The organism is Pedobacter sp. BAL39, from assembly GCF_000170795.1.
Lineage (GTDB): Bacteria > Bacteroidota > Bacteroidia > Sphingobacteriales > Sphingobacteriaceae > Pedobacter.
On sequence record NZ_ABCM01000002.1, the window covers coordinates 115343 to 173013 of the forward strand.

The window sequence follows — 57671 nt, forward strand, 5'->3', positions numbered from 1 at the left end:
CGTTCTGCAAGTAAACCATTGATCTTTAACCGCTGAAACTGGTAGGCACTGGTATCGGCCTGCAGAACGGCACCATGAACAGACAGGGTTGCAGCAGATAAAAATCCGGTAAGCAGCAGGAGTAACAGGTTTCTGGGCATAGTCTTCATTTTATGGGAGACAAGCAAACACTATGCCTGTATGCAGACTAGGGATGGAATTCTACCCTGACGATGTCGCTGAGGTGTAACCCCAGCAGTCCACTGGCTTTTCCTTTATTGATGGCGATCTCCAGGTGGTTACTGATGCCAAAAAGACAGAGTTTCTCGCCCTCGGGCACTTCATTGTAATGCCAGCTCAACTGCGTGATGGTTTCACTTTTGCGGAAGTACAGGGTGAAGTCGCGGTTGCGCTGGATCTTCGTAAACAGCTCCTTAGTGATGTTGGTGATCACATTGCAGAAGTTGTCAATGTAAATGACACTTCCTCTGATGATGTCTCTTTCTATTACCGGATTGAGCAGCATACGTTCTTCCACACCATCCGCAGGCATCCCGATTTCCTTCAGCTTGCCTCCCCGCGCAAGATGGGTAGCCGCCTTCACGAAGATGTCCACAAGGGGGAAATGCAGGTACTTCAGGTCCTGCATGATGTTGATCTCCACGATCTCCTCTGCTTTCTCCTCAAAAAGGAGCGAGAAGATGCCGTTGTCTGCGCCCACAAAATAATGGTCCCTATGTTTCAGGGCGATGTATTTCGTGTTTTCACTGAACACGGAATCAATCCCGATCAGGTGTACGGTGCCCTTCGGGAAGTAAGGATAAACATTCTTCAGTACAAAGGCCGCATAGGAGATGTTAAAGGAGGGTACCTCGTGTGTGACATCAACAATATTGGCTGTAGGGAGTGCCGTCAGGATGCTACCTTTGAGGGCAGCCTGATAGAAATCTTTCGAGCCTAAATCTGTTGTTAATGTAATAATGGCCATTAAAAATTGAATATTTATTCTTAATCTTGCGTAAGCGGCAAATCGCGTACAAATATTCAATTTTTATATCAAAATATACACCTCATTCTAAAAAACAATATTTTGAACGAACTAAAATTAACACTAGAATCGGTTGATCCGGTACAGTTTTGGGGTACTAATAACGAGCACTACGAGCTGATTAAGAATGCCTTCCCTAAGCTTAAAGTTGTGGCCAGAGGAACGGAAGTAAAGGTCCTGGGAGATGAAAAGGAGCTCAAAGTTTTTGAACAAAAATACAATCTGCTGTTAAACCAGCTGGAGAAATATAGTTCGTTAACGGGAAATGACGTAGAATCTATTCTTTCATCGAAACGCGCACCTGCGGAAACTGAGGTAGCCCCCGATAAACCGGCGGCCAGCAGCAGTGGAGGTGGTGAGGTGATCGTATACGGCACGAATGGACTGATGGTGAAGGCCCGCACGGTAAATCAACGCCGGATGGTGGACAGCATTGCAAAGAATGATGTCCTATTTGCCATTGGCCCTGCAGGAACGGGAAAAACCTATACTGCGGTAGCCCTGGCGGTGCGTGCACTGAAAAATAAAGAAATTAAAAGAATCATACTCACCAGACCTGCGGTAGAAGCAGGGGAGAGTCTCGGCTTCCTGCCCGGCGACCTGAAGGAAAAGGTGGATCCTTACCTTCGCCCGTTATACGATGCGCTGGATGACATGATCCCTCCTGATAAACTGAAGTTATACATCGAAAACAGAACAATAGAGATCGCCCCGCTTGCGTTTATGCGCGGTAGGACGCTCGACAACTGTTTCGTGATCCTTGATGAGGCGCAGAACTCCACAGACCTGCAGCTGAAGATGTTCCTTACCCGTATGGGGCCTTCTGCAAAGTTTATCGTAACGGGTGATGTTACCCAGATTGACCTTCCCAAAAAACAGATGTCAGGTCTTCACAATGCCCTGCGTATCCTTGACGATATCCCTGGTATTGAAACGATCTACCTGACGGGAGAGGACGTGGTGCGTCATAAGCTGGTGAAGAGAATCCTGAAAGCATACGGCGATATCCAATAATATCGGCTTGATTTCTGGTATTTATCATTCAATATTCGGTAATTTGCGCTGGAAATATCAAGCGTTTGATTTTTGATATTACGTCAGACAATAATGTGATATTACATCAGACAATAAACATCATAACATAACAACAGTTCTTTGGCAAACACCATGACAGCAATTAAAGAAACCAATTTCAGCTTTCCGAAGCAAACCAATTTTTACAAGGGAAAAGTGCGCGACGTATACACCATAAACGATGAATTTATGGCGATGGTAGTGACGGACAGGATCTCGGCGTTTGACGTAGTACTACCTGAAGCCATCCCTTTCAAGGGACAGGTGCTGAACCAGATCGCCGCTAAGTTTCTGACCGCTACACAGGACATCGTGCCCAACTGGGTGCTGTCTGTTCCTGACGAAATGGTTACCATCGGACGCATCTGCGAGCCCTTCAAGGTAGAAATGGTAGTACGTGGTTATCTTGCAGGTCATGCCTGGAGAGAATACAGTGCCGGCAGACGCAGCGTATGTGGCGTGGCACTGCCAGAGGGACTGAAAGAAAATGATCAGTTGCCGGCACCCATCATCACGCCTACAACGAAGGCTTCAGTCGGTCATGATGAAGACATTTCAAGAGAAGACATCCTCGCCAAAGGCATTGTATCGCTGGCGGATTATGAGCAATTGGAAGCCTATACGCTGGCACTATATGCCCGCGGTACAGAAATGGCTGCCAGTCGCGGATTGATCCTTGTGGACACAAAATATGAATTTGGTAAAGTTGGGGAAGAAATCTTCCTCATCGATGAAATCCATACACCGGATTCTTCACGTTACTTTTACGCGGAAGGATACCAGGAAAGGCAGGATGCCAATGAGCCGCAGAAGCAGCTTTCGAAGGAATTTGTTCGCAAATGGTTAATAGAAAATGGGTTTCAGGGGAAAGACGGCCAGGTGGTTCCGGTCATGACACCTGAAATTGTCAACTCCATATCGGAACGCTACATCGAGCTTTATGAGCAGATCACGGGTGATACCTTTCAAAAAAATGAAACTGCTGATGTCACTCAGCGGATTGAAGTCAATGTAACGGCAGCACTTGCTAAATTGTAATGCCTGCTAAATCGTAACATTAGCTCATTTTAAACGATCATTGCTGAAATTTTAGCAGATCAGCAACTTAAGGGGGTGTCTTTCCGGCACTCCCTTTTTAGTAATTCTCGAGATCACTGTTAAAAAGCTGATAAAATTTCCTATTTTAGCATTACAAACAAATCGACCAATATCATGAAATTTTCAGTAGACAAGCATGAAAAGTATGTAGTGCTCAAGCTTAGGGAGAGCCGCTTTACCAACGACAATACGCCTAAGTTGAAATCTGAGTTCATTTTATTGAACTCATTGGGCTACCATAACATTGTACTGGACATGTCCAGCATCAAAGAATGTAATGACTCACAGGACCTCAGCAGCCTGCTGGTGGGCGACCGCCTTTGTAAAAGTGCAAACGGCCTGTTCATCATCACCGGCGTCAATGGCGTAGTCGGTACCATCCTGGAGATGTGTAACCTGGATGAATCACTGACCATCGTGTCCAGACTGGACGAGGCAGAAGACCTGATCTTCATGGAAGAGATAGAGAAGGAATTATTGGGGAGCGTAGCGAAAGATTAATGAAGTTTGAGGTAACTATTTTGGGCAGTAGCTCTGCCACTCCCGTATACAATAGAAATCCCACTGCACAACTGTTAAACTGTAATGAGAAATTTTACCTGATCGACTGTGGTGAGGGGACCCAGCAGCAACTCATCAGGTATGGCATCAAAGCCAGTAAAATCGACTATATATTCATCAGTCACCTGCATGGGGACCATTATTTTGGTCTGATCGGCCTGTTGTCTACCATGCACCTTAATGGACGTATCAAACCCATTTATATCTTTGCTCCTGGTCCCTTAATGGAAATTCTGGAACTTCAGTTCCGCCATTCTGAAACGGTGATCCGGTACGACATTGAATTTGTACCCCTGGTTGCCGATGTATCCCGGACCATCTTTGAGAACCAGGATGTGAGCGTGGAATCGATCGTCCTCAACCACAGGATTCCCTGCACTGGTTTTAAATTTACCGAGAAAAAGCGGTTGCGCAAACTCATGATTGAAAAGCTGGAGGCCGAAAATGTCCCGATCAACTATTACTCCCTGCTGAAAAGAGGTGCAGACTTAAATTTTCCGGATGGGCGTTTATTGAGGAACGAAGAGTATACCGTAGATTCTGATCAACCGAGAAGTTATTGTTATTGCTCGGATACCTTGTTCAACGACAGCTATCTTCCGGTGATTGCCAACTGCGACCTTTTGTATCATGAAGCTACTTTTCTTCATGAAATGCTGGACCGGGCAAATCAAACGCATCATACAACTGCATTACAGGCTGCTGAAGCCGCTAAAATGGTAGGCGCCAGAAAACTACTTATCGGACACTTTTCATCGAGATACAAGATCTTACAGCCTTTGCTTGAAGAAGCGATAAACGTATTCGAGCATACACAGCTGGCCATCGAAGGGACGACCTATCAGATTTAAAACTCAGCTTTTCTTATTGTACCACATAAAAAACGGGAGCAGTTTCATCAACTGCTCCCGTTTCCTTTTGATACCGCTATCAGGTACCTATTTATCTTTTTTATTTCCGCCGCCGAACACCGAGAAGTGTACATAACGTTTAGGGTTTTCTTTCAGGTCTATGATCAGTTTGTCCAGGTTCATGGAAGCATTGTTCAGGTTGTCATACATTTTGGTATCGTTAACCAGCAATCCTAAAGTGCCCTGGCCATTGTTCACTTTGCTTACGATGCCCTGCAGGTCGGCCACAGCTTTGTTGGCGTTGTCGATGGTCTGCTTGAAGTTCGCTGCTGCGACCTGGTCCGTAACCGTATTGATGTTGGTCAGGATACCATTGATCTTGTCGTTATTGTTCTTAAGGTTTGCAGAGATCGCTTCTACGTTGGCAAGGATCGCAGAGATTCTGGACCCTTCAGACCCTACCAGATTATCCACCTTTTTAGATGTAGCTTCCAGTGAAGAAAGGGTAGAGGCTATGCTGTTGAAGCTTTTGTCTACATTTTTCTGGAAGTTGGGGTTCAGTATGGAGTTTACGCTGGTCAGGATGGAATCCATTTTCGCAATGATCACTTCTGCTTTTTTCTGCACCGGTTGTACGGTTTCCAGCAGACCTTTAGCTACATTGGCATTCAGCGTATCGCCGTCCTGTGCATAGATGTTCCCTGTGCCCAGCTGCATCACAATCGCTTTACCTCCCAGCAAATCTATGCTTTCCAGCTTTGCGATACTGTTTTTAGGGATTTCATATTTTCCTTTGATCTTCAGCGTAGCAATGATCGACCCATCAGGCTGAAGCGTCAGCAAATCGACACGGCCGATCTGATACCCATTGATCAGTACGGGTTTGGAAACCCCGAGGCCATCAACATGAGAATATTTGGCATACAATACCGTTTCACTGGAAAAGATGGCATTCCCTTTTAAGAAATTGTAGCCAATGATTAACAAGGCTATGGAAAAGGCAGCCATTATGCCTACTTTGGTTTCGTTTGCTATTTTCACGTATCTGCGTTTACTTAATTTACTTCTGTTTGTCTCTTATAGGTTTTCACGGCATTGAAGATTGCAGTTACAATCTCTTCCTGCCCACTGGCTGAATTCAAATAGTCTTCCTCTGTAGGATTGGATATAAATCCAATTTCAGTTAATACAGCTGGCATACCCACCCGCTGAAGGATCAAAATCCCCTGTTCCTTGACGCCCCGGTTGACTCTTTTATTGACATTGGTATAATTGTCCTGGATCAGACTGGCTAATTTCAGGCTTTTGTCTCTAAATGTATTCTTAAACAAAGATAGTATAATAAATGTTTCGGGATCATTCGGATCATAACCATCATAATTTTGTTTGTAGTTTTTTTCCAGCTTGATGTCGGCATTCTCACGAATGGCTACATCCTGCTCATTCAAACGGTGTGTGCCGGCCACAAAAGTCTCCGTGCCACTGGTGATGCTATTCTTCACGTAACCGTATTTAGGTACCTTTTTACCACTCTTCGTTTTGGTATAACCGGTGACTACACGCCTGTCCGGCATGGAGTTACAGTGTATGGAGATGAAAATGTCTGCTTTGGCGTCATTGGCAATGTCAGCCCTTTTATAAAAGTCGACGTCTACGTCCGTCTTACGTGTGTAAAGGATCTTGAGTTCAGGCATTTCATCCTCGAACTTCTTGCCCAGCTTGAGTGCAACCTGCAAGGCCACATTTTTTTCTTTGGAATAGGTTCCCGCAGCTCCGGGTTTACCACCGCCGTGCCCGGCATCAATGACAATGGTTTTTACTTTATATCCCTGTGAGAAGGCAAATTGGGCGCTAATTGATAAGATGAGAAGTAGGAGTGTGCTTTTTTTTAAGGTCATCAGGTTGCTCTTTGTTTCTTTTTTCTTTTATCGTTTATGATGCGTTTCTCTTTCTTTATCCTTCTATGCTCCGCTGATAGTTTTGAATGGCCTTTAACAGGCAGTTGGTGATCTCTTCCTGTCCGGCTTCGGAGTTCATATAGTCCTCTTCTGCAGGGTTACTGATGAAACCGATCTCCGTCAGGATCGCCGGCATCCCAGCCCGGGCAAGTACCGCCAGGCTCTTCTCCTGTACACCGCGGTTCACGCGGCCAACATTCACATATTCATCCTGCACGAGCTTCGCCAGCTTCAGGCTCTGCGTGCGGAAAGTGTTCTTCATCAGCGAAAGAATGATATAGTTTTCCGCATTATTGGGGTCAAAACCCTCATAGTTTTCTTTATAGTTGTCTTCAAGGAAGATCGCCGCATTCTCACGCTTGATCACCTCGTCCTGTTCGTTGATCCTCCCCATACCGGAAACAAAAGTCTCCACCCCACGGGTAGAAGTGCTCTTCCGGTACACACTGCTCCTGATCGGTACCCGCTTGCCTTTTACCTTTTTGTAACCGGTAACGACCGATGAACGGATCAGCGGCATATCATTGCAGTGAATGGAGATAAACAAATCTGCCTTCGCATTGTTTGCAATGGCGATGCGCTCGTATAAAGGGATGAAAACATCTGTCGATCGGGTGTAAATGACCTTAACATCTTTCATATTGGCCTCTATGGCCGCTCCAAGGCGTAAAGCCGTCTTTAATGCCACATCTTTCTCCGTAGAATACTCACCTCTCGTCGACCCGTCTTTACCACCGTGACCAGCGTCAATGACGATGGTTTTTATTTTATATTCTTGTGTAAACGCTTGATAATTAGTGCTTATAACTATGGCAACCGAAATAATTGCGATCAAAATTGCATTTGGTCTAAGCAATGGTATATTTTTCATTAATTTTGAACGTTTTGGATTAAACATTAATGCAAAAATAACATTCACACACGAATTTGAAACTTTTACGCCACATCATTTTTTTTAAACTGCTTGTTTTACTGGCCCTGACCAGTATCCCGTCCCTTGCATTTTCTGTTTTTTCGCCCTTTCAGTCTACTCCTGGAAAGCCCTTCTCCGGCACGCAACAGGTCAATCCCCAGCAGACTGATACGACTAAAAAGCGACCTGTTGTAGGTGACCCTCAGGATACTACGAAAAAAGCAGCCAGCGAGATCATTGAATATTCAGCGCAGGACTCTAACAAGGTCGACAAAAAGAATGGTACATTTTACCTGTATGGAAAAGCAAGAGTCGTCTTTCAGGGACTTGAGCTGGATGCCGACTATATTTATTACAACTCTAAAACGAAACAGATCTTTGCCAGTGGTAAAACAGACGCGAAAGGCAAATATGTAGGCCGTCCCATTTTTAAGCTGGAAGGACAAAGCCCCTCGATGGCCGACTCCATCCGCTACAATACAGAAAGTGGCGCCGGAAAAATATATCAGGTGTTTACAGAGCAGGAGGGTGGGTTTTTTACCGGCGGGATTGCCAAAAAGCAACCTGATGACGAGATCCACAGTAAAGGGCAGACCTACAGTACCTGTAACCTGCCACATCCCCATTTCGGGATCCACATCACCAAAGGTATTGTAACCGAAAACCAGATCATCACCGGCCCGGTATACCTCAAGATCGAAGACATCCCCTTGCCACTCGGACTTCCCTTTGCCTTTTTTCCCAAGCCCAACAAAAAATCGTCCGGGGTGATCCTGCCTTCTCCGGGAGAGGATTATACCAGGGGCTTCTTTCTGCGTGATGGTGGTTACTACCTGGGACTGAGCGATTATTGGGATGCCAAGATCCTGGCGACCATCTATACCAGAGGTTCTTATGAGGCCAATCTGACTTCGAATTACATCAAAAGATATAAATATAACGGAAGTGTCAACCTGAGGTATGGCAGCAACAGGTATGGTCTGGAAGGTACACCGGAATACAAACCTGTTAAGGATTTCAACATCGCCTGGAGCCATTCCCAGAACGCCAATGCCAATCCCGGATCTACCTTCTCCGCTTCAGTGGATGCTGGTACGAGTACCTATAATGAGAATACGGCTGCCGGTGGTACTTATGATCCGCAAAGGATTGCAAGAAATACCATGAGCTCCAGTATTTCCTATGGAAAGACTTTTGGCGATGGGCTGTTCAACCTTACCTCCGCACTGAGGGCAAATCAGGATACGCGTGCTAAAACAGTGAGTCTTACATTGCCAGATGTCAGTCTGAGCATGAACACCATCAACCCTTTTGACTCTAAAGACAGACTCGGGGAACAAAAATGGTTTCAAAAAATTACCCTGGGATACAGCATGCAGATGAGCAATAGCATCATAGCTGGTGATAGTGTGATTTTTAAAAAGGAAAGCCTGAATAAATACAGAAACGGATTTCAGCATAACATCCCGATCAACATGGCCTTTAATGTATTCAAATATTTCAACTTCAATACCGGCGTAAACTATACCGAACGCTGGCACTTCCAGAGCATCAGAAAAACATATATGCGTACTTTAACAGGTACGGATGCCACCCAGACAGATACCATTCCAGGATTCAATCGTTCCGGCGAATATTCATTGAACATGGGGATGTCTACCAAGATCTACTCTACAGCGCAATTTACAAACCTGGGTAACTTTAAGGCCCTCCGACATGTGATGACACCGAGTGTCAACTTCAGCTACCGCCCCGATTTTACCAAAGGCAACTACCTGACTGCGTACTATGATAACAATCCTAACGATCCCGTGATGAGTGGAGGGGTACCATTGATGTACTCTATTCATGAAGGCTCCTTATATGGTGGTCCAGGTCTCGGCCAGAATGCGTCGATCAGCTTCTCGTTAGAGAATACAGTAGAGGCTAAAGTAGCGGTACCAAATGATACTACCGGTAAGGGAGAAAAGAAAATCCCCGTAATCCAGGGGCTGAGCATTGGCGGTAGCTACAACTTCCTGGCCAAGTCCTACAAGTTGTCTACATTGAGTTTCAGTGGCCGTTCACAGTTCAGTGATAAGCTGGGGATCAACTACAGCGGTGAACTGGATCCTTATGTGTATGAGGATAGTCTGGGTACAAGGATCCTCAGGGACCGCTATACCTGGCAGAATGGAAGGCTGCCGCGTTTGACGCGTATCGGCTTCTCATTTGATTATAGCCTCAACCCGGAAGCACTCAAGCGCCGAAATGAAAATATGGACAATGTCAATGAGGAAGCCAAACGCCAGGGAATGACCCCGGAGCAGGCAGAGGCTTTGCGACTGGTCAGCCGTGATCCCAATGCATTTGTCGATTTTAACATTCCATGGAACTTTGCCTTCAGTTATAGCTTCCAGTATTCCACCGACCGTGTAGGGCTGAACAGCAACATCACCAACACCTTAAACTTTAACGGCGATGCCAACATCACCCCCAACTGGAAAGTGCAGTTCACCTCCGGATGGGATTTCAATGCCAAGACTTTTGCGCAAACGAACTTCTCCATTTACCGGGATCTCCACTGCTGGGACATGAGCTTCAGCTGGGTGCCTTTCGGAAGGTACCAGTCTTACTCTGTTGACATCAAGGTGAAGGCCTCTGTATTGCAGGATCTCAAGCTGAGCAAGAGAAAAAATTACTATACCCGATTCTAATCTATCATTATGTTAGCTGAAATCATTACCATAGGAGATGAAATCCTCATTGGTCAGATTGTGGATACCAATTCCGCATGGATGGCGAAACAACTCAACCTCATCGGAATGAAGGTGAAGCAGATCAGCTCTGTTTCTGACGACGCAGCACACATCATTGAAGCACTTCAGCAAGCGGAAAAACGCGCCGATGTGATCCTGATTACCGGCGGCCTCGGTCCCACAAAGGACGACATCACCAAGCTGACCCTTGCCCGCTATTTTGATATGGGCTTCCGCAGGGATGAGGAGACGCTACAGCATGTAACCGATATCTTCGCCCGCCTCAACCGGCCAATGATCGACCTCAACAGAAAACAGGCGGATGTGCCTGACCGATGTACCGTCATCAAAAACCAGAATGGCACAGCACCATGTATGTGGTTTAAGGAACATGGGAAGATTTATGTGTCCATGCCGGGTGTGCCTTTTGAGATGATGTACCTCATGGAAGAAGAGATCATCCCTCGTCTGAAAAAAGCCTTTCAGCTGCCTGCGATTTTTCATAAAACCATACTCACGGCAAACATCGGGGAGTCTTTCCTGGCTACTGAAATTGAGACCATTGAAGACCAGCTTCCACCACACATCAAACTGGCTTACCTGCCAAGATTAGGGCAGGTACGTCTGCGCCTGAGTGGTACCGGGACGGATGAAAAATTACTGCATGAGGAGGTGGAAAGTTATGCACAGCAGATCATTACCAGGATCAGCAAGTATGTAGTTGCGGAAGAAGACATTGCCCTGGAAAAGGCGCTGCTCGACCAGATGAAAAAACGAAAGCTGACCCTATCTACCGCTGAAAGCTGTACCGGTGGATACATTGCCCACCTGATCACGCAACATGCGGGATCTTCCGCTGTCTACATGGGCGGTGGGGTCACCTATTCCAACGAACTGAAGATGTCTGTTCTGGGGGTGAAAGCAGAAACGCTGACACAATTTGGTGCGGTGAGTGAGGAGACGGTCAGAGAAATGGCAGCCGGTGCAAAAAAACATTTTAATACAGATTATGCTGTGGCAGTAAGTGGCATTGCCGGGCCTGATGGAGGCACTCCAGAGAAGCCTGTCGGAACTGTCTGGATAGCAGTAGCTAATCGCTACCGCGTAGTCACCCGGTTGTGTGTTTTTGGCAACAAAAGGGCGCAAAATATAGAGCGTTCGGCCATTGCTGCACTCAGTATGATTTTGAATGAACTCCGGCAGGATGAGGATTAAGTGTGCGAAATACTTTACTTTTGTACCCGATACCAATCAAAAAATAAAAAATGGCTCAATACGAATTATTGTTACCGAAAATGGGGGAGAGCGTTGCGGAGGCAACAGTTATCAAATGGCTTAAACAACCAGGCGATCTGATCAAAATGGATGACACCATTTTAGAGATCGCTACTGATAAGGTAGACTCTGAGGTTCCTTCACCTATTGCCGGTAAGTTAGTAAAACAGCTGTTCAATGAGGATGATGTGGTGCAGGTAGGCGCAGTCATTGCGATCATTGAAACAGATGCCACTATTGAAACTACGCTTAGCCCGGAAACGGCGCTTCAGCCAGAACCGGTTGTCGTTGAAGAACACATTCCCGGGACGGAACAATTGGAAGAAAGACCTGTAGAAAGTCCGGCAGCTCCAAGGGAAGATGCTTCAGAGCGCTTCTATTCGCCGTTGGTGAAGAACATCGCTGCCCAGGAAAACATCAGTATGACTGAACTCGACCGGATCACTGGGACCGGCGCTGAAGGACGTCTGACAAAGGATGACCTTTTAAACTATATTCAGCAGAAGAACGGAGGGCATGGCGCTGCTGCAAAGATCAATACAGAAACTACTGCTCCCGAGCCTAAGTCTGCTCCGGCAAATGTGGCCCCGACGCCATCAGCAACTGCTGCATCACCGGTGTCAAAGCCTGCTGCCAGTGTAAGTGGTGGTGATGAGATCATTGAAATGGACCGTATGCGCAGGTTGATTGCTGACCACATGGTGATGAGTAAGCACACAGCGCCCCATGTAACTTCCTTTGTTGAGGCAGATGTTACCAACATGGTGCTCTGGCGCGAGAAGGTGAAACGCAATTTTGAAAAACGTGAAAATGAAAAGATTACCTTTACGCCAATCTTCATTGAAGCTGTAGCTAAGGCTCTTAAGGATTTTCCAATGGTCAATATTTCTGTAAATGGTACGCAGATCATTAAAAAGAAAGACATCAATATTGGAATGGCAGCCGCATTACCCAGTGGTAACCTGATTGTGCCGGTCATAAAAAATGCCGATCAGCTCAACCTCGTAGGACTGACCAAGTCGGTAAACGACCTGGCACAGCGTGCACGAGGCTCGAAGCTGAAACCCGATGAGACGCAGAACGGTACATTTACACTTACCAATGTAGGTTCTTTCGGCAATGTGATGGGCACACCGATCATCAACCAGCCACAGGTGGCGATACTGGCTGTAGGTACCATCAAGAAAAAACCGGCAGTGCTGGAAACAGAGTTTGGAGATGTCATTGCCATCAGGCACATGATGTTCTTGTCGCTCTCCTACGACCATCGTGTAGTAGATGGTTCGTTGGGTGGATCCTTTGTGCGCCGTGTGGCTGATTACCTGGAGAACTGGGACATCAACAGAGAAATCTGAACTGCAGCATAACGAAAGCAAAACCTGTACATTGATCGTGCAGGCTGTGCTGATTTTTAAAAATAACAGATACGCAAAAGGCCCCGGATTTCCGGGGCCTTTCTGCGATCAAAACAAAGCTGAATTAGTTAAAAAGTATTTCCTCTTCAGTAACGATCTGAACTTGTTGCTCAGTATAGGTATATCTGCCGGTATGGGCAATAAAGATGTCTTTCTGTTCCAGCAGCTCACGGTTGGCCAGTAATGATTTCAGGCTGACGCTGCCAATCACATACTTGTAATCCTGACGCGAAAAACGCTCAATGATGTTTTCAACATTCAGTTTCTCCAGGGTATATTCATGCTCGTAACGCAGGTACACCTCAATGTTGACATTGTCAGTATGTACCAGTCCGTTGTGCTGATGGTATTTTTTATACTCATAACGGTAGTCGTAGCGCAGGGCGGCAATATCTGAAAGTACAGCTGCCCCTGTAGGGTGTCCACCGGCCCCTTTTCCAAAGAAAAACTGCTTGTCGGCAAATGCGGCCTGTACCGTCACCCCGTTGTATTCATTTTCCACGTTGAAGAGGAAGTCGTCGGATTTCACAAATTTAGGCAACACATAAGTCACCACCTGTTTCGTACTGATCTTACGTGCAGTAGGTACCAGCTTAATTTTGAAGTTCTTCTCTTTGGCGTACCTGATGTCATTGTCGCTCAGGTTCTGGATGCCTACATTAAGAATCTTGTCTGGATTGATGAACAATCCATAAGCATGTGCGGTTGCTATAGCCAGCTTAAATTTAGGGTCGTAACCTCCCACATCTAGAATAGGATTGGTTTCAGCAAAGCCCAGGTCCTGTGCCTGTTTCAGTGCGACACCATACTCCATGTTTTCATTGAAAATTTTCGAAAGGATGTAGTTGGATGATCCGTTGAAAATACCGCTGATGCCATGCAGTAACTCATTGTCATAATATTCTTCCAGGTTACGGATGATGGGGATACTGCCACATACCGCACCTTCATAAAGCAGGGAAACGCCATGTTTTTCCTGTAATTCTACCAGCTCAGCAAGGTTGCCGGCGATCATTTTTTTATTGGCGGAGACCACATTTTTGCCACTCGTCAGTGCTTTTTTAACAATTTTAAAAGCAGCATCGGCATCGTCAATCAGCTCAACAATAGTATTGATTTCTTCGTTATTCAGGATCTCATCATGATCAGTAGTAAAAAGAGCTGCGTTCAGGCTACGTTTTTTCTCCGGATTCTTAATGGCTATTTTAACGATTTCCAGGTTAAGGTCCTGGCCAAGGATGATGTCGTGTAATCCCTGACCAACCACTCCAAATCCAAATAAACCGATTTTAAGTTTCTTACTCATCTATTGTTAGGCTGTTTTATGTAATTTAATTATTTTCTTGTTTGTTGTTTCTCTCAAAAAGGTGCCGATAATGTTGGTGAGGATGTCCGTTTCAATCAGGAAGCCATCATGACCATAAGCAGACTTGATGCTGTGAAATCCAGCTCCCGGAATATGTTTGCTGAGGAATTCCTGTTCCGCCAGTGGGAAAAGCACATCGTTCTCAATGCCGATCACCAGCGTGTTTGCTTTCACCTGTGCGAGGGCCTCGGTAACGCTCTTGCGGCCACGGCCAACATTGTGACTGTCCATTGCCTTCGTCAGGTACCAGTAGCTGTAGGCATTGAAACGGTTGCACAGTTTCTCCCCCTGATAGTTCTGATAAGAGGAAGCACGGAACGCACCTGTTTTGTCGTTCACACTTTCTGCCTGTGTTGCATTGTAGGCGTCATAGGTACGATAGGATAGCAGGGCAATGCTTCTCGCTGTCTTCAGCCCCTTTAAGCCACCATCGGGCTGTTGTGCATAGAAGGTCCTGTCGGTAGCAATGGCCATCCGCTGACTCTCATTGAAGGCGATGCCCCATGGGGAATGCACAGCATTCGTAGCTACAAGGATGAGGTTTTCTATCGCCTTATCATCTGCAAGGGCCCATTCCAGCGCCTGCTGTCCGCCAAGGGATCCACCAATCAGCACCTTGATCTGCTGTATACCCAGATGAGCCGCCAGCAGGCGATGTGCAGACACAAAATCCCTGATGGTAAATTCCGGAAAGGCCAGGTAGTAGGGCTGTCCTGTAGTGGGGTTGATGCTCAGTGGGTTGGTGCTGCCATAATGAGAACCGAGTACGTTGGCACAAATGATAAAATGCTCCTCAGGGTTAAAGAGGTCATTGGCGCCAAACAATCCCTTCCACCAATCCAGGACATCCGCATTGGCAGTCAGCGCATGGCAGACCCAGATGACGTTGTCCTTTTTGGCATTCAGCTTTCCGTAAGTCTGATAAGCAAGATCGACCTTTCGCAGTTTTTTGCCGCTCTCCAGTTTAAAGGATTTGTTATAGGTGTAAGTGGATGTAGTACTCATTAATTGGTGTTCGTATCAGGCTTTCGCCCTTGGTCTTTCGTTTTGTTCTTTTTTATGTTTGGTGCCAGGGCCCTTATAAAGGCGCCGGCACCGGTATTGGCATTTCCGGAAGGTTGCCGATCCGGAAGATTGCTGATTACTTTCTGATCAGCGCAAAAGCCTGCTCCAGGTCGGCTTTAATGTCGTCAATATGTTCGATACCTACAGAGATGCGCAGCAGGTTGGGTGTCACCCCGGCGGCGGCCTGTTCGGTTTCGCTCAGCTGCTGGTGGGTAGTGGCTGAAGGCTGGATGATCAGTGTTTTCGCATCACCCACATTGGCCAGGTGGCTGATCAGTTTAAGGTGATCCACCAATGCGGTAGCCTGGCTCTTATCGCCATGCAGCTCAAAGGACAATACCGCGCCGAATCCATTTTGCAGGTATTTCTTCGCATTGGCATGATAAGGGCTGCTTTCCAGTCCGGGATAGTTTACCAGTTTTACCTGCGCGTGTTGCTCCAGCCATGTTGCCAGCGCCAGTGCATTGTCTACATGACGTTGCACACGCAGTGATAAGGTTTCCAAACCCTGAATCAGGAGGAAAGAGTTGAAAGGAGAAAGGGCAGGGCCAAAGTCGCGAAGTCCTTCCACACGGGCACGGATGGCAAACTGTATGTTGCCAAAAGGACCGCCGATTCCGAATACATCATTAAAGACCAATCCGTTGTATCCTTCTGATGGATCCGTAAACTGTTTGAATTTGCCATTTCCCCAGTTGTAGGTACCACCATCAACAATGACACCGCCGATGCTCGTTCCATGCCCGCCGATCCATTTGGTTGCTGATTGCACGACAATATGTGCACCATGATCCAAAGGTCTGAACAGGTACCCTGCAGCACCAAAGGTATTGTCTACAATTAATGGCAGGTCATGTTTATTGGCAATGGCCGATAGCCTTTCAAAATCAGCGATGCTGAAAGAAGGGTTGCCGATACTTTCCAGATATATTGCCTTGGTATTGGCGTCGATTTTTGTCTCGAAGTCATCTGCGTCGTCGCCATTTGCAAAACGCACTTCAATGCCCAGACGTTTAAAGGCCACCTTAAATTGATTATAAGATCCGCCATAAAGATGAGAAGAGGATATAAAGTTGTCGCCAGCCTCCAGGATATTGTTCAGTGCGATGAACTGCGCCGCCTGCCCGGAGCTCACTGCCAAAGCAGCAACACCGCCTTCCAGAGCAGCAATGCGCTTCTCGAAAACATCGGTGGTCGGGTTCATGATGCGGGTATAAATGTTGCCAAACTCCTTTAAAGCGAACAGGTTGGCTCCATGTTCAGAGTTTTTGAAGCCGTAAGAAGTGGTCTGGTATATAGGCACAGCGCGTGATCCTGTAGTAGGATCAATTTCCTGGCCTGCATGTAGTTGTAATGTTTCGAATTTATAGTTAGCGGACATGATAATACTGGTTAATGTTAGAGAAATCGTTGAATTACAGTATGCTATACGGACTTATTTTGAAAAGTATATAGCTGTTTTGCGTACCTCATAAGAGGCCTTCCGGATGATTACAAAAAATACAAAAGGAAGAATTTCAGATGATTATATGCAGCAGCACATACACATCGTACGCGGCAGGCAACAATAATCTAAAGCAATAGGTGTAGTTTTAACTGTTCTCATTATCTTAATTTATCTCTCCAAATGACACCATGCCACCTGGTCAGGAATTGGCACCTTCTCCATTTTGGGAGGGTTGCCAGTGGGTCAGTGAGCCTGTCTCTCGCCACTTCTTTATAAATCAAAACCCAGTTTAAGAGGTGATGACTTGATTAGCTTTCGCTAAATAATGTTCAAATGTAGGACTAAGTGACAAAATAACCAAAATTATATTTTGGTTATTTTGTAATACATTGATATTTAGTTGTATAAAAGTATTTTTATCTGTTTTCTGGGTGTTTTTGACTAGCCTAGGGCCTGATCGAAATCTGCAATGAGGTCGTCAATGTGTTCCAGACCTACAGAGATCCGAATTAAATTCTGTGGGGTTTTGGTATCCGGGCCCTCCACGGAGGCGCGGTGCTCAATCAGGCTTTCTACGCCACCCAGGCTGGTGGCCTGTGCAAAGATTTTTACAGTATTGACCACTTTCCGGGCTTCAGTGGCACCGCCTTTTACCAATATGGACAACATGCCCCCAAAATCCGTCATCTGTTCCCTGGCTACGTCATGTTGAGGATGTTCCGGCAGGCCGGGATAATAAACGGCTTCTACCTTTGGGTGTTGTTGCAGGTGTCTGGCGAGGGCCATGCCGTTTGTAGAATGACCACGCATCCGGTAGGGAAGGGTTTTGATGCTGCGGAGCAGCAGAAAGCAATCGAAGGGCGAAGGTACGGCACCACCAATCTGCTGCACATTCCGGATCTTCTCCCAAAGCTCCGTTTTTGCGGCAGTGATCAGCACACCACCCAGCACGTCGCTATGGCCGCCTATATATTTAGTAGAGGAGTGCATCACAATGTCGGCACCCCATGAAATCGGATTTTGCAGGCATGGCGAAGCAAAAGTGCTGTCGCAGGCCAACACGAGTCCATGTTTTTTGGCGATCGCTGATATCGCTTTCAGGTCGGTCACCTTTAACAATGGATTGGATGGCGTTTCTACCCAGATCATCACGGTATTCTCTTTGATGTGCTGTTCTGCCAGCGCCGGCTGTGTCAGGTCGATGAAGTCGATCTCTAATGTGTCCGCAAAGATGCTCTGCAATTGTTTTTTGAAACCCCAGTACATGTCATCTGGTGCGATGATGTGACTGCCGGGTTTCAGCGCCTGGAAAAGAGACATCCCTGCGGTGTTACCGGAGGAGAAGGCACAGGCTTCCAGGCCGCCCTCCAGCTCGCTCAGTACGGCTTCGAGTGCAGAACGGTTCGGATTGCTCACCCTGCTATACATATGTCCGCCAGAATAGCCACCCTCTTCATTTCTTAAAAAGGTGGTCGACAGGTTGATCGGCGGTGTCACATCACCAGTGTCAGTTTTATATAAATTTCCGGAATGTATGGCTAAAGTTTCTGGTTTCATTTTCAGGATGATAAATTAGGTATGTTAGTTAATATACTAAGATTGCTAAGGTAAAAATTAATTTTATGAAGTTTTGGCAAGATTTATGTAATGAACACACAAAATAACATTGATATGAAAAGAATATTCCTGATAGCAGCCATTTTATGCAGTTCATTAATGGTTTTGCAGAGCTGTTCACCAAAAGGCGGTGCTGCAACTCAAACAGTAAGTAGAGGAGACGTGACTGGCAATTGGGTATTGAACGAAATCACTTTCGAAGGTGTTCCTCAGAGTTCAGTAAAGTCCCTTTTCGGAGAAAGTTCATATACCTGTTTCATTGGTAGTACCTGGAGACTGACCAATAGCGGAAATGGTAGCTACAGCCTTCCAGGCGGTGCTTCATGTGCAGCAAAAACACAAACCATCTTCTGGTCTGCCAGTCCTAAGGATCAAACATTCCAATTCAAAAAGATCTATGAAGGCGATAAAGCCAAAAATGTAACCGAAGGTTACAGATCGGTATTGTTCTCCTCATCAAAAGAAAGTCTGGTGATTAAGTCACCTGTAGAATACGGTAATTCAACGGCTTACATCGTTTTGAACTTCACCGCATCGAAATAAGTTTTTAGTTAAGTTTGGTTTAGGTTAAAGGACTCGTGGTTGGGTCCTTTTTTTATTTCCTGACATTTCCTAGTCTGGGGTTTTACCGATCCTAAACCTTAATTTGTTACAGCAGGTTTTCTTATGGCACCTGATGTGCTGTAAATCCTGTCGTTAAAATGAAAGCCCATTTATAAAATGATCATCCCGGTATTGCGTTAGAGCGCAAGCACATCAGAAAATCATTTCATTTCTTAAAACGCGTACTGATGATGAGCTTATTGATAAAATCAGGCTGAAATAGTGGGTGTTATACGTGGAAATGCACAAAGCAGAAAAGCTCTTTGACATAATGCTGACAGCTAATGCCGTTAAAATCGGGGTTATCTGCTATTTTTATGTTATTTTTGTCCATCATACACTCAATATCCAACATACACTAAATAATGGATACCAATTCAAAACTAGCCATACTCCTGGACGACTCAGGTTTAAGCGCTGAGCTTCTTGCCATTGCGAAAAAAGTACAGCAGCAGGAGAGAATTACTTTCGATGAGGGCGTTTACCTTTATGAACATGCAGAGCTCGGTTACCTGGGCGTTTTAGCCAACTACATCAGAGAGCAGAAGCATGGCAAAAAAACTTTCTTCAACCGCAATTTTCATATTGAGCCGACCAACGTTTGTGTGTACGACTGTAAATTCTGTTCCTATTCGCGCATGATCAAACAGCGTGAGGAAGGATGGGAGATGAGCGTTGATGCCATGATGGACGTACTTAAAAAGTACGATAACGAGCCGGTAACAGAAGTCCACATCACCGGTGGGGTGGTGCCTAAACAAAACCTTGATTTTTACAGCGACTTCTTCAGGCGTGCCAAAGCACACCGCCCTGATCTTCACATCAAGGCGTTGACGCCTGTAGAATATTACTATATCTTCAAAAAAGCAAAGCTCAGCCATTATGATGGTATGAAATACCTGCAGGAGGCCGGACTGGACTCCATGCCTGGTGGTGGTGCCGAAATTTTCCACCCTGAGGTGCGCGAAAAGATTGCCCATGATAAATGTAATGCTGAACAATGGCTGGACATCCATGAGCAGGCTCATAAACTGGGCATGAAAACCAATGCAACCATGCTGTATGGTCATATTGAGCAGTTCTGGCATCGTGTGGACCATATGGAGCGCCTGCGTCAACAACAGGATAAAACCGGTGGGTTCCAGGCCTTCATTCCCCTGAAGTTCAGGAATCAGAACAACCAGATGGACAATGTTCCTGAGGTTTCTGTAATTGAAGACCTTAGAAACTATGCCATCGCCCGCATTTATATGGATAACTTCGACCACATCAAGGCCTATTGGGCAATGATCAGTCGCCAGACTGCACAGCTGTCGCTCAACTTCGGTGTGGACGATATCGATGGTACTCTGGATGATACTACCAAGATATATTCCATGGCTGGTGCGGAAGAACAACACCCCGCAATGAACACACAGGAGCTGGTCAACCTCATCAAACAGGTAGGCAGACAGCCCATAGAAAGAGATACACTTTACAATGTCGTTACTGACTACACTGATTTCGTGTTTGAGGACGATGTTAAACCGCAATATTATAAATTGCCAGTAGTTAGTTAATGGATAAAGAAATATATATCATCAGACACGGAGAAACCGAGCTCAACAGGCAAGGGATTGTACAGGGAAGAGGCATCAATAGCGATCTTAATGATACTGGCCGTAAACAGGCTGCTGCATTTTATGAAATGTATAAAGATGTTCCGTTTGATAAGGTTTATACTTCTGAACTGAAAAGGACACACCAGACCGTCAAGGGGTTTATCGATGCCGGAATGCCATGGCAGCAGTTACCCGGACTGGATGAACTGGCTTGGGGAATCTGGGAAGGTGCTGAGAATGATGAAAAAGCCATTGCGGCTTTTAAAGACATGATGGAGCGATGGACTTCCGGCGATTATGATGCTCATTTTGAAGGTGGTGAAAGCCCAAATGAGGTCGTGGCCCGTCAAAAAGAAGCATTTGAGGTCATCAAGTCTGCACCAAATGAGAAGACAGTGCTCGTATGTATGCACGGCAGGGCCATGCGCCTGTTGTTGTGTCTGTTGACCAACAGGCCCCTCAAAGACATGACCGAATTTCCACATCAGAATACCACGCTCTATAAAGTTGAACTGACCGGTGATCAGTATGTCATCACGGCATTCAACAATACCGATCATTTAAATCATTTTTCCGTTGAGCAAGATTAAGATTTCCGCAGTTTCCTATACCAATACCAAACCTTTTCTTTACGGAATCGAACATGCAGACCTGCAGGATAAAATAGACCTGCGCCTGGATATTCCTACCGACTGTGCAGCGAACGTGATCGATAAAACGGTCGACCTTGGCCTGATCCCCGTGGCTGCAATCCCGCTGGTGCCAGATGCCAACATCATCGCCAACTATTGCATCGGCTCTGTTGGTGCGGTAAACTCTGTATTCATCTTCAGCAGCGTACCCTATAACGAAATTAGAACGTTAAGGCTGGACAGCCACTCGCGTACTTCAAATAACCTTGCAAAGGTGCTGCTTAAGTTCCACTGGAAACAGGATGTGGAATTTACGAGAGACCCGGATGCGGTAACGGATGCCATCGTACTGATTGGCGACCGTACCTTTGGAAAAAAAGACGAGTATGCCTATGCCTACGATATGGGGGAAGAGTGGATGAACTTCACCGGCCTTCCTTTTGTTTATGCGGCATGGGTGGCCAACAGGGAAATCCCCCAGGATTTTATCGATGAATTTAATGCGGCACTGGCATTCGGACTGGAACACCGCAAAGAATTACTGTTGTCGCTACCAAAGTACGACAACTTTGATGTGGAAGATTACATCATGCACAAACTCGACTTTGAACTGACCCCGTCAAAAAGGGAAGCGCTGGATTTATTCCTTTCCTACATCTCCCAGCTGGAGTACACCACGGCCTAAAAGCCTCAACTGTTCACAATTAAAATTTTCAATAAATCGTAAAGCGTATCGCCTCAGATGCTATCTTTACGATTTTGTAAATTAAATCATTTTGGCTAAAGACAAGACTAAAGAAACCCCCTTAATGCAGCAATACAATGTCATTAAGGCAAAGTATCCCGGTGCTTTATTATTATTCAGGGTGGGAGATTTCTACGAGACATTTGGTGAAGATGCGATCAAGACCTCCCAGATCCTGGGCATCATCCTCACCAACAGAGGCAACGGGCCCGGAGGTAAGATTGAACTCGCCGGTTTTCCTCACCACTCCCTGGAAAATTATTTGTCTAAACTCGTCAGGGCCGGACAGCGGGTAGCAATCTGCGACCAGCTGGAGGATCCAAAGACCACTAAAACCATCGTCAAAAGAGGGGTGACCGAGCTCGTGACGCCAGGGGTAGCCTATAATGACAACATCCTCAGCCAGAAATCAAACAACTACCTTGCTGCGGTCTATTTTGATAAAGCCGGCCTTGGGGTGTCCTTCATGGACATCTCCACAGGGGAATTTCACCTGGCGCAGGGTAATGCTGAATATATCGACAAACTGCTCCAGGGATTTAAACCCAATGAGGTGGTTTTCCAGAAAAGCAAACGCAAGGAATTCATGGAATTGTTTGGCGACCGCTTTTATACTTATCACCTGGACGACTGGGCATTTACCAGTGACTATGCAAATGAAACATTAAATAAACATTTTGAAGTCAGTTCTTTAAAAGGTTTTGGTATAGATAAACTTCAGTTGGGTATCATCGCTGCGGGTGTAGTCCTGCATTACCTCAATGAGACTGAACACCGCAACCTGAAACACATCACTTCCATCACCAGACTGGAAGAAGATAAATACATGTGGCTCGACAGGTTCACCATCCGCAACCTGGAACTGGTGAGCTCCTCCAACGACAATGCTGTTACGCTCTTCCAGATCCTGGACCAGACCTCCACACCCATGGGCGCCCGTCTGCTCCATAAATGGATCATCATGCCACTCAAGGAATTGAAGCCAATCCAGGAACGCCTGGGGATGGTAGAGTTTCTCGTCGCTGATGAACCCCTGGTAGAGGAGTTTTTATCTCACATCAAACAGATCGGCGACCTGGAACGCCTGATTTCCAAAGTGGGCCTTCAGAAGGTGGGGCCGAGGGAACTCTGCCAGTTGAAAAAGGCATTGTACCACATTGAGGAGATCAAGAAGATTTCTGAAACCGCGAAAAACCCATTCCTCAGCAAACTGGCCGACCAGATGGACTGCTGCCTCAGCATTCGTGAGCAGCTGGAAAGGATGCTGCAGCAGGACCCTCCGGCACTGGTCATCAAAGGAAATGTGATTGCTGATGGGATCGATGAGGAACTGGACCGCCTGCGGAAAATCTCCTTTGGTGGTAAGGACTACCTCGTGGAAATCCAGAAAAGAGAGGCCGCGGCAACGGGCATCCCTTCTCTGAAGGTGGCGTTCAATAATGTATTCGGGTATTATCTGGAGGTGACACATACGCATAAGGATAAAGTGCCTGCCGACTGGATCAGGAAGCAGACGCTGGTTAGCGCAGAGCGTTACATCACGCCTGAACTCAAAGAATACGAAGAACAGATCCTCGGTGCGGAAGAAAAGATCATGCAGATCGAATTGCGCATCTATGGGGAGCTGATGTTACAGGTGAGTGCCTACATCAGGGAGATCCAGCTGAACGCCTTTACAATTGCGCAGCTGGATGTATTGCTGTGTTTTGCACAACTGGCGCTTAAAAATCATTATGTAAAACCTGAGGTGAATCAGGGTAAGGTGTTGGATATTAAGGGGGGAAGGCATCCCGTTATTGAGAAAAGACTGCCTGTGGGCGAAGAATACATTACCAATGATGTGTTCCTTGATAACGAAACCCAGCAGGTGATCATCATTACCGGTCCCAATATGTCGGGTAAGTCGGCGATACTACGCCAGACCGGACTGATCGTGCTCATGGCACAGATGGGCTGCTTTGTGCCAGCAAAGGCGGCGGCTATCGGGCTGGTAGATAAGATCTTTACCAGGGTGGGCGCTTCAGACAACCTTTCTTCGGGTGAGAGTACTTTTATGGTGGAGATGAACGAGACCGCAAGTATCCTTAATAATATTTCCGACAACAGCCTGATCCTGCTGGACGAGATCGGCAGAGGAACGAGTACTTACGATGGTATTTCCATCGCCTGGGCGATTGCAGAATTCCTCCATACGCACCCTACAGCAAAGCCAAAAACCTTGTTTGCTACGCATTACCACGAGCTGAACGAACTGGCCAATACCATGAGCCGCATCAAGAACTTTAATGTTTCCATAAAGGAGCTGGGAAATAAGGTCATATTCCTGCGTAAGCTCATCCCAGGTGGCTCCGAACATAGTTTTGGTATCCATGTGGCCAAAATGGCTGGTATGCCGCCGAAACTGATCGCAAGGGCCAATGAGATCCTGAAAAAGCTGGAGGTAGACCGCACGGAAGGACAGAGCATCAAGGATAGCATCAAGAAAGTACAGAACCAGGCTTACCAGCTGCACATGTTTGCTGTGGAAGATCCCGTGCTGGTGAAAATCAGGGACACCCTCAACAACCTGGACGTCAATATCCTTACTCCTGTAGAAGCCCTGATGAAGCTGGATGAGATCCAGCGGATCGTAAAAAACTAATGCCTATGAGAAGATATGCCTTATTTATACTGATGTTGTTGATGGTTATACTTTCTTCCTGCAGTTCCAGGAGAAAAACCATCAAACCAGGTACCGCTACCGCTTCCAGAGTTGCCGATGCGATGTCGCAGCTGAAAAGCAGATCCCTGTACCGTTTCATTACGGATTGGACCGGGGTACAGTATAAACTCGGCGGATTGGACAAACGGGGCATTGATTGTTCTGGATTTGCACTGCTGCTGCAGAAGGACATTTACGGGAATACGCTTCCTCGAAGGTCCAGGGACCAGGCGGAGGTGATCCGCAAAAAGAATCCTGGGCAGCTGAAGGAAGGGGACCTCATCTTCTTTTCTTTTGGTGGCGGCGCGGTAGATCATGTCGGCGTATACCTCAACAATAGTTATTTTGTACACGCTTCGACCACCAGGGGTGTTATTGTAGATGACCTCAACCTTCCGGTATATCAAAAGGCCATGGTTAAGGCGGGATCGATCAATAATTAACCGCCTTGCAAAAAAAAAGCTTTAAATTCTCCTATAATGGCTGAAAACAAACCTGAAACCTCCTTCTGGGCAAAATATAAAAAGTTCGCCACCACTGAGATACTGATGTACCTTATCATGATCATTGGCATCGCCATCGGGCTGATCGTGCTCAGCTGAACCTAGACCTAGCTGCCTTTCAATTTGAATACCGCTTTGCCACGATCGTAGTCCACTACTTTGTTCATGAAACTGGTGAACTCTTCATAGCTTGACGCCGGAAAGGTGCCGCTGTTCAATACCCGTTTTCTTTTGTAGATCAATTGCCTGCCTTTTGCGATGACCGTCATGTCATAACTCCCGAACTGTGTTTTAAGTGTTCTATTCTCCGGCATAAATTCCAACTCCATCTCCTCCGGAAGTTCATAGGTGATCTCGTCTTCGTCCGTAAAGCCCCTGTTGATGTAGACAGGCAACGTTCGTGTATTCGCCTCAGGAACAGTATTGCTTCTGTTGTAAGCGTTTAAGATCAGGTACATGCGTGTACTGGCTTTAGCGGCATAGTTGGGGATCTCCAGTTTGAGGGATTCCAGCATGGAGGGCTGTACATCTTTTTCCTGGCTCAGCTTAAAGTCTTTAAAAATGATGTTGTCGATGTTATAAATTTCCTTCAGCTTTTTGAGCTGCTCAGTATAGGGCTCCTGGATCAATTCTCCATAGTTGTCGTACTGGTCGCCACTGAACCGCGTGGTCAGCGTACCACTGGCGCTGCCATCCTTGCTGATCTGAAGTGTTGAATGACGGATCTGCTGGTTCATTTCATGGGTTAGCACCGGAGTTCTCAGGAGCTTCCCACCACCGGCGGTACAGGCAAGGACCAACCGGTCATCAGTAAATGATCCCAGATGCCCGAAAGGACTATTCTGGTCCGTACACTCCAGCCATATGGTATCCGTTTTTAAGGGCACACAAAGTATAATGTGGTTTCCGTCCATACTGGCAAAATCGGGATCCAGGCTTTTCTTCATGTTTCCGGCAGTGACCACACAATACATAGATGGTATGTTGACGACATTCAGAATGCTCTGCATGTAATTTACCAGTCCCTTACAATCGCCGTAAGCCATCCGGTGTACTTCGGCGGCTGAAATAGGCTGATTGCCACCGATACCAATCTGCACACTGATGTACCTTGTCCTTTTCTGCATGTACTCATAAAGCCTGCGTGTTTTTTGACGGTCATCGGTGATGCCGTTTACCAGTGTTCTGATTTCATTCTGTACCTCAGCCCCCAGCAGCTGCCGGTCCTTGATGAGTGCATGATATTCCCATTTTCCAAGCTCCTCCCAGCTGCTGTAACTGCCTTTCTTACCGTAAAAGCTAAACTGCTCTGCTGCGATCCTCACAGCGGTATTATAGGTGTCAGGGTCGGGCGAGAAAGACTCTGCCTTCCTTGCAGGGATATTCGCAGCTGTCCAGCTGTAGCTGTCATTCTTTTCTGTTTTGATCACTTCGGGCTTTCCTTTGAAGTTATACTCACGGATGCGAAGTTTAGTGCCCGGCTGACATAAAAAGGTAAACTTGCTTTGCAGCGTCGACATGTCCGGATATTCGCCCGGATTCCAGGTGGGAAGGATGAGGTTCTGCTTGTCGCGGATTTCTACCTCATACACTATGGTGTAAGGATAGTCCTGAACAACGGGACTGAAGCTTTTGATGCGGTTGTCGGCATAAAGGGTACCATTGCTGACCGCACTCTCATCTGAGAAATTACTCATGCTGATTTTGGAGATCAGTCCACCGAAAGCATTGTAGATACTGCCTTTTATCCGCTGTACAGACCTGCTCTTGTCATAATATATGCTCAATGCGCCATGTACATCACCGTTTTTATTCAGCACAGTTATTGCCTTTTTGACTGTGGTGATGACCAGCTCCGGCGACTTCATGTCGACGGTTGTCTCTTCCTGACGCAATACTGCAGTTGCGCGGCTTTTAAGGGTCGCCGGCAACTGATCAATGGCATAGTTCTCCTGAGCTGTCAGGGAGCTGAGGGAACAAAGGATAGTGAATAGGGAAAGACAATATTTACGCATGGTTATTTACCGGACTTTTTTAATAAAATGTCTGTTTTCTGCACCTGGATAATGCGGCTGAAAAATTCTTTCAGCGACAGGTATTCCTCTGGGGCATAGATGGGTTTACTGAGCTGCAACAACTGTGAAAAAGAAATTTTATGGTCTTCAAAAGCTGTGCTGCTGAGGTAGCGCCCCCCCGCATTGGCTAATGAAATGTTTAAATTCCTGGGCTGGTCTTTCAGTTCAAAGCTTTCGGGTACTTCAAGGATCATGGTAAGACGGCTTTCTTTGGCTGTTCCGAGGTCAATGGGGTAAGTTCTTTCGTCAAGATTGAAAGGATTTTTTTCAATCTTATCCATGAAAAAAGGATTTAGGAACAGCTGTGGGTGTGCCATACTTTCGTAACCCAGCATTTCAATGGTATACCGCTCAATCAGGGGCAGGTCCAGGCTATCCAGATTTTCAATTTCGTGCGCCAGGATGCGGTATTGAGGTTTTTGTTCGTCGAGCTTTTCAACAAATTCATCTATAGATCCCGCTTTTTGAATGGCCTTACGCTTATCCACACCCGAATATCCCGACGAATAGGTGATCAGCTCGCCCCGGATTTTGCCGTCATCACCGAGCTTTGCTGTCATGTTGTTACGTGTATAGTCTTTTTCACTCGAGAGCAGGTCAATCCAGTAACTTGGTTTTTTGAGGCTGATCACACGTCCCTGTCCATTAATGCAATGTAAAGGCAGCAATCCAAATGGCATCATCGGTGTGGAGGCATCCAACAGGAAACTTTTGTCGCCAATATTCACTTTGGCTACGACGTAGTCAAAGTCGGACAGCACAGGGAAAAGTGTATTGATGGCTCCGTTTTTCCTGGTAGACAGTACCACTGCCTCGGCATCGAGGTCTGCTGCCGTTAAAGCAGAAATCAGGGCCAGGTTAATGTCGCCTGTATTGCCGGAATGTGATTCCAGTGCTTTTTTTACCACTGTTTCGCTGTAGATGCCAATAAATCCATTGGACTTGATATTGCTGCTGATGTAGCGATATACGGCCTTTGCCTTGCCGAGTTCATCCGTTGAACCTTTCAGTATCGAGGGCATCAACTCCTTGAAGGCATCTTTCTTTTTCATCTGGGAGCCAAATCTGTTGTCTTTTACCAGTTCATATTCGATGTCTTTCCAGGTCTTCGTTACGTTTCTTTTTGACCCGTCGAGCAACATATAGTCGCTCAGTTCAAAATACATAGCCGCCCTGAAGTTGCTTGCCGCCGTCATGTAGTCCTCCTCAATAAACGCCGGAACATTGTCCATCACATAAGTCATCTTGGAGCAGTTGATGTCACGGCCATTGATCCTCATGCAACCATTAGCTACGACGCCATTGGAAGAGCTCAGCTTAAGGGGACCGCGAAGGACCACATTGTAATTGTAAAGCCCCGGGATGAATGCGACGTACTTGCTGCTGACTTTAGGAATGTCAGACTGGAAGTCCCAGGTTTTAAAGTTGAAAATATAGTTGATCCTGAGTTTATAGCTGTATTGGACGATGCTGCCTTCCTGCAGGTTGGGGAGCGTAAACTTCGATACCGATGTATATTTGTTCAGTTTTTCGTTGAAGATTTTGGAATTATCCAGTTCGTGGCGTACAAACTCATTGTTTACATAGTTGATCGTTACTGCTTTGACGTCAGTCAGCTTGTCCATATCTCCATCTTTATAGATGTGTTTATAGATGGCAATGTTACCATGTTCAAAACCTTTTTTATTGAAGATTTTAATTTGTGCCTGGTACTCGTAGTCAATGTAGAGCGACCCGGTGTTGTCATCAAAGTTCATCCTTGCCGTGCCGTATTCAAGCTGCACCTCTGCATTGGCATTGCTGTCGATCAGGGAGCGCTTGGCCTGCATGTCTTCATGTGTAACAAAGCCAAAATTGGGCAGCTGCGCATAAGTGGCCAGTTGCGTTAATAATAGGAGTGGGAGCAGATAAAAATATTTCATAAGAGCTTATTCTAATGCTGCGCAAGTTAAACTTAGTTGTGGAGAAATAAAAATGATTTTGAATGGTTTAGAGCGCATTTTTTGGAAATAAAGACAATCGATTAATATTTAGAAGATTAGGAAATAAGTTAAGGTTTAATGGATGATTTTTACGACTTTTGAGTAGGTACCAAAGGGGTCAAAAGAATCCTTAATGGTTCGTAAACCCCCAAAAAAATAGTGATATACTAATGAAATTAAATTTAAACCGCCCTCTAGCTTTTTTTGATCTTGAAACCACTGGTGTAAATGTTGGATCCGATCGCATTGTTGAAATTGCCATTCTGAAGGCCATGCCCGATGGTACTGAACTGATTAAAACCCTTCGCATCAATCCTGAAATGCCCATTCCATTGGCATCTTCATTGATTCATGGCATCTATGATGAGCATATCGCCGCTGAGCCGACCTTCAAAGCGGTCGCTGCTGAAGTGGCTGAATTTATTGGTGATGCTGACCTTGCGGGATACAACTCTAACAGGTTTGATATCCCGGTGCTGCTGGAAGAATTTCTGAGAGCAGGTGTTGATTTTGACATGTCCGACCGCAAGTTCGTAGATGTGCAGAACATCTTCCACCAGATGGAGCAGCGTACCCTAAAGGCGGCATACAAGTTTTACTGCGATAAGGATATTATCAATGCGCACTCTGCTGAGGCCGACATCACTGCTACTTATCATGTACTGCTTGCGCAGATTGAGCGTTATGCAGACACTGACTTTGAAGATAAACAAGGAAACGTCTCCAAACCTGTACAAAACAGCGTTGAAGCACTGCATACTTTCACCAATATGAACAAACCGGTAGACTTTGCAGGCAGAATGGTATTCAATGAGGATGATCAGGAATGTTTTAATTTCGGTAAACATAAAGGTAAAACGGTAGAGCAGGTGTTCGATATTGAGCCGAGCTACTATGCATGGATGAAACAAGGTGATTTTCCATTATATACTAAGAAAAAACTGGAAGAAATCTGGACGCGCTGGAGCAAAAAGAAAGAGCTGCTGAAACAAGAGAAAAACCAGCAACAGGCAGCAGCAGTCAATAAGCCTAAACCGGCAACACCTCAGGGTAATACCGGTAATGCCAACCGTCCTAACCCGAATGCAGCCAACCCACAGCAGAAAAAGCCAAAACCAGCAGTGGAGGTCACAAATGATATGCTGGAGCAGTTGAAAATGAAATTCGGCAAGTAAGGGTTATCTATGAAGAGCATCTCTTTATTCATTACTGCCATTTGTCTTTCTGGAATGGTTGCCGCGCAGGAAACCCTGCCTGTTCCGGCAGAGGTGCAGGCTGCATATGCGAAGGAAACACGCACCATCACAGGCAGACCCGGCGCCAAATATTGGCAGAATACGGCAAACTACGACCTGAAAGTGGACTTTAATCCTGCTACAAGGGTGCTGAAAGGTGCCGTGGATGTGATTTATGAAAACAATAGTCCGGATGTGCTCAGCACACTCTGGTTTAAGCTGTATCCCAACCTCTATAAAAAGGGTGTTCCGCGTGAATCCAAGCTCAATGAACGTGACCTCAACGAAGGGGTTAAAATCCTTTCCATAGTGGCCGAAGGGAAGCAGATTCCGGAGAACAGCATCCACATAGATGGTACCAATATGCAGGTTGATATTGCTGCCCTGAAGCCCGGCAAGCAACTGAAGCTCAAGATCGACTATCAGTATGAGCTGAACAAAGGTTCTCATATGCGCACGGGTCAGGTGGATGAGGGTTCTCATTTTGTTGCCTATTTTTTCCCCCGCATTGCTGTGTATGACGACATTGATGGCTGGAACAAGTATCCCTACACTGGAGATGTGGAGTTTTACAACGACTTCTGCAATTTCAAGGCAGAGATTACCGTTCCAAACCAGTTTGCAGTATGGGCCACAGGGGATCTCCTGAATGCGAAGAAGGTATATTCAAAATCTGTTGCTGAGCGACTGGAGCGGGCGGAAACGTCTGATGCGGTGGTTGATGTGATCAATGATCAGGATCTTGCTGCCAGAAACTTTACCAATGCTGAGCAGCCCTACAATACCTGGAAGTTTGATGGCAGGAATGTGACGGATTTTGTCTTCGCACTGAGCGACCATTACCTGTGGAAATCGGTCAGCCTGGTCGTAGACCCGGCAAGCAAGCGGCGCACAAGAGTGGATGCCGTATTTAACCCGATCCACAAGGACTATTATGAGGTGATTGACTTTGCAAAGCAAACAGTGTATGCGATGAGTTATAAATTTCCGAAATGGCCTTTTCCTTATCCACATGAGACGATTTTCGACGGGTTGGACCAGATGGAATATCCAATGATGGTCAACGATAACCCGGTCGACAGCCGTGAGGATGCGATCACCTTAACGGTACATGAGATCTTCCATACCATGTTTCCTTTTTATATGGGTACCAATGAAACGAAATATGCCTGGATGGATGAAGGCTGGGCGACGATCGGGGAATGGCTGATTGCGCCGATGATAGAGCCTTCTATGGTGGACGAGTATGGCGTGGTGCCTACTGCGGTGGCGTCAGGCACCAAAGACGATGTTCCAGTCATGACATTGAGTACCGAGCTGAAAGGGAGCGCCACCTTCACCAATTCCTATCCCAAGCCGGGAATGGGCTATTTATATATCAAGGATTATCTGGGTGATGCGCTTTTTCATAAGGCTCTACACCATTACATCAGCCAGTGGCAGGGAAAACATCCGATGCCTTACGACTTCTTCAACAGCATGAACGAAGGCTCCGGGAAAAACCTGAACTGGTTCTGGAAACGCTGGTTTTTCAGTGAAGGGGTAACAGATATGGCGCTCACAGCTGCCAATAAAACGGCAGATGGTTATTTGTTCCACATCAGCACAAAAGGGATAAAACCCCTTCCTGTAGACCTGCAGCTGACTTATACCGATGGTACAAAGGAGCAGGTACACCGTTCAATCGCAGTATGGGAGAAAGGTGATCAGCAGATCACTGTGCCGGTACAGACCACAAAAAAGCTAAAAAGGGCAGAATTGGGCAGTGCTCATGTACCCGATAAAGACCGCTCGGACAACATCATCAGGGTCAACTAAACTAATGGCATATATGCTTATCCCGAAGCGACGATGAGCAGATACTGAAGGACTTACTTGGGAATGGTTTTAATGAAATCAATGTTCCTGGTAAGTCCTTTGAACTTTGTACGCTTTACCGCCGAATTTTTAAAGATCGTCCTGAACACATCTTCTGTAATGTCTAGCCAGTCTTCGCGTTTCATCTGGAGCAGGTTTTCATTGGGCTGAAACTTAGGCTCGGAATGGGGTACGGAGAAACGGTTCCAGGGACATACATCCTGACAGATATCGCAGCCAAACATCCAGTTGTCCATCTTGTCGTTGAACTGTTCGGGGATCTCTTCTCTGAGCTCAATGGTGAGGTAGGAGATGCATTTGTTGGCATCGATGATGAAAGGAGAGAGGATGGCTTCTGTAGGGCAGGCATCAATACATCTGGTACAGCTGCCGCAGTGGTCGGTGGAAAAGGGGTGGTCATACTCCAGTTCCAGGTCCACGATAAGCTCTGCGAGGAAGAAAAAAGAACCACTTTTTTTGTTGATAAGGTTGCTGTTTTTACCGATCCAGCCGATACCTGCGCGTTTGGCCCAGGCACGGTCCATCACAGGCGCTGAGTCTACAAATGCGCGGCCTGAGACTTCGCCAATTTCTTCAGTAATGAAGTTGAGCAGCTGGAAGAGCTTGTCCTTGATCACCAGGTGATAATCCGTACCGTAGGCATATTTGGAGATCTTCGGCGCGTCAGGATCCTGCTGCTGGTCCTCAGGGAAGTAGTTGAGTGTAAGAGAAATGACTGATTTAGCGTCATCCACCAGCAACCTGGGGTCTAGCCGTTTGTCAAAATGGTTCTCCATGTAAGCCATTTGCCCATGGTGGTTTTTGTGGAGCCATTGCTCCAATCGCGGTGCTTCTTCTTCCAGGAAATCTGCCTTGGCAATGCCGCATTGCATGAAGCCCAGCCGGAGTGCCTCATCTTTAATCAGCTTGCTATATCGGGAAGAATTATTCAGCATCTGCTACAAAGATAGGAAATCGCCTGAAAACCTTTTAAACGAACATTTGTTATTAAATTACAACCAACATTTAGACCTATGGAAAATACAGGAAACAACATCGATCCAAAACATATAGAAGATCCAAACAAGCCATCAAAACCAATAGAGACTGATTATGAGAAACATCAGGAGGATCCCGGACCATCACCGGAGGCAGTAAATGAGTATGATAGAAATGGTGCCTCAAAGGTCATGAAATGGATCATACCGATCCTCGTGGTTGCCTTATTGATCTACTGGCTGGCATTCAGAAATGCTTAACAGGAGCACGTGACGTGGCCTGTCAGCGCAACCGTTTTAAGCGCAGGATTGCTGACCATACACGCAGATAGTTTTTAGAACTGGACAGCTCTCTTTTATGCTAAACACAATTCCCCAACTGCATCATGCGGTTGGGGTTTTTTATTTCTGACTGAATACTTTTCCCAATTGTAACCGACGTAGTAATGACCTGCCTAGATAGCTTTTTATTATTTAGATAACACTGTTAAATGATGCGTTCAGTCAACGGCATCATCTGTGTGTTATTTATTTCAACAGCCTGACCTCATACAGGTCTTTGCGCCTGTCTTTCATGATTTTTACCGTTCCGAAATGGTGGAGTTCGTCCAGCAGGTGCAGGTCTACGTCTACTACCAGCATCATCTCTGTATTCGGGGTCGTTTCCGCTTTTACCGCGTTTGTAGGAAAGGCAAAGTCTGACGGGGTAAATACAGCAGATTGTGCAAACTGGATGTCCATGTTGTTTACTTTTGGGAGGTTTCCAACACATCCTGCAATGGCCACATAACACTCATTCTCAATTGCCCGCGCCTGTGCGCAGTGTCTCACACGCGTGTATCCGTTTTGTGTGTCGGTGAGAAAGGGGACAAAGAGAATCTGCATGCCCTGATCAGCATAAATCCTGCTGAGCTCCGGGAACTCTACGTCATAACAGATCAGGATCCCTATTTTACCACAATCGGTATCGAAAACCTGAATCTTATCGCCGCCAACCATTCCATAGTATTTCTGCTCATTGGGAGTGATCTGGATCTTTCTGTATTCGTCCGTTTTACCTGTCCGGTGGCACAGGTAAGTCGCGTTGTACAATTTGTTGTTCTCAATAATCGGCATACTGCCGGAGATGATGTTTACATTGTAAGACACCGCATATTCCTGGATTTTATGCACAATTTCTTCCGTCTTTCCTGCCAGCATGCGCATGGCTTCCATTTCAGGAAGGTGGTTGTAAGGTTGCAACAGCGGCGTGTTAAAGAACTCTGGAAACATGATGAAATCCGATTTGTAGCCGCTTACGGCATCTACAAAAAACTCAACCTGTTCATAAAAAGCCTCCATGTCTGGAAAAAGACGCATTTGCCACTGTACGAGGCCAATTCTGATCGTTTTTGCAGATCTTGCAGAGGCATCAATTCCCTGGTAGTAGATGTTGTTCCATTCCAGCAAGGTGGCGTAGTCTTTAGATTCATGATCTCCGGGGAGGTAGTTTTTTAAAACTTTCCTCACGTGAAAGTCGTTGGAAATCTGGAAGGTGAGGGTTGGGTCAAAAATCTCCTTGGCCTTTACCTTGTCTATATATTGTCGAGGGCTGAGCTTGCCGGCGTATTCATGGTATCTTGGGATACGTCCTCCGGCGATGATACTCTTCAGGTTCAGGCTTTCACAAAGTTCCTTGCGGGCCTCATATAACCGCCTCCCCAGTCGCAGACCCCGGAATTCCGGATGTACAAAGATTTCTATGCCATATAGGACATCACCTGCGGAATCGTGTGTAGAAAAGGAGTAATCGCCAGTGATATTTTTGTAGGTATGCTTGTCCCCATATTCATCATAATCTACAATAATGGACAAGGAGCAAGCTACCACTTTATCATCTACAGCGATGCAGAGCTGGCCTTCAGGGAATAGTTTCAACAGCCTTTCTATGCTGCTTTTGCTCCATATTTGCCCGCCCAGCGTATCATAAGCCTGTAGCATGGATTCCTTGAGGTCGTTGTAGTCAGATAAGGTGAGTCGTCTTGTTTCGATGTTCATAAGCTATTTTTAGCCTATGTGTACAGAAATGATGCCTAAAAGGTATTCAGATGTCAAGAAGACGCACTTTTTATGTCAGCAGTCTTAATTTACCCGGAAACAAAATCGGAACAGTATGCCCATCTTCTTTAAAACTACACATCCGTTTGGTTTAAGGCCACGTAGCTGTCTTTTTTAAAGCCACGTACTTGTCTTATTTAAAACAACATCCCTGTTTGTCCGGGAAAATTCTTCTGCAGGTGTTTATAGGCAGCTTCGGTAGCTTCCCTGCCTCTTGATGTACGCATCAGGAAGCCCTCCTGAATGAGGAATGGTTCGTACACCTCTTCAATGGTGCCTTCATCTTCTCCCACAGCTGTAGCAATGGTTTTTAAACCTACAGGCCCCCCCTTAAACTTATCAATGATGGTGACGAGGATTTTGTTGTCCATTTCATCCAAACCGTGTTCATCAACATTCAAGGCCTTGAGTGCATATCTGGAAATTTCTGTATTGATGGTGCCATCACCTTTGATCTGCGCAAAATCGCGTGTTCTCCTCAGTAGGGCATTGGCAATACGAGGAGTACCGCGGCTTCGTCTGGCGATCTCATAAGCGCCTTCCTCTGTAATGGGCGTCTTTAAGATCTGTGAGGACCTCAGTACGATTGTTGTCAGTAGTTTTGCATCATAATAAGCAAGCCTGGAGTTGATCCCGAACCTTGCACGTAACGGCGCGGTAAGGAGCCCTGATCTGGTGGTGGCACCAACAAGCGTAAAGGGGTTAAGTGAAATCTGTACAGACCTCGCATTCGGACCGCTTTCCAGCATAATGTCAATCTTGAAATCCTCCATCGCAGAATAGAGGTATTCCTCTACGAGCGGACTGAGCCTGTGGATCTCATCGATAAAGAGGATATCACCTGTATCCAGGCCCGTCAGCAAACCGGCAAGGTCACCTGGCTTGTCCAGCACAGGGCCGGAGGTTACCTTAATGCCAACACTCATCTCATTGGCAATAATATAGGATAGCGTGGTTTTACCCAGTCCTGGAGGGCCATGCAGTAGCACGTGATCTAACGGCTCCCCGCGGAGCTTGGCCGCTTTTACGAAGATCTTGAGGTTTTCCATGATCTTATCCTGACCGGTAAAATCTTCAAATGCCTGGGGACGCAATACTTTTTCTATATCACGTTCAACAGGCGAAAGGTTTTCTGAAGAGGGGTCAAGGTTTTCGTTCATCATGTATAATTTCGTAAAGACATAAGGCTGATGCTGAATCTGTAAACGGCACGCTGAGCGCAGCATTTAAAGAACATTCAGCATATACTTTTCGTGTGCAAAGTTAATATAAAAGGATTGACGAAGGAATGTTCTTCCTTCATTTGCTGAATTTAGCCGATACCTCAGGGTTTTTTATGCCCTGACTATAGTCGTAGAAGCCTTCACCCGATTTTACTCCTTTTTTTCCGGCAGTGACCATATTGACCAGCAGCGGGCAGGGGGCATATTTCGGATTGGCAAAGCCTTCATGCAACACCTGCATGATGGCCAGGCATACATCGAGGCCGATAAAGTCGGCGAGCTGCAAGGGGCCCATTGGATGTGCCATGCCAAGGGTCATTACCGTATCGATTTCCCTGACGCCGGCAACGCCTTCATACAAACTGTAAATGGCCTCATTGATCATGGGCATGAGGATCCTGTTGGCTACAAAGCCGGGGTAATCATTGACCTCAACAGGCACTTTTGACAGTTTCCTGGAGAGGTCCATGATGATGTTGGTCGTTTGGTCGGAGGTAGCGTAACCCCTGATGACTTCCACGAGCTTCATCACCGGAACGGGGTTCATGAAATGCATACCGATGATGCGGTCGCGGCGTTCCGTTGCTGAAGCAATTCTGGTAATGGATATAGAAGAGGTGTTGCTGGCCAGGATGGCCTCCTTTGGGGCGAAAGCGTCAAGATCTTTAAAGATCTTCAATTTGAGCTCCATGTTCTCTGTAGCCGCTTCCACCACGAGATCGGCCTCAGCCACACCCGTCTTCAGGTCGCTGAAGGTGCTGATGTTGCCAAGGATAATGGTTTTGTCCTTTCCGGTGATGACTTCCTTTGCCACCTGTCTGTCCAGGTTTTTGCTGATGGTAACCATCGCCTGTTCAAGTGCTTCTCCACGGACATCCACGAGGTTTACCTGGTAGCCGAACTGTGCAAAAGTATGTGCGATGCCATTGCCCATGGTTCCGGAGCCGATCACTGCAATTTTCTTCATATCTCTAAAATTTATAGCTGTAGGTTATGGCGCTAATCTATTGATAATCCACGAACCATTGGTAAACTCATAGGCAATACGGTCGTGCAGCCTGCTTGGACGTCCCTGCCAGAATTCAACGCTGGTAGGTGTCAGCAGGTAGCCACCCCAATACTCCGGACGGGGAACTTCCTGATCTTTGTACGTTTCGCTCAGCAGTTCCACTTTAGTCTCCAGGACTTCACGGCTGCCGATTTTGCTGCTTTGCATGGAGGCACTGGCGCCAATCTGGCTGCCCACAGGGCGGGAATGGAAATAGGCGGTGGATTCTTCCTCGGAGACTTTCGTCACGCTGCCCTCAATACATACCTGTCGCTCCAGCTCAGGCCAGAAAAAAACCATGGATGCATAGGGGTTGACAGCGAGCTCCTTACCTTTATGACTTTCATAGTTGGTAAAGAAAACAAAGCCGTTTTCATCAAAGCCCTTTAGCAGGACAATGCGCGCGGAAGGTTTTCCTGCTGCATTTGCCGTTGCCAGGGTCATCACATTAGGCTCGAAAAGCTGTGCGTCCAGGGCTTCGGTAAACCACTTTTTAAATTGTTGGATCGGATTGCTGTCGACATCAGTTTCGGCCAGCTCAGCTGAACGATACTCTTGTCTTAAATTTTGCAAATTCTCTTTAGTAAGCTCCATTTGTACAAAAATAGGTTTTAATTTATATGAAATTATCGCTAAATTTCCACAATGTTAAGTCAAATACAGCCATCACCAGGTAAATTATTGATTTCAGAACCATTCTTAATGGATCCGAATTTTAAGCGTTCCGTGGTGCTGCTTACTGACCATCAGGAGGAGGGAACAGTGGGCTTCATCTTAAACCAGCGCAGTACATTGATACTCAGCGATCTTGTCCCGGAATTTGCTGGAGTAGCGCTTCCGGTGTATATCGGAGGGCCTGTTGCTACAGATACGCTGCACTTTATCCACCGTTGTTACGACCGGCTTAATGACGGCCAGGAAGTGGCAAAAGGCATTTATTGGGGTGGTAATTTTGAGGCACTGAAGGTTTTATTGCTGACAGGCAGTATTGAACCTGCGGAAATCAAATTTTTTATCGGTTATTCCGGATGGTCTGAGGGCCAGTTGAAGCTTGAGCTTGAGGAGAATACCTGGATGGTGTCCGATAGGTTCCATGCCGATGTGGTATTCTCTGATAATGAAGAAGAACTTTGGAGGGAAGCTGTGATTAACCTTGGTCCAAGGTATGCACACATCAGCAACTTCCCTAAAGATCCGAATATGAATTAGTGATCAGATAAATGTAAGCTCAGCGAAAGATGATAGGACTTAGCTGTATGATTCTACGTCGATTGCACTTTCTTCAATTTTTTTCTTGAGGTCATCTTTATACTGTTGCATTTTTATGCTTAGCGATGCATCTGCTGTAGCAAGGATTTGTACCGCCAGCAGTCCTGCATTCTTTGCCGCATTCAGTGCCACAGTCGCTACAGGAATGCCATTTGGCATTTGGAGGATCGACAGGATAGAATCCCAGCCATCAATTGAGTTGGAGGATTTTACCGGGACGCCGATCACCGGAAGGGTGGTGATGGAAGCTACCATCCCCGGAAGGTGTGCTGCACCGCCGGCACCGGCAATGATGACCTTCAAACCCCGTGAAGCCGCCTGCTTTGCATAATCGAACATCTTTTCCGGCGTACGGTGAGCGGATACGACGGTCATTTCAAATTCAACATTGAATTCTTTGAAAATATCGGCAGCGTCTTTCATGATGTGAAGGTCAGACTTGCTGCCCATAATAATGCCTACTTGTATGCTCATTAGGATATAACTTTTAGTGTGTTTTTGATATAATTTGCTTTTTCAATTGCTTTCTCGCGGTTTTGGTCAACGATGGTGACGTGTCCCATCTTACGGAAAGGCTTGGTGTACTTCTTGCCATACAGGTGTACGTAAACACCATCAATGGCCATGATTTTCTCCAGTCCCTGGTATTTGGCAACGCCATTGTGGTTTTTTTCACCCAGGAGGTTGATCATCACTGCATTGCTGATGGGGCGGGTATCCCCTAAAGGCAGATTAAAGATGGCGCGCAGGTGTTGCTCAAACTGAGACACATAATTGCCTTCAATGGTATGGTGTCCACTATTGTGCGGACGCGGTGCAAGTTCATTGACGAGGATTTCGCCATCCTTAGTCACGAACATCTCCACCGCAAGTAAACCGGTGATGTTGAGTGAGGATGCAATGTTCTTAGCGATATTCTCCGCCCGCTCCTGTAAAGATTCAGGATAGGTGGAAGGAGAAATCAGAAACTCAACCAGGTTGGCTTCTGCGTTAAATTCCATTTCTACCATTGGAAACGTCTTTACGTCGCCGTTGGAATTTCTGGAGACAATGACTGCAATTTCCTTTTCGAAATCGACCAGTTCTTCAATCAGGCATGGTGCATCAAAGGCCTGCTCAATGTCTGCAGCACCGTTGATTCTCATTACCCCCTTACCATCATAACCATCGCGGCGTTGCTTGAGGATATAAGGGAAGGCGAAATGACTGTTTTTAATGTCTTCTCTTGTATTCACCAGTTGAAATGGTGCGGTAGGGATGTTATTTTCTTTAAAAAATTGTTTCTGAACGCCCTTATCCTGGATGAGCCTGATGACCCTTGCCTGCGGAAATACCTGCTTGCCTTCCTTTTCGAGCTGCTCAAGGGCCTCTATGTTTACCTTTTCTATTTCAATGGTGATGATGTCTGCCTTCTTGCCGAAGTTGTAGACGGTGTCAAAGTCGGTAATGGAACCGCATTCAAAGTAGTTTGCAAGGTGTTTACAAGGAGCGTCAGTATCCGGATCTAAAATTAAAGTGGTTAAATTATAATTGATGGCTTCCTGGATCAGCATCCTGCCCAGTTGACCTCCACCTAATATGCCTAATTTTAAATCACTTATTTGTTTTGCCATATTGATATGAAAAAGTTATGCTTATTTTGCACAAAAATAACAATATAAACGGATTGATGGATGCAGATGCTATAATTATTGGTGCCGGGGCTTGCGGGTTGATGTGTGCAGTACAGGCTGGATACCTTGGAAAACGGGTAATCCTCCTGGAAAAGAGTGACAAACCTGGGGCCAAGATCCTGATTTCCGGTGGCGGGCGCTGCAATTATACCAATCTCTTTGCCAGCGCTGAGCAGTTCATTTCCGAGAACCACCATTTTCTCAAATCAGCATTTACGCAATGGACGGTAGAAGATACCATCAGCTTTTTTGAAACTTATGGCATCAGCGGAAAGGAGAAGACATTGGGGCAGCTCTTTCCGGATGGGAAGAATGCAAAGGACGTCGTTTCCGTATTTACGAATTTGTGTGAGGATTTTGGTCATCAGATCATCTGCGAGGCCAGTGTGATGGACATCGTACAAGGAGAAGATGGCTTTAAAATCATTTTTGAAAAGGGGGCTAAGCAGCGCAGCTTGTTGGCGCCCAGGGTGGTGGTGGCAACAGGGGGGCTGCCCATCCCGAAGATGGGCGCTACTGATTTTGCGTTACGTTATGCCCGTCAAAAGGGCCTGCGTGTGGTAGACACTGCACCTGCACTGGTGCCGCTGACCATAACTGGAAAAGATGAAGAGTGGTATGCGCAGCTATCCGGAAATTCCGTTTTTTGTGAGGTGAGCAATGACCGCATGAGCTTCGAGGAAAATATCCTGTTTACGCACTGGGGCCTCAGCGGACCTGCGGTGCTCCAGATTTCGTCGTATTGGAGACCCGGGGAATTTATCCATATCGATCTATTACCCGGACAGCAGGTACTGCAATTGATTGATGCGGAGCGTACCCATAATGGCAAACTGTTGTTGTCGACACTTTTTAACCGCTTTTATCCCAAAAAATTCAGTGATGCTATGGGTAAGTTCCTGCCAATGGACAAGCAGGTAGCCAACCTGACGCGGGCCGACCTTGACCTGATTGACCAGTACATCCACCACTTTAAGGTGAAACCTGCTGGGGACAAGGGCTATGATAAGGCCGAGGTGATGCGCGGTGGAATTGATACGGCGACACTTTCTTCAAAAACACTGGAATGCAAAACCGTCCCAGGTCTTTTCTTTGGTGGCGAATGTGTAGATGTCACCGGATGGCTCGGCGGATATAATTTTCAGTGGGCATGGGCAAGCGGTTTCGTGATCGCCCAGCAGTTATAAATCCCGCTTCATTGGCTCCTTTTGGCTATCAGGTTCGATATAAGTTCGTATGAAGTGATCATCTGATTAGGTTTTGAAGCGATTATGCTAAGGGGTTGCTAGGGCGTTGTTACCGGTGTGGCCGTAGCAACTCGTCCTGAAATAGTGCCCAATTCGTCCGTAATACGTAATAAATGTGCTACTTAATCAAAACTAATATACAACCTGTGGGAATGTTAGTTATCTTGCGTTAGATATAAGTGTTAAAGATAAGATGATATCTGTCTTTTGCACAATTTTTTAACTCTTAACTTAATTTTTATGGCAATTATTACAAACGGCCCACTGGGCGAGTTCCGTGGAAGAATCGGAAATCTGGTGTTTTATCCACTAAACGGGAAACAAGTCGCAAGGACAATTGGGCCTCAGGGGCCTCCAAGTGTGAAGCAGCTGGCTAATTATCAGCGAATGTCGCTTACAGTAAACATGCTGCGTACGATGAATGATTTTGTTGATGCCGGTTTTGCGATTGAAGCAAAGGGAACCGACAAGAATCCTCAAAACCTCGCTGTCTCATTTAACAAAAGCACCGCAATTTACGGGGACTATCCAGACATGAGCATCGACTACAGCAAAGTAATCTTCAGTCACGGGAAATTGCCTTTTTCGGAAGATATATCGGTAACGAAATCCCCTAAAGGACTTTCTTTCAGCTGGAGTAAGGAAGATGTAAAGGGCTATCTGCGGAGGCGTGAGGACATGGTAATGATCCTTGTTTATTTTCCGGGCATGAGGAGGTCGGTACAAATGCTGAATGCCGCCAAGCGCGAAAGCGGGGGGTATGAGCTGAAGCTGCACCGCAGCATGATCCACCAGCCTATGGAGATCTATATGTTATTCAAGGCTGCTAATGGAAAGGACATCTCTGATACATTGTATCTTGGAAATATAAATGGGCCCGGCAATCCCCCTGTACTGGACGAAGCTGAACAGGCTAAAGCGGCAGAAAGCTACGCGGAACTCGAAGCGCGGTTTGAAGCAGATAAGGCCAGGTATCACAAAAAAATGGAACAGTTCAAAGCTAAAAAAATCAAATACGAAGCGCTTAGTTCTTCGGAGCGTAGTTATGAGCGATCCAGACATATGCTGGAGATTATGCCCGGCAAACCTGAGTCTGCCGGTTAACATTCAGCTCCAGCGTTTTTATTCGCAGTTAGGCGTGGTGAATGTCCATGTTTCCGCATTCCCGGTAGGGAAGGTGTAGATCATTCCCTTGCCTGATTCAAACCAGAATTTGGTTCGCAATTTTTCACGCGAACCAAATTCATTCATGGTCATGCTGTCGTAAAGTCTTCCATTGATCATGACGGATTCGATATTTTCAGAATTTCTGATGTCATCGAGTGGATTGTCGTTGATGATGACCAGGTCTGCCAGCTTTCCGTTTTCGAGAGATCCGATTTCCTTATCCATGCCCAGGTAAGCTGCACCATTCATGGTCGCGCAACGGATGGCCTGCAATGGTGTCATTCCGCCCTGTACCAACATCCATAACTCCCAGTGCGCGCCCAGTCCCTGGATCTGTCCATGTGCACCAAGGTTGACCTTCGTGCCTCCATCGGCAATTACCTTAGTGGTCTTAGCTACTTCAATATGGCCGTAGTCGCCGTACTCAGATGTCGTTCTTCTTCTGGCACGTGCATCAATAATTCCCCTCGGTGTATAGGCCATCAATCTCTGGTTCTCCCATACGTTGGTGCGGTCATACCAATAGTTTTCCCCCCACTGACTGCCGTAGCTGACGATGAGTGTAGGTGTGTAGGCGACCTTTGTGTTGTTCCAGAAGGAGGTCACATCTTTATATACCGGGGCTACAGGAATGCTGTGTTCGATACCTGTATGGCCGTCGCTGATCATGTTCATGTTGGTGAAGAAGGTGGAGCCGCCTTCAGGCACTACTTCCATCTTCAGCTGTCGCGCTGCTTCCAGTACCTGCTGGCGCTGGTCCCTTCTCGGCTGGTTATAGGATTTTACAGAGAATGCGCCTACTGCTTTCAACCTTCTCAAATGAGACAATGCGTCGTCCAGGCTGTTGATGACAACCTTAAAGTCACCGTCTGCACCATATAATATCGATCCGGTGCTATATAATCTCGGGCCAACCATTCTGCCTGCTTTGAGCATTTCTGACTGACTGAACACCATCTCTGTATTGCTGGAAGGATCATGAGCGGTGGTTACCCCAAAAGCCAGGTTGGCCGTGTACGACCAATCCTGCTGTGGTGAGATGCCATCAGGGCTGGTCCTTAGATGTGCGTGGACATCGACCATTCCTGGCATGATCGTTTTGCCGGTAACATCGATGACCTTTGCCGACTCAGGGATGGTCACATCTGAAGCCTTACCTACAGCAGTGATGATGTTATTTTCTACAATAATCGTTCCTTCATCAATTACCTCATCACCTTTCATGGTGATGATCCTTGCGCCCTTAAGGGCAATAATACCCGTAGGAACATCACTTTTCAGGCGCAGACCGATGGCGATGCCAGTGCTGTCAGGTTTTAATTCACTTTTCGTGCCGTCGTCATTAAAGCTGAATGCTGCGTTTACCTCTTTACTGAAGTACTCATCACCAAGGGTCCAGAATAAACGCTGACTGTCGCTGCTCCAGTGCATGTAGGTTCCGGCATCTTTGGTCAGGCGCGTGAGTGGAATGGATTTGTTGCCTGAAGACAGTTCCTGCGCAGCGCCGGTCCTGACCATGGGGGTGAGGTACACATTAAACAATTCTGTGAAGGCCATCCATTTCCCGTCCGGACTAGGTGCGAACTGGTTAGCATAAGTGGAGGTATAGTGCGTGCGCTCATTGGCACCATTCAGATCAATGCTTTTAAAGGCTTTTTTGCCATTATCGTATCCCTGGAAGTAAATGCGCGTATCATCAGCATTGAACTGGGGCCTGATGCCGTTGTCGGACACCAGTGTTTTCGCACCGCCATTCGCAGACATCAAATAGATGCCGGTGCCCCTGCCATAGGAATAGCCGAGTACTTCATTGCCCACACCCTTGCGGAATACGATTTTATCACCTTTGCTGGAGTAAGAAGGACTGTAATAAAATCCCTTCTCATCCGTCAGCGTGGTGGTTTTTCCCGATTTCAGGTCTGCTCTTTTGATCGCACCTTTCAGGTCGTCGTTCCAGGTGGCGTAGATGACGTACTTACCATCGCTGCTGATCTTAGGCTCAAATTCAAACTCATTGCTGTTGGTCACGCGCTCCGGAATGCCATTTGGCAATTCCTTTTTATAGAGGTATCCGGCAGCATTAAAAACGACCATTTTTCCATCCGCAGAGGTAGTCAGCTGCCTGATCATCTTTGCATTGAACTCATTGCTGAACACCTGATGTGTGAAATGCAGGGCTTCCTGAACTGTCTGTGTACTGATGACATGAAAAGGAATGTCTGTCACCTGCAGGCTGTTCAGTTCTACTCTTTTGATTTTTCCACGGGCATAGAAGACCAGGGCTTTGCCATCCGGTGTCCAGGCATAATTAGGATAAACCCCAAAAATAGCCCAGGTCTCCTGCTGGTCGTGTGAAAGCTCTTCATATACGGGCCATTCCTCGGCGGTCTGCAGGTTCTGAATATACAATACCGATTTCAGGCGCACGCGTTTCACGTAAGCCATGAATTTGCCATCCGGAGATACCTGGGGGCGTACAGCACCACCCGCCTGTGCGATGAGGTCGGTGAGCTTGCCGGTGGTCATGTCCAGCCGCCTGATGGCATAGATCAGCCCGTTGGGATCTTTACTGTATTCAAAGTTCGGGCCCGGGGCCATGTCTTCGCTAAAGTACAGGTAGCGTCCGCTGGGAGAGACGTTTGGTTCTCCGGCATCCTGCTGGTCATTCTTTCTCTTTGTCAGCTGTACGCCTTCTCCGCCATAAATGCTGTACATCCACATTTCGCCGGCACCAAGGGAACGTGTGCCGGTATAGTGCTTGCGTGCAATCAGGTATTCACTGTTGGGCATCCAGGTTGCGTTGTTCAATAACCGGAATGTTTCCTTAGTCACTTGTCTTTTGGCAGATCCGTCACGGTTCATGATCCAGATGTTATCGCCCCCTGTTTTGTCGCTGGTATAAGATATGTATTTGCCGTTCGGACTGAACCGGGGTTGTACTTCCCAGGCAATGCCGCCGCTGAGCAGGGTGGCGGTGCCTCCTATAATCGGCATCACGTAAATGTCGCCAAGAAGGTCGAAGGTGATGTCCTTGCCGTCTGGACTGACATCGAGGTTCATCCAGGTGCCTTCCTCAGTATCAATGTTAAAGGATTTTGAGTTGCCCAGATATTTCTCGACATTCCATTTTTGATCCTGAGCGTAACTATATTTAATACAGCATAAAAAAACTAATAGGAAAGTAGTATGTTTTATCATATGGATCAGAATTATAAAAGGCCTGCAATTTAGTAATATCGGATCATTTTTATAGTTTTGATTTAACCTTTTTATGAGCGAAGCAGAGATCTTAAAGCGATATTGGGGATATGATACTTTCCGGCCACTGCAGGCCGATATTATCAGTTCCGTGTTAAAGGGCCAGGATACCCTGGCACTACTGCCTACTGGCGGGGGTAAGTCTATATGTTTCCAGGTTCCGGCAATGTCCATGGATGGGATTTGTATTGTGATCTCGCCACTTATTGCGCTGATGAAGGATCAGGTGGAGAACCTGAAGGCACGTGGCATTGAGGCAGTAGCCATCTACTCAGGGATGGGGAAAAGGGAGATTGACATCCTGCTGGACAATTGTATCTACGGGAAAATCAAGTTTTTGTACCTCTCGCCGGAGCGCTTGCTTTCTGATCTCGTGCGCACACGTATTTCCTACATGAATGTGAGCCTTTTTGCGGTAGATGAAGCACATTGCGTGTCGCAATGGGGCTATGACTTCCGACCGCCATACCTGCAGATCAGTGCCATACGTGAGATCCATCCGAAGGTACCGATGCTGGCACTCACTGCCACGGCTACGCAATTTGTACGTGAAGACATCATCAGCAAGCTGCAGCTGGCTTCGGCGCAGGTGTTTGTACAAAGCTTTGGGCGTAAGAACCTCTCATACGTGGTAATAGATGAAGAGGATAAGTATAAAAAGCTGCTTTCGGTAGTCCGCAATGTGACTGGCAGCGGACTGGTTTACGTCCGTAACCGGAGGGAAACTTCAGAGATTGCGTTGTTCCTCCAGCGGAACGGCATTTCCGCAGACTTCTACCATGCAGGGATTGAAAAAGAAGACCGCTTCAGGAAGCAGGAGCTTTGGAAAAATGGCAAGCTTCGGGTGATGGTAGCTACTAATGCTTTCGGAATGGGTATTGATAAAGCTGATGTCCGATTTGTGGTCCATATGGACCTTCCGGAGAGCCTGGAAGCCTACTATCAGGAAGCAGGTCGCGCGGGAAGGGATGAGCGAAAAGCCTATGCGGTGCTGCTCGCAAACCACGCCGATCAGCTGTCGCTGAAGGCAAAGTCCATCGATCATTTTCCCACCGTTGATGAAATTAAAAAAGTATACCATTACCTGGGCAGCTTTTACCAGCTGGCTTATGGTGCCGGAATGGGGCTGACCTTTGGCTTCGACCTGGCTGACTTCTGTAAGCGGTTCAACCTTGGAGTGATGAAGACCATGGCATCCATGAAGTTCCTGGAGCATGATGGTTACCTGACGCTGTCGGACAACATCTTTCTTCCTTCACGTGTGATGTTTACTGCAGGACATGAAGATGTATACCGCTTTCAGATAGAAAATGCAGGTTATGACCCCTTGATTAAATCCATCCTTCGTTCTTACGGAGGTGCTTTTGAGCAATATGTCAAGATCAATGAGTTTGAGATAGGCAAGCGGGTAGGGCTTTCTGCCAATGCCGTGGTGAAGATGCTGGGTACCCTGCAGGAGCGTGAGCTGTTGTCTTACCTTCCGCAAACGGATCAGCCACAGCTGAGCTACCTGCAGCCGCGCAGGGACTTTATCCATCTGGATATTGACGTGAAATACATTGCGTTGCGAAAGGACATCCAGGAGAAACAGATCAGGGCGGTGCTCGCTTATGCAGGGACGCCGGTGTGCCGGAGCGTGCAGCTGCTGGGTTATTTTGATGAGCCAAATGCTCCCAAATGCGGGGTTTGTGATGTTTGCCTTGCAGAAAAGAAAAAAGAAGACCAGGCGGATCTGGCCGATCGGGTGGATTTTGAGATTGTCACCTTGTTGCAGAGCGACAAGCTTTCTGTGGAAGACCTGATTACTGGCATAAAAAGTGGTACTGAAAATGAAAAACTGGAGCGGGTCAGGGAGTTGCTCGACGGCGGGAAAATTAAGACCGACGGCAAGTATTATTACCTTTGATCCTGTTTATTGTAAAGCGATAAATACACATACCTATGAAGAAAATAGCCCTTATGGCCTGCACTGCAGTCCTCCTGATTGGTGGTTGCAGCCCCAAATGTATCGAAGACTCCGGCAATCAGATTGAAAGAACCGTAAAGATGGACAGCTTTGACGAGGTGTCGGTCAGCGGAACGATCAAGGTGGTACTCAAACAGGACAGCAGTTACCTGGTAAGGCTTCAGGCCGATTCGAATGTCATGAAGGTGATTACGGCAAAGGTAAGTGGTCATGAGCTCCAGCTGAAGCTTGAAAATGGTAAATACTGCGGTACGGATTCCATCGTGGTTTATGTGGGTCTGGGTGAGCTGAAACGCCTGAAAACGGATGGTATGGTACGTGTGACGACTGATGGCTTGCTCAACGCTGCTGATGTGGAGATTAATGCTTCGGGAAGCTCAGACCTGAGTCTGAATCTGAATGCCGCGAAGCTGAAAACAAAGATTGATGGCGTAGGGAAATTGTCTTTGTCTGGGCAAGCAGGAACACATGAACTGAAAACCAGCGGAAATGTGCAGGTTGAAGCATTTAACTTTGTTGCCGGCATTTACGACATTAACATCGACGGCACAGGAAAGGCCAACATCAATGTGCTGAATGACCTGCGGGTAAAAACCTCAGGCTCCAGTGAAATCTATTATAAAGGAAACCCTAAAAATGTAAAGGAAAAGAAGTCCGGCGCAACGAAACTGGAAAAAGTAAATTAATTTTTCTTTTTTTAACCACTGTCCGGGATCTTCTCTATAGATTAGTCCTGAACACTAAAATACTGGGAAAGCCAATCGGCTTTCCCTTTTTTGTTTAGGACAATTTAATTCTTCCACCATCTTCCAGACCAGTAATGCCATTGCGCAGGTGTGCCCACACCTGCTTTTCATGCTGGCCGGTATTAAACCTTTACGACCATGATCCATTACAAGGAGCTCCCCGACCAGGAGCTGATTGAATTGCTGCGGGCAGACGACACCCGGGCATTTGCAGAAATTATGAAACGATACAGCGCACCGCTGATCAGCTTCGCTGGAAATAAGCTGGGTGATTTCCCTCATGCTGAAGATCTTGTGAGCGATGTATTTACTTATATCTGGGAAAAGAGGGAAGTGCTGGTGATCAACAGCAATTTTCGTGGATTCCTGTTTAAGGCGGTTCGGAATGGTGTAGTAGCACATTTCAGGCGTCAAAAGGTACAGCGGGAGTACCTGGACTATGCCATGGTGATGGCAGTTACCGAGCAGGACAGGACCGACCATAAGGTGAGGCATGAGGACCTTAACCGTTATATTGAGAAGGAGATTGCAGCGCTGCCTAAGAACATGAGGGAGGTATTTTGCCTCAACAGGAAAGGGAACCTCAGTAGAAAAGAGATCGCCGCACAGCTAAATATGCCTGAAAATTCGGTGCGTACAAATATGGGGCGGGCACTGAAAATTCTGAAGCGCAGGTTGCGGTGGATATTATAAGTTTTTTAGCTACTTTAGTGGCCTCAACGGACACATGGAACAAAAGAACGATAAAAAAGTCATCCGGTCATGGGCCTTTTTTGATTGGGCAAATTCTGCCTATAACCTGGTGATCACCTCAACGATATTTCCGGCCTACTATACCATCATTACGACCACTGCTGAACATGGTGATAAGGTATCTTTCTTCGGAAGGAGTTTTACCAATACGGCCTTGTCAAATTATGCGCTGGCGGTAGCGTACCTGATCATGGTGTTTTTGCTGCCAGTATTGTCGGCCATAGCCGATTACCGGGGTAACAAGAAGATTTTTATGAAGATTTTTACCTATGTGGGCAGTCTGGCCTGTATTGGATTATTTTTCTTTAAGCTCGAGACACTGGAGTTGGGCATCATCTGTTTTGCCATTGCAGCGATGGGTTATGTAGGCGGTGTGCTGTTCAGCAATTCCTATTTGCCGGAGATTGCCAGTAAAGACCAGCAGGATGAAGTAAGTGCACAGGGCTTCGCCTATGGGTATGTAGGGAGTGTATTCCTGCAGATCATCTGTTTTGTATTTGTGCTGAAGCCGGAGTTGTTTGGCATCACTGATGCTTCATTGCCTGCAAGGATTTCGTTTTTGCTGGTGGGGGTATGGTGGATTGCCTTTAGCCAGATTCCATTCCGGAAGCTGCCTGCAGGTAGTCCTAATTTTGTGTCGACAACGAAAAACCTGGCCCATAGTGGTTTTCAGGAGCTTGGAAAGGTTTGGAAGCAGCTCAAAGATATGGATGTGCTGAAACGTTTTTTGCTGGCTTTCTTCTTTTATTCGATGGGGGTACAGACGGTGATGCTTGCGGCTGCCGGCTTTGGCGAGAAGCTGCTGCACCTGGGCACTTCGAAACTGATTATGGTCATCCTGATCATCCAGCTGGTCGCTATCCTTGGTGCCATTGTGATGTCCAGGCTTGCAAAGCGGATCGGCAATGTAAACGTGCTGATTCTGGTTGTCTGCATTTGGGTGCTGGCCTGCGTAGGAGCGTATTTCATCACCAATGAATATCAGTTTTATGCGCTGGCCGTTGTGGTAGGAATGATCATGGGCGGGATACAGTCGCTGTCGCGCTCCACTTATTCCAAATTTTTGCCTGAGGGAACCCCGGACAGTACCTCATTCTTCAGTTTTTACGATGTTACAGAGAAGCTGGCGGTCGTGATTGGCCTGTTCAGTTTTGCCTATATTGAGGAGCTGACAGGGAATATGAGGAACTCTGTGCTGGCACTCGCTGTATTTTTTATTTTAGGTTTGGTATTTTTGTTGCTGTTAAGAGGCTTGAAAAATGCGGACCTCCGTTTAAGAGGGTAACATTATCCTCAAAATATACACACTATGAAGATTGAATTATTTGTTCCCTGTTTTGTTGACCAGTTGTACCCTGAGACTGCCTTTAATACCATTAAGTTGTTGGAAAAGGCTGGCTGTGAGGTGTATTACAACTCGGCCCAAACCTGCTGCGGACAGCCTGCCTACAATGCCGGGTACTGGGAGCAGGCGAAGGAAATCGGGAATAAATTTCTGACGGACTTTTCCGAAACGGACTACATTGTTGCACCTTCGGCTTCGTGTGTAGGAATGGTCAAAAATAGCTATAGTGACCTTTTTACGAATACTATTGTCCATAATAAATGCCGGAGCATCCAGTCAAACATCTTTGAATTGTCAGATTTTCTGGTAAACGTGCTGAAAAAAGATTATTTCGGTGCGGAACTGGATGGCAAAGCGGTATACCACGATTCCTGCAGCGGACTCAGGGAATGTAAGATTAAGGAAGAGCCGCGGTTGCTGCTGTCGAAGGTTCACGGACTGGAGATGGTAGAGATGAAAGATACCGATATGTGCTGCGGTTTCGGAGGTACTTTTTCCGTAAAGTTTGATGCCATTTCCTCGGCAATGGCAGAGCAGAAGGTCAACAATGCACTGGAGCAGGAGGCGGAATACATCATCTCTACTGACCTTTCCTGCCTGATGCACCTTCAGGGCTATATTGATAAAAACAACATTCCTTTGAAAACGATGCACCTGGCAGATGTGCTGGCCAATGGCTGGCTGGATTACTAATTTAATCTTTCTGGTCAAAAAAATGATTAAAACCTTATATTTGCATGGTATAGCGGTAAAAAGCCGCTATTGTTTACCCAGTGTTTTATTGAATGTAAAATAGAAGTTGTGTAAACCATTAGTAACAAATTAATTAAACTAAAAATCATAGTTGTAGATGATTAACATTACACTACCTGACGGCTCCAGTCGTCAGTACGAGCAGGGCACAACAGCCCATCAGATCGCGCTCTCCATTTCCGAAGGACTGGCACGTAACGTATTGGCCGCAGAGGTCAATGGCGAAATCTGGGATTCTTCAAGAGCCATCAATGCGGATGCTTCCGTTAAATTACTGACCTGGAATGATGCTGCAGGAAAATCCACTTTCTGGCATTCGTCGGCGCACATCATGGCAGAGGCGTTGGAAGCTTTATATCCGGGTACCAAGTTTGGTATCGGACCTGCCATTGAAACAGGTTTTTATTATGATGTAGACTTTGGCGACCGGGAATTTTCTTCGGATGATTTCAAGGCTATTGAAACAAAAATCCTGGAGCTGGCAAAGCAAAAAGAGGTTTTTGAGCGTAAGGACATTTCCAAGGCAGATGCGATCCAGTATTTTACTGAAAAAGGGGATGAGTATAAACTGGACCTTTTAGAAGGTCTGGAAGATGGTAAGATCACTTTTTATAGTCAGGGTGAATTCACAGACCTCTGTCGCGGTCCACACATCCCGAATACCGGATTTGTGAAGGCGGTAAAGTTGATGAACGTTGCCGGTGCTTATTGGCGTGGTGATGAAACCCGGAAACAGCTGACCCGTATTTACGGTGTTACTTTCCCTAAGGCGAGTGAGCTGACTGAATATCTTCATATGATTGAAGAGGCAAAGAAACGCGACCACCGTAAGCTGGGAAAAGAGCTGGAGCTGTTTGCATTCTCAGAGAAGGTCGGCATGGGCTTGCCATTGTGGTTGCCCAAGGGCGCCGCACTGCGTGAGCGCCTGGTACAGTTTTTAACCAGGGCACAGGCGAAGTCTGGCTATGAGCAGGTGGTGACCCCACATATCGGTCATAAAAACCTTTACATTACTTCCGGCCATTATGAGAAATATGGCAAAGATTCTTTCCAGCCGATCAAAACGCCGCAGGAAGGAGAGGAGTTTTTCCTGAAGCCGATGAACTGCCCGCACCATTGCGAGATTTATAAAGTAAAACCACGTTCCTATAAAGACCTTCCGTTGCGCTTTGCAGAGTTTGGAACAGTGTATCGTTATGAGCAAAGCGGCGAGCTGCACGGCTTGACCCGTGTGCGTGGCTTTACTCAGGATGACGCCCACTTGTTCTGTCGCCCGGACCAGGTGAAGGAGGAGTTCAAGAAGGTCATCGACCTGGTATTGTATGTGTTCAAATCTTTGGGTTTCAACGACTACATTGCGCAGGTATCTTTAAGGGACCCTGACAATAAGGCGAAGTACATTGGTTCAGACGAGAACTGGCAGCTGGCGGAGTCGGCGATCATCGAAGCGGCGGCAGAGAAAGGCTTGCCGACAGTGGTGGAGTATGGCGAAGCGGCCTTCTACGGGCCTAAGCTGGACTTCATGGTGAAAGATGCATTGGGCCGGAAATGGCAGCTGGGAACGATCCAGGTGGATTATAATCTTCCGGAGCGTTTTGAGCTTGAATATACTGGCAGCGATAACCTGAAGCACCGTCCGGTGATGATCCATAGGGCGCCGTTTGGTTCTTTGGAGCGTTTTATCGCGGTTTTAATAGAGCATTGTGCAGGTAACTTCCCGCTGTGGTTGTCCCCTGAGCAGTTCATCATCCTTCCGATATCTGAAAAATATGAAGATTATGCAAAAAAAGTTTCAGATGAATTAAATAATTCCGATATTCGCGGGCTGATTGACTTCCGCGATGAAAAAATCGGAAGGAAGATCAGAGATGCGGAGGTTAAAAAGATCCCTTATATGTTGATAATCGGCGAGAAGGAGATGGCAGAAGGTAAGGTGTCTGTACGGAAGCATGGTGAGGGCGATTTAGGAGCGATGACACAACAAGAATTTAGTGAATTATTAATAAAAGAAATAACAATTTAATAGAATATAAATTTGGCATTAGGCAGACCAGGATTTAACAGGGGACCGCGTCCTCCTTTTAAGAAAAAAGAAGCAGAACATAATATTAATCAGTTTATCAGAGCTCAGGAGGTTAGATTAGCTGGAGATAATGTTGAACCGGGGATCTATCCTTTGGCAAAAGCTTTAGCCCTTGCCGATGAACTGGAGTTGGATCTTGTAGAGATTTCTCCAAATGCAGTGCCTCCGGTTTGCCGGATCATCGATTACAGTAAGTTTGTTTACGAGCAGAAGAAGAAACAGAAAGAGATCAAGGCAAATGCCAAGCAGACGGTGATCAAGGAGATCCGTTTCGGGCCTAACACCAATGATCACGACTTTCAGTTTAAGCTGAAGCACGCAGTGAGCTTCCTGGAGAATGGTGAGAAAGTACGGGCGTATGTTCACTTTAAAGGTAGAGCAATCGTGTATAAGGAGCAGGGGGAGATCCTCTTACTGAAATTTGCACAGGCGCTTGAAGATATCGGTAAAGTGGAGCTGTTGCCGAAATTAGAGGGTAAACGTATGTTTTTAACGCTTGCTCCAAAAGTTGCAAAAAAATAAATAAATTACATAAATAAACACAGGTTATGCCAAAAATGAAAACCAATTCCAGTGCTAAAAAGCGTTTCTCGCTTACTGGAACAGGTAAAATCGCAAGGAAGAATGCCTACAAAAGCCACATCTTAACAAAGATGTCGACTAAACGTAAGCGTAACTTAAGTAACACCAGTATGGTGAGTGACGCTGACATGGGCAACGTTAAACGTATGCTTTGCATCGGTAAATAATTAAATTTTTAACCAGGTACCCGGTAGTAAGTTTGCTGAGATACGCAACGCCGTTTATCAAAAACAATTAAAACATGCCACGTTCGGTAAACGCAGTAGCTTCGAGAAGAAGAAGGAAAAAAGTCCTAAATTTAGCCAAAGGCTATTGGGGATCAAGAAGCAAGGTTTTCACCATTGCTAAAAATACAGTAGAAAAAGGTTTGCAATATGCTTACCGTGACCGTAAAGTTAAGAAAAGAGAATTCCGTGGATTGTGGATTCAACGTATCAACGCTGGAGCACGTCAACATGGCATTTCTTACTCTCAACTGATTGGTAAATTAGCGAGCAAAAACATCGGTCTTAACCGTAAAGTTTTAGCTGACTTAGCAATGAACCATCCAGAAGCTTTCAAAGCGGTAATTGATGCAGTAAAATAGATCTAACGATCATTACATAAGAAAGGGAGCACATGTGCTCCCTTTTTTTATGCTTTATATTTTTGATGGGATTCGATAGGACATGAAGCTGGGCTCAGGATGATGGTGTGCTTAATTTAATATGACAAGGCGAATCAACAATAGAATTAACAAAGCAGGATCAGGGCCTGCTTTGTTAATGGAGACGGTTAAGGTCAGCGATCTGTTAGTTCTTATTCAGCTGGGAAATAGATTTCTGCATCTGAGACATCATATTGGTCAGTGTTTCTATGGTAGGTTCTGGAGTAGGATCAGGGAGCGTTGAGGAGATGAATGCTTTGGCCTTCCAGATCTCAAGGATGTCCTCTGCCGATACCGTATAAGGATCATATACTTTATTGTCGGAAATGAGTTTAAGCTCTTTATTTTCCTTGAACTTGTTTCCCGCACGTTTGTAGACTACACCTTCATTTTTGCTGATGATAATGTAGGTTTCTCCTACTTTTACATCATTCCAGTTGTCGAGGTATTCCGCAAGGATGATGCTTCCTGGCTGAATAGGCAGCATGGAGTCACCCATGATCTCAAAGGCCCTGAAAGTACCCTGTCTGAGGAAGGGCAGGGGTAGCTGAAACTTGGGCAGCTCCTTGATGTATTGCGGATCAGAGAATCCGTTCAGGTAACCGGCGCTCGCTTTTACGGGAACCATTTCAATGTTCTCATTATCATCCTTATCTACGGAGATGCTGAGGATCCTCAGGTTTGAACCCTGGCTTTTTGGCTTGGGTTTCCAGTTATCATTGACAGTTTCATTGATGAACTCGTCGATCGTCAAATCGAAGTATTCTGCTATTTTTTTTAGTAAATCGTATTTAGGCTCAGCGCGGTCTTCTTCATAAGCCCCAATAAGAGATCTCTTAATACCCATGGCATCAGCGAATTGCTGTTGTGTGTGGCCTTTTTTCTTTCTCAGGTATTTCAGGTTAGCGGAAATGTTCGACATAAAATTAATATTTAAATATTATTTGTTTTTACTAAAATAGTTAGTATTATTGTACCAATAAAGTTAGTAATATTTATTCGGAATACAAATAAGAGTACTAACTAAATTAGTTTATTTTCATTTTAAGCCTTGAGTCATGAAAAAATTTGTTTACATCATTACAGACAGAAACCGTAAAAGTTTACATGTCGGCATGAGTGCCGACTTATTAAAGACGTTGGAGTTCTATAAACAGATGCCAAGTTTATTCTTTGATTGCGGTCAGCAACTGACCAGGCTGGTTTATTTTGAAGAGTTTAAGACTGAAGAACAGGCATTGGCAAGGTTCAGGATGGTGAGTCGTTTCACGAGGATGCAGAAGGAGCGTATGGTGCGTTCCTGCAATCCGAACTGGATTGACCTGACCATCGGGCTGGATTTCGAGCACATCATCAGCAGCAAGAAGCTGATGAACCAGGTGAGCATGCCTTTCGGCATTATGTCTTAAAATTAATTGATCTGTCATACTCCCTTAGATAAGGCGCTCTCCCTCAAATTTTTAGTACTTTTTATGTAAAAAGGCCCCTTTCGGATGAAAGGAGGCTTTTTGATGTGGTGTGATGTCTTTGCATGATTTTACCATCCAGGGGCGAATGTGAGTCCGAAGACACCACCGCTGACGTCCTTACGCTGGAAAGGGAAGGCGTAATAAGGTTCCAAAACAAAAGCACCGAATACATTTACGCGGAGGGAGATACCTACACTCATGGCAGGAACACGCTCGTTGGTGGTAGAGGTGTAAATGGGGTTGCCCTGGTCGTCGACCACCGGGTTACCCTGCAGGTCGGTAGCAGGCTGACTGACGTAGGTCGGCTCTCCCTTGAATTTTATGGAATTGCCCTGGTTCCAGGCCAGTCCTGCATCAAAGAAAAAGTTCAGGTCGGTAAAGAGGAACCTGGAAGGGATGGCTGATAACTTTTTTGGTCCAGTAAATGGAAGGCGGACTTCAAAGTTAAATACAGACATTTTACTTCCTGAGAGCTGGTTGATGTCGAAACCACCATTAACGGAGCTGTTGTTATTGTAGAATGAATTGGCCTCATAACCCCGGATGAAGTAGGGATAACCCGCAAAAAGCGGGTAAAGGTTTTCTCCATCTTTACCGATACGCAGGTAATTGTAGGTTCTTGCAGCAAGGGTGATGGGTTTCAGGCGCCAGTACTTTCTGATGTCAGCAGTAACCGCATAAAAGCTATAGTCGCCGAAATATTGCTCGGCACCAACACGATAGCGGAAGCCATCCAATGGCGCGGCGATCCCCATAATAGAATTGTCGCCAACAAACGATGCATTGACGTTGAATACGGTAAAGGATTTAAAAGGTACACCCAGGTCGGTTGAAGCCTGGTCGTTGGATACCCTGCTTTTGTCAGATCCCAGATAATAACCAGGGTATCCACCTACATTCTGGTAATAATTGCTGATGCGGTCGATCCTATAGCTGTATCTGGAGAACGCTGAACCAAGTTCAAAGCGGTGTGCTTTGTTGAAAGGTAGGGCACCAAATACCTGCACCT

51 protein-coding genes and 1 riboswitch (2 of these 52 running past the window's edge) are annotated in these 57671 nt (G+C 46.3%); of the genes, 30 read left to right on the forward strand and 21 right to left on the reverse strand.

Annotated elements, in window-relative coordinates:
* Both PBAL39_RS02755 and PBAL39_RS02760 read right to left on the reverse strand, forming a co-directional pair.
* A protein-coding gene (locus PBAL39_RS02755; protein ID WP_008238048.1) for a hypothetical protein crosses the window boundary here: on the reverse strand, positions 1 to 140 show its 5' portion. It extends 400 nt beyond the left edge of the window; 140 of the gene's 540 nt are visible here — the first part of the coding sequence; it begins with the start codon at positions 138 to 140; the stop codon falls past the left edge of the window.
* Positions 141 to 187: 47 nt separating this feature from the next.
* Entirely contained in the window at positions 188 to 967 is a 780-nt protein-coding gene (locus PBAL39_RS02760; RefSeq protein ID WP_008238049.1) for an S-adenosyl-l-methionine hydroxide adenosyltransferase family protein, read from the reverse strand.
* A 102-nt stretch (positions 968 to 1069) separates the two neighbouring features.
* On the opposite strand from PBAL39_RS02760, the gene PBAL39_RS02765 reads away from it, so the two are divergent.
* The 4 genes from PBAL39_RS02765 to PBAL39_RS02780 all read left to right on the forward strand — a co-directional run bounded on the left by PBAL39_RS02765 (position 1070) and on the right by PBAL39_RS02780 (position 4611).
* On the forward strand, positions 1070 to 2041 hold the full coding sequence (locus tag PBAL39_RS02765) for a PhoH family protein (protein WP_008238050.1): 972 nt from the start codon (positions 1070 to 1072) through the stop codon (positions 2039 to 2041).
* Positions 2042 to 2194: 153 nt separating this feature from the next.
* Entirely contained in the window at positions 2195 to 3139 is a 945-nt protein-coding gene (locus tag PBAL39_RS02770) for a phosphoribosylaminoimidazolesuccinocarboxamide synthase (RefSeq protein ID WP_008238051.1), read from the forward strand.
* 174 nt (positions 3140 to 3313) lie between these two features.
* On the forward strand, positions 3314 to 3700 hold the full coding sequence (locus PBAL39_RS02775; protein ID WP_008238052.1) for an STAS domain-containing protein: 387 nt from the start codon (positions 3314 to 3316) through the stop codon (positions 3698 to 3700).
* Entirely contained in the window at positions 3700 to 4611 is a 912-nt protein-coding gene (locus PBAL39_RS02780; RefSeq protein WP_008238053.1) for a ribonuclease Z, read from the forward strand. The genes PBAL39_RS02775 and PBAL39_RS02780 overlap by 1 nt, the downstream gene beginning before the upstream one ends.
* Before the next feature lie 87 nt (positions 4612 to 4698).
* On the opposite strand, the gene PBAL39_RS02785 is transcribed toward PBAL39_RS02780, so the two are convergent.
* The 3 genes from PBAL39_RS02785 to PBAL39_RS02795 are packed head-to-tail and all read right to left on the reverse strand — an operon-like array spanning position 4699 to position 7467.
* Positions 4699 to 5652, reverse strand: coding sequence for an MlaD family protein (locus PBAL39_RS02785; protein WP_039866008.1), 954 nt, complete (start codon positions 5650 to 5652; stop codon positions 4699 to 4701).
* A gap of 14 nt (positions 5653 to 5666) precedes the next feature.
* Positions 5667 to 6509 (reverse strand): N-acetylmuramoyl-L-alanine amidase, encoded by an 843-nt coding sequence (locus PBAL39_RS02790; protein ID WP_008238055.1) that lies wholly within the window; start codon positions 6507 to 6509, stop codon positions 5667 to 5669.
* 55 nt (positions 6510 to 6564) lie between these two features.
* Entirely contained in the window at positions 6565 to 7467 is a 903-nt protein-coding gene (locus PBAL39_RS02795; RefSeq protein WP_008238056.1) for an N-acetylmuramoyl-L-alanine amidase, read from the reverse strand.
* Positions 7468 to 7496: 29 nt separating this feature from the next.
* Here PBAL39_RS02795 and PBAL39_RS02800 point away from each other — a divergent pair, with 29 nt between their 5' ends.
* From PBAL39_RS02800 to PBAL39_RS02810, 3 genes are read left to right on the forward strand one after another with little or no spacing between them, the layout of a single operon-like run.
* A complete protein-coding gene (locus PBAL39_RS02800) occupies positions 7497 to 10178 on the forward strand; it encodes a putative LPS assembly protein LptD (protein WP_008238057.1) in 2682 nt (893 codons plus the stop codon).
* Positions 10179 to 10187: 9 nt separating this feature from the next.
* Positions 10188 to 11435 (forward strand): competence/damage-inducible protein A, encoded by a 1248-nt coding sequence (locus PBAL39_RS02805; RefSeq protein ID WP_008238058.1) that lies wholly within the window; start codon positions 10188 to 10190, stop codon positions 11433 to 11435.
* A 50-nt stretch (positions 11436 to 11485) separates the two neighbouring features.
* Complete coding sequence (locus tag PBAL39_RS02810) at positions 11486 to 12850, forward strand: dihydrolipoamide acetyltransferase family protein (protein WP_039866009.1); 1365 nt, start codon at positions 11486 to 11488, stop codon at positions 12848 to 12850.
* 124 nt (positions 12851 to 12974) lie between these two features.
* Here PBAL39_RS02810 and PBAL39_RS02815 read toward each other — a convergent pair whose 3' ends face one another.
* From PBAL39_RS02815 to PBAL39_RS02830, 4 genes are all read right to left on the reverse strand, one after another.
* On the reverse strand, positions 12975 to 14216 hold the full coding sequence (locus tag PBAL39_RS02815) for a homoserine dehydrogenase (protein ID WP_008238060.1): 1242 nt from the start codon (positions 14214 to 14216) through the stop codon (positions 12975 to 12977).
* A gap of 6 nt (positions 14217 to 14222) precedes the next feature.
* A complete protein-coding gene (gene metX / locus PBAL39_RS02820; protein ID WP_008238061.1) occupies positions 14223 to 15281 on the reverse strand; it encodes a homoserine O-acetyltransferase in 1059 nt (352 codons plus the stop codon).
* Positions 15282 to 15417: 136 nt separating this feature from the next.
* A complete protein-coding gene (locus PBAL39_RS02825; RefSeq protein WP_008238063.1) occupies positions 15418 to 16722 on the reverse strand; it encodes an O-acetylhomoserine aminocarboxypropyltransferase/cysteine synthase family protein in 1305 nt (434 codons plus the stop codon).
* A gap of 231 nt (positions 16723 to 16953) precedes the next feature.
* Positions 16954 to 17067, reverse strand: a riboswitch (SAM riboswitch).
* 162 nt (positions 17068 to 17229) lie between these two features.
* Positions 17230 to 18345: a PLP-dependent aspartate aminotransferase family protein gene (locus PBAL39_RS02830; protein WP_008238064.1), complete on the reverse strand. Its 1116-nt coding sequence runs from the start codon at positions 18343 to 18345 to the stop codon at positions 17230 to 17232.
* A gap of 114 nt (positions 18346 to 18459) precedes the next feature.
* Here PBAL39_RS02830 and PBAL39_RS02835 point away from each other — a divergent pair, with 114 nt between their 5' ends.
* The 7 genes from PBAL39_RS02835 to PBAL39_RS25770 all read left to right on the forward strand — a co-directional run bounded on the left by PBAL39_RS02835 (position 18460) and on the right by PBAL39_RS25770 (position 25289).
* Entirely contained in the window at positions 18460 to 18948 is a 489-nt protein-coding gene (locus PBAL39_RS02835; RefSeq protein ID WP_050784303.1) for a hypothetical protein, read from the forward strand.
* A 425-nt stretch (positions 18949 to 19373) separates the two neighbouring features.
* Positions 19374 to 20567: an aminofutalosine synthase MqnE gene (mqnE, locus tag PBAL39_RS02840; RefSeq protein ID WP_008238069.1), complete on the forward strand. Its 1194-nt coding sequence runs from the start codon at positions 19374 to 19376 to the stop codon at positions 20565 to 20567.
* The gene (locus PBAL39_RS02845) at positions 20567 to 21199 is read left to right on the forward strand and encodes a histidine phosphatase family protein (RefSeq protein WP_008238071.1); all 633 of its coding nucleotides are present in this window, start codon (positions 20567 to 20569) and stop codon (positions 21197 to 21199) included. Before mqnE ends, PBAL39_RS02845 begins: the two co-directional genes overlap by 1 nt.
* Complete coding sequence (locus tag PBAL39_RS02850) at positions 21186 to 21926, forward strand: menaquinone biosynthetic enzyme MqnA/MqnD family protein (RefSeq protein ID WP_008238073.1); 741 nt, start codon at positions 21186 to 21188, stop codon at positions 21924 to 21926. The genes PBAL39_RS02845 and PBAL39_RS02850 overlap by 14 nt, the downstream gene beginning before the upstream one ends.
* A 91-nt stretch (positions 21927 to 22017) precedes the next feature.
* Positions 22018 to 24627, forward strand: a complete 2610-nt coding sequence (mutS, locus tag PBAL39_RS02855; protein WP_039866010.1) for a DNA mismatch repair protein MutS — start codon at positions 22018 to 22020, stop codon at positions 24625 to 24627.
* A 5-nt stretch (positions 24628 to 24632) separates the two neighbouring features.
* Positions 24633 to 25130: a C40 family peptidase gene (locus PBAL39_RS02860; RefSeq protein ID WP_157273876.1), complete on the forward strand. Its 498-nt coding sequence runs from the start codon at positions 24633 to 24635 to the stop codon at positions 25128 to 25130.
* 36 nt (positions 25131 to 25166) lie between these two features.
* On the forward strand, positions 25167 to 25289 hold the full coding sequence (locus tag PBAL39_RS25770) for a hypothetical protein (RefSeq protein WP_008238080.1): 123 nt from the start codon (positions 25167 to 25169) through the stop codon (positions 25287 to 25289).
* An 8-nt stretch (positions 25290 to 25297) separates the two neighbouring features.
* Here PBAL39_RS25770 and PBAL39_RS02865 read toward each other — a convergent pair whose 3' ends face one another.
* Entirely contained in the window at positions 25298 to 27205 is a 1908-nt protein-coding gene (locus PBAL39_RS02865; protein ID WP_008238082.1) for a DUF3857 domain-containing protein, read from the reverse strand.
* 2 nt (positions 27206 to 27207) lie between these two features.
* Positions 27208 to 29187 carry a DUF3857 domain-containing protein gene (locus tag PBAL39_RS02870; protein WP_008238083.1) on the reverse strand — a complete coding sequence of 660 codons (1980 nt, stop codon included), beginning with the start codon at positions 29185 to 29187 and terminating at the stop codon, positions 27208 to 27210.
* A gap of 230 nt (positions 29188 to 29417) precedes the next feature.
* Between PBAL39_RS02870 and PBAL39_RS02875 the strand changes: the two genes are divergently transcribed.
* Both PBAL39_RS02875 and PBAL39_RS02880 read left to right on the forward strand, forming a co-directional pair.
* Positions 29418 to 30422 (forward strand): 3'-5' exonuclease, encoded by a 1005-nt coding sequence (locus PBAL39_RS02875; RefSeq protein WP_008238085.1) that lies wholly within the window; start codon positions 29418 to 29420, stop codon positions 30420 to 30422.
* Between the two features lie 9 nt (positions 30423 to 30431).
* Entirely contained in the window at positions 30432 to 32300 is a 1869-nt protein-coding gene (locus PBAL39_RS02880) for a M1 family metallopeptidase (protein ID WP_008238092.1), read from the forward strand.
* Between the two features lie 53 nt (positions 32301 to 32353).
* On the opposite strand, the gene queG is transcribed toward PBAL39_RS02880, so the two are convergent.
* Complete coding sequence (queG, locus tag PBAL39_RS02885) at positions 32354 to 33295, reverse strand: tRNA epoxyqueuosine(34) reductase QueG (RefSeq protein ID WP_008238095.1); 942 nt, start codon at positions 33293 to 33295, stop codon at positions 32354 to 32356.
* A 78-nt stretch (positions 33296 to 33373) separates the two neighbouring features.
* Here queG and PBAL39_RS02890 point away from each other — a divergent pair, with 78 nt between their 5' ends.
* Positions 33374 to 33598 carry a hypothetical protein gene (locus PBAL39_RS02890; protein ID WP_008238096.1) on the forward strand — a complete coding sequence of 75 codons (225 nt, stop codon included), beginning with the start codon at positions 33374 to 33376 and terminating at the stop codon, positions 33596 to 33598.
* A 267-nt stretch (positions 33599 to 33865) separates the two neighbouring features.
* Here the strand turns inward: PBAL39_RS02890 and PBAL39_RS02895 are convergent, their stop codons facing one another.
* The 4 genes from PBAL39_RS02895 to pdxH form a co-directional block, all read right to left on the reverse strand.
* Positions 33866 to 35374, reverse strand: a complete 1509-nt coding sequence (locus PBAL39_RS02895; protein WP_008238098.1) for a bifunctional GNAT family N-acetyltransferase/carbon-nitrogen hydrolase family protein — start codon at positions 35372 to 35374, stop codon at positions 33866 to 33868.
* A 197-nt stretch (positions 35375 to 35571) separates the two neighbouring features.
* Positions 35572 to 36594, reverse strand: a complete 1023-nt coding sequence (ruvB, locus tag PBAL39_RS02900) for a Holliday junction branch migration DNA helicase RuvB (RefSeq protein WP_039866053.1) — start codon at positions 36592 to 36594, stop codon at positions 35572 to 35574.
* 139 nt (positions 36595 to 36733) lie between these two features.
* Complete coding sequence (locus tag PBAL39_RS02905) at positions 36734 to 37624, reverse strand: 3-hydroxybutyryl-CoA dehydrogenase (protein ID WP_008238102.1); 891 nt, start codon at positions 37622 to 37624, stop codon at positions 36734 to 36736.
* Between the two features lie 24 nt (positions 37625 to 37648).
* On the reverse strand, positions 37649 to 38299 hold the full coding sequence (gene pdxH / locus PBAL39_RS02910) for a pyridoxamine 5'-phosphate oxidase (RefSeq protein ID WP_008238103.1): 651 nt from the start codon (positions 38297 to 38299) through the stop codon (positions 37649 to 37651).
* A gap of 108 nt (positions 38300 to 38407) precedes the next feature.
* Between pdxH and PBAL39_RS02915 the strand changes: the two genes are divergently transcribed.
* Positions 38408 to 38914 carry a YqgE/AlgH family protein gene (locus tag PBAL39_RS02915; protein ID WP_008238104.1) on the forward strand — a complete coding sequence of 169 codons (507 nt, stop codon included), beginning with the start codon at positions 38408 to 38410 and terminating at the stop codon, positions 38912 to 38914.
* A gap of 39 nt (positions 38915 to 38953) precedes the next feature.
* Here PBAL39_RS02915 and purE read toward each other — a convergent pair whose 3' ends face one another.
* Positions 38954 to 39448: a 5-(carboxyamino)imidazole ribonucleotide mutase gene (gene purE / locus PBAL39_RS02920; protein WP_008238105.1), complete on the reverse strand. Its 495-nt coding sequence runs from the start codon at positions 39446 to 39448 to the stop codon at positions 38954 to 38956.
* The gene (locus tag PBAL39_RS02925) at positions 39448 to 40587 is read right to left on the reverse strand and encodes a 5-(carboxyamino)imidazole ribonucleotide synthase (RefSeq protein ID WP_008238106.1); all 1140 of its coding nucleotides are present in this window, start codon (positions 40585 to 40587) and stop codon (positions 39448 to 39450) included. The genes purE and PBAL39_RS02925 overlap by 1 nt, the downstream gene beginning before the upstream one ends.
* A 56-nt stretch (positions 40588 to 40643) precedes the next feature.
* Here PBAL39_RS02925 and PBAL39_RS02930 point away from each other — a divergent pair, with 56 nt between their 5' ends.
* Positions 40644 to 41834: an NAD(P)/FAD-dependent oxidoreductase gene (locus PBAL39_RS02930; protein WP_039866054.1), complete on the forward strand. Its 1191-nt coding sequence runs from the start codon at positions 40644 to 40646 to the stop codon at positions 41832 to 41834.
* A 300-nt stretch (positions 41835 to 42134) separates the two neighbouring features.
* Positions 42135 to 42998, forward strand: coding sequence for a DUF6266 family protein (locus PBAL39_RS02935; protein ID WP_008238108.1), 864 nt, complete (start codon positions 42135 to 42137; stop codon positions 42996 to 42998).
* 18 nt (positions 42999 to 43016) lie between these two features.
* Here the strand turns inward: PBAL39_RS02935 and PBAL39_RS02940 are convergent, their stop codons facing one another.
* Complete coding sequence (locus tag PBAL39_RS02940; protein ID WP_008238115.1) at positions 43017 to 46259, reverse strand: amidohydrolase family protein; 3243 nt, start codon at positions 46257 to 46259, stop codon at positions 43017 to 43019.
* A 73-nt stretch (positions 46260 to 46332) separates the two neighbouring features.
* Between PBAL39_RS02940 and PBAL39_RS02945 the strand changes: the two genes are divergently transcribed.
* From PBAL39_RS02945 to rplT, 9 genes are all read left to right on the forward strand, one after another.
* Positions 46333 to 48225 carry an ATP-dependent DNA helicase RecQ gene (locus PBAL39_RS02945; protein WP_008238116.1) on the forward strand — a complete coding sequence of 631 codons (1893 nt, stop codon included), beginning with the start codon at positions 46333 to 46335 and terminating at the stop codon, positions 48223 to 48225.
* A gap of 35 nt (positions 48226 to 48260) precedes the next feature.
* Entirely contained in the window at positions 48261 to 48971 is a 711-nt protein-coding gene (locus PBAL39_RS02950) for a head GIN domain-containing protein (protein ID WP_157273877.1), read from the forward strand.
* Positions 48972 to 49169: 198 nt separating this feature from the next.
* Positions 49170 to 49724 (forward strand): RNA polymerase sigma factor, encoded by a 555-nt coding sequence (locus PBAL39_RS02955; protein WP_008238118.1) that lies wholly within the window; start codon positions 49170 to 49172, stop codon positions 49722 to 49724.
* A 34-nt stretch (positions 49725 to 49758) separates the two neighbouring features.
* On the forward strand, positions 49759 to 51069 hold the full coding sequence (locus PBAL39_RS02960; RefSeq protein WP_008238119.1) for an MFS transporter: 1311 nt from the start codon (positions 49759 to 49761) through the stop codon (positions 51067 to 51069).
* 24 nt (positions 51070 to 51093) lie between these two features.
* Positions 51094 to 51822: a (Fe-S)-binding protein gene (locus PBAL39_RS02965; RefSeq protein WP_008238122.1), complete on the forward strand. Its 729-nt coding sequence runs from the start codon at positions 51094 to 51096 to the stop codon at positions 51820 to 51822.
* Positions 51823 to 51979: 157 nt separating this feature from the next.
* Complete coding sequence (gene thrS / locus PBAL39_RS02970) at positions 51980 to 53905, forward strand: threonine--tRNA ligase (RefSeq protein WP_008238129.1); 1926 nt, start codon at positions 51980 to 51982, stop codon at positions 53903 to 53905.
* Between the two features lie 12 nt (positions 53906 to 53917).
* Entirely contained in the window at positions 53918 to 54487 is a 570-nt protein-coding gene (gene infC / locus PBAL39_RS02975; protein ID WP_008238148.1) for a translation initiation factor IF-3, read from the forward strand.
* A gap of 26 nt (positions 54488 to 54513) precedes the next feature.
* On the forward strand, positions 54514 to 54714 hold the full coding sequence (gene rpmI, locus PBAL39_RS02980; RefSeq protein ID WP_008238150.1) for a 50S ribosomal protein L35: 201 nt from the start codon (positions 54514 to 54516) through the stop codon (positions 54712 to 54714).
* Between the two features lie 74 nt (positions 54715 to 54788).
* Positions 54789 to 55133 carry a 50S ribosomal protein L20 gene (gene rplT, locus PBAL39_RS02985; protein WP_008238152.1) on the forward strand — a complete coding sequence of 115 codons (345 nt, stop codon included), beginning with the start codon at positions 54789 to 54791 and terminating at the stop codon, positions 55131 to 55133.
* Positions 55134 to 55338: 205 nt separating this feature from the next.
* On the opposite strand, the gene PBAL39_RS02990 is transcribed toward rplT, so the two are convergent.
* Entirely contained in the window at positions 55339 to 56115 is a 777-nt protein-coding gene (locus PBAL39_RS02990) for a LexA family transcriptional regulator (protein ID WP_008238153.1), read from the reverse strand.
* Between the two features lie 136 nt (positions 56116 to 56251).
* Between PBAL39_RS02990 and PBAL39_RS02995 the strand changes: the two genes are divergently transcribed.
* On the forward strand, positions 56252 to 56602 hold the full coding sequence (locus PBAL39_RS02995; protein ID WP_008238154.1) for a GIY-YIG nuclease family protein: 351 nt from the start codon (positions 56252 to 56254) through the stop codon (positions 56600 to 56602).
* A 128-nt stretch (positions 56603 to 56730) separates the two neighbouring features.
* Here PBAL39_RS02995 and PBAL39_RS03000 read toward each other — a convergent pair whose 3' ends face one another.
* Positions 56731 to 57671 carry the 3' end of a basic secretory protein-like protein gene (locus tag PBAL39_RS03000; RefSeq protein ID WP_039866012.1) on the reverse strand. 2245 nt of this gene lie beyond the right edge of the window, so 941 of the gene's 3186 nt are visible here — the last part of the coding sequence; the start codon falls outside the window, past its right edge; the stop codon is at positions 56731 to 56733.

What these genes read in the sequence shown, in the direction of transcription:
- PBAL39_RS02950 (WP_157273877.1), top strand. Translation starts at nt 48,261, where the DNA reads ATGAAGAAAATAGCCCTTATGGCCTGCACTGCAGTCCTCCTGATTGGT.
- PBAL39_RS02990 (WP_008238153.1), bottom strand. Translation starts at nt 56,115, where the DNA reads ATGTCGAACATTTCCGCTAACCTGAAATACCTGAGAAAGAAAAAAGGC.
- PBAL39_RS02930 (WP_039866054.1), top strand. Translation starts at nt 40,644, where the DNA reads ATGGATGCAGATGCTATAATTATTGGTGCCGGGGCTTGCGGGTTGATG.
- PBAL39_RS02995 (WP_008238154.1), top strand. Translation starts at nt 56,252, where the DNA reads ATGAAAAAATTTGTTTACATCATTACAGACAGAAACCGTAAAAGTTTA.
- PBAL39_RS02925 (WP_008238106.1), bottom strand. Translation starts at nt 40,587, where the DNA reads ATGGCAAAACAAATAAGTGATTTAAAATTAGGCATATTAGGTGGAGGT.
- PBAL39_RS02790 (WP_008238055.1), bottom strand. Translation starts at nt 6,509, where the DNA reads ATGACCTTAAAAAAAAGCACACTCCTACTTCTCATCTTATCAATTAGC.
- rpmI (WP_008238150.1), top strand. Translation starts at nt 54,514, where the DNA reads ATGCCAAAAATGAAAACCAATTCCAGTGCTAAAAAGCGTTTCTCGCTT.
- PBAL39_RS02960 (WP_008238119.1), top strand. Translation starts at nt 49,759, where the DNA reads ATGGAACAAAAGAACGATAAAAAAGTCATCCGGTCATGGGCCTTTTTT.
- PBAL39_RS02935 (WP_008238108.1), top strand. Translation starts at nt 42,135, where the DNA reads ATGGCAATTATTACAAACGGCCCACTGGGCGAGTTCCGTGGAAGAATC.
- PBAL39_RS02805 (WP_008238058.1), top strand. Translation starts at nt 10,188, where the DNA reads ATGTTAGCTGAAATCATTACCATAGGAGATGAAATCCTCATTGGTCAG.
- PBAL39_RS02860 (WP_157273876.1), top strand. Translation starts at nt 24,633, where the DNA reads ATGAGAAGATATGCCTTATTTATACTGATGTTGTTGATGGTTATACTT.
- PBAL39_RS02945 (WP_008238116.1), top strand. Translation starts at nt 46,333, where the DNA reads ATGAGCGAAGCAGAGATCTTAAAGCGATATTGGGGATATGATACTTTC.
- queG (WP_008238095.1), bottom strand. Translation starts at nt 33,295, where the DNA reads ATGCTGAATAATTCTTCCCGATATAGCAAGCTGATTAAAGATGAGGCA.
- PBAL39_RS02940 (WP_008238115.1), bottom strand. Translation starts at nt 46,259, where the DNA reads ATGATAAAACATACTACTTTCCTATTAGTTTTTTTATGCTGTATTAAA.
- PBAL39_RS02815 (WP_008238060.1), bottom strand. Translation starts at nt 14,216, where the DNA reads ATGAGTAAGAAACTTAAAATCGGTTTATTTGGATTTGGAGTGGTTGGT.
- mqnE (WP_008238069.1), top strand. Translation starts at nt 19,374, where the DNA reads ATGGATACCAATTCAAAACTAGCCATACTCCTGGACGACTCAGGTTTA.
- PBAL39_RS25770 (WP_008238080.1), top strand. Translation starts at nt 25,167, where the DNA reads ATGGCTGAAAACAAACCTGAAACCTCCTTCTGGGCAAAATATAAAAAG.
- PBAL39_RS02955 (WP_008238118.1), top strand. Translation starts at nt 49,170, where the DNA reads ATGATCCATTACAAGGAGCTCCCCGACCAGGAGCTGATTGAATTGCTG.
- PBAL39_RS02825 (WP_008238063.1), bottom strand. Translation starts at nt 16,722, where the DNA reads ATGTCCGCTAACTATAAATTCGAAACATTACAACTACATGCAGGCCAG.
- ruvB (WP_039866053.1), bottom strand. Translation starts at nt 36,594, where the DNA reads ATGAACGAAAACCTTGACCCCTCTTCAGAAAACCTTTCGCCTGTTGAA.
- PBAL39_RS02780 (WP_008238053.1), top strand. Translation starts at nt 3,700, where the DNA reads ATGAAGTTTGAGGTAACTATTTTGGGCAGTAGCTCTGCCACTCCCGTA.
- PBAL39_RS02875 (WP_008238085.1), top strand. Translation starts at nt 29,418, where the DNA reads ATGAAATTAAATTTAAACCGCCCTCTAGCTTTTTTTGATCTTGAAACC.
- pdxH (WP_008238103.1), bottom strand. Translation starts at nt 38,299, where the DNA reads ATGGAGCTTACTAAAGAGAATTTGCAAAATTTAAGACAAGAGTATCGT.
- purE (WP_008238105.1), bottom strand. Translation starts at nt 39,448, where the DNA reads ATGAGCATACAAGTAGGCATTATTATGGGCAGCAAGTCTGACCTTCAC.
- PBAL39_RS02890 (WP_008238096.1), top strand. Translation starts at nt 33,374, where the DNA reads ATGGAAAATACAGGAAACAACATCGATCCAAAACATATAGAAGATCCA.
- PBAL39_RS02870 (WP_008238083.1), bottom strand. Translation starts at nt 29,187, where the DNA reads ATGAAATATTTTTATCTGCTCCCACTCCTATTATTAACGCAACTGGCC.
- PBAL39_RS02915 (WP_008238104.1), top strand. Translation starts at nt 38,408, where the DNA reads ATGGATCCGAATTTTAAGCGTTCCGTGGTGCTGCTTACTGACCATCAG.
- PBAL39_RS02865 (WP_008238082.1), bottom strand. Translation starts at nt 27,205, where the DNA reads ATGCGTAAATATTGTCTTTCCCTATTCACTATCCTTTGTTCCCTCAGC.
- thrS (WP_008238129.1), top strand. Translation starts at nt 51,980, where the DNA reads ATGATTAACATTACACTACCTGACGGCTCCAGTCGTCAGTACGAGCAG.
- PBAL39_RS02795 (WP_008238056.1), bottom strand. Translation starts at nt 7,467, where the DNA reads ATGTTTAATCCAAAACGTTCAAAATTAATGAAAAATATACCATTGCTT.
- PBAL39_RS02760 (WP_008238049.1), bottom strand. Translation starts at nt 967, where the DNA reads ATGGCCATTATTACATTAACAACAGATTTAGGCTCGAAAGATTTCTAT.
- PBAL39_RS02895 (WP_008238098.1), bottom strand. Translation starts at nt 35,374, where the DNA reads ATGAACATCGAAACAAGACGACTCACCTTATCTGACTACAACGACCTC.
- rplT (WP_008238152.1), top strand. Translation starts at nt 54,789, where the DNA reads ATGCCACGTTCGGTAAACGCAGTAGCTTCGAGAAGAAGAAGGAAAAAA.
- PBAL39_RS02845 (WP_008238071.1), top strand. Translation starts at nt 20,567, where the DNA reads ATGGATAAAGAAATATATATCATCAGACACGGAGAAACCGAGCTCAAC.
- PBAL39_RS02830 (WP_008238064.1), bottom strand. Translation starts at nt 18,345, where the DNA reads ATGAAACCAGAAACTTTAGCCATACATTCCGGAAATTTATATAAAACT.
- PBAL39_RS02880 (WP_008238092.1), top strand. Translation starts at nt 30,432, where the DNA reads ATGAAGAGCATCTCTTTATTCATTACTGCCATTTGTCTTTCTGGAATG.
- PBAL39_RS02775 (WP_008238052.1), top strand. Translation starts at nt 3,314, where the DNA reads ATGAAATTTTCAGTAGACAAGCATGAAAAGTATGTAGTGCTCAAGCTT.
- metX (WP_008238061.1), bottom strand. Translation starts at nt 15,281, where the DNA reads ATGAGTACTACATCCACTTACACCTATAACAAATCCTTTAAACTGGAG.
- PBAL39_RS02810 (WP_039866009.1), top strand. Translation starts at nt 11,486, where the DNA reads ATGGCTCAATACGAATTATTGTTACCGAAAATGGGGGAGAGCGTTGCG.
- PBAL39_RS02965 (WP_008238122.1), top strand. Translation starts at nt 51,094, where the DNA reads ATGAAGATTGAATTATTTGTTCCCTGTTTTGTTGACCAGTTGTACCCT.
- PBAL39_RS02835 (WP_050784303.1), top strand. Translation starts at nt 18,460, where the DNA reads ATGAAAAGAATATTCCTGATAGCAGCCATTTTATGCAGTTCATTAATG.
- PBAL39_RS02905 (WP_008238102.1), bottom strand. Translation starts at nt 37,624, where the DNA reads ATGAAGAAAATTGCAGTGATCGGCTCCGGAACCATGGGCAATGGCATC.
- PBAL39_RS02770 (WP_008238051.1), top strand. Translation starts at nt 2,195, where the DNA reads ATGACAGCAATTAAAGAAACCAATTTCAGCTTTCCGAAGCAAACCAAT.